The sequence below is a fragment of the Bradyrhizobium sp. U87765 SZCCT0048 genome (genome assembly GCF_018131225.1).
Taxonomy (GTDB): domain Bacteria; phylum Pseudomonadota; class Alphaproteobacteria; order Rhizobiales; family Xanthobacteraceae; genus Bradyrhizobium_A.
Window position 1 is genome coordinate 787,986 of record NZ_JAFCMM010000004.1, and the last position, 56,512, is coordinate 844,497.

At 67.0% G+C, this 56,512-nt stretch carries 51 protein-coding genes and 2 tRNA genes (2 of these 53 only partly in view); 25 read left to right on the forward strand and 28 right to left on the reverse strand.

All coding sequences use genetic code 11. The annotated features are described in order from the left end of the window. Positions 1–603, reverse strand: the 5' portion of a protein-coding gene (locus JQ639_RS26485) for a DUF2239 family protein (protein WP_211968605.1). It extends 9 nt beyond the left edge of the window; the window shows 603 of its 612 coding nt (coding positions 1–603); it begins with the start codon at positions 601–603; the stop codon falls past the left edge of the window. Positions 604–761: 158 nt separating this feature from the next. Between JQ639_RS26485 and JQ639_RS26490 the strand changes: the two genes are divergently transcribed. After that, positions 762–1,427 (forward strand): glutathione S-transferase family protein, encoded by a 666-nt coding sequence (locus tag JQ639_RS26490; RefSeq protein ID WP_211968604.1) that lies wholly within the window; start codon positions 762–764, stop codon positions 1,425–1,427. 331 nt (positions 1,428–1,758) lie between these two features. Here JQ639_RS26490 and ggt read toward each other — a convergent pair whose 3' ends face one another. Then, on the reverse strand, positions 1,759–3,510 hold the full coding sequence (gene ggt, locus JQ639_RS26495; protein ID WP_211968603.1) for a gamma-glutamyltransferase: 1,752 nt from the start codon (positions 3,508–3,510) through the stop codon (positions 1,759–1,761). A 73-nt stretch (positions 3,511–3,583) separates the two neighbouring features. Here ggt and JQ639_RS26500 point away from each other — a divergent pair, with 73 nt between their 5' ends. Next, positions 3,584–5,056, forward strand: coding sequence for an MFS transporter (locus tag JQ639_RS26500; RefSeq protein WP_349644631.1), 1,473 nt, complete (start codon positions 3,584–3,586; stop codon positions 5,054–5,056). Here the strand turns inward: JQ639_RS26500 and JQ639_RS26505 are convergent. The 4 genes from JQ639_RS26505 to JQ639_RS26520 all read right to left on the reverse strand — a co-directional run bounded on the left by JQ639_RS26505 (position 5,053) and on the right by JQ639_RS26520 (position 10,918). Continuing rightward, positions 5,053–5,883, reverse strand: a complete 831-nt coding sequence (locus tag JQ639_RS26505) for an AraC family transcriptional regulator (protein WP_211968601.1) — start codon at positions 5,881–5,883, stop codon at positions 5,053–5,055. The two genes, JQ639_RS26500 and JQ639_RS26505, sit on opposite strands and share 4 nt — an antisense overlap. A gap of 91 nt (positions 5,884–5,974) precedes the next feature. Further along, positions 5,975–7,567: a bifunctional phosphoribosylaminoimidazolecarboxamide formyltransferase/IMP cyclohydrolase gene (gene purH, locus JQ639_RS26510; RefSeq protein ID WP_211968600.1), complete on the reverse strand. Its 1,593-nt coding sequence runs from the start codon at positions 7,565–7,567 to the stop codon at positions 5,975–5,977. Positions 7,568–7,685: 118 nt separating this feature from the next. Beyond that, positions 7,686–9,434 (reverse strand): heparinase II/III family protein, encoded by a 1,749-nt coding sequence (locus JQ639_RS26515; RefSeq protein ID WP_211968599.1) that lies wholly within the window; start codon positions 9,432–9,434, stop codon positions 7,686–7,688. 143 nt (positions 9,435–9,577) lie between these two features. After that, positions 9,578–10,918, reverse strand: a complete 1,341-nt coding sequence (locus JQ639_RS26520) for an RsmB/NOP family class I SAM-dependent RNA methyltransferase (protein WP_211968598.1) — start codon at positions 10,916–10,918, stop codon at positions 9,578–9,580. A gap of 168 nt (positions 10,919–11,086) precedes the next feature. Between JQ639_RS26520 and JQ639_RS26525 the strand changes: the two genes are divergently transcribed. After that, on the forward strand, positions 11,087–11,320 hold the full coding sequence (locus tag JQ639_RS26525) for a DUF1674 domain-containing protein (RefSeq protein ID WP_211968597.1): 234 nt from the start codon (positions 11,087–11,089) through the stop codon (positions 11,318–11,320). Positions 11,321–11,413: 93 nt separating this feature from the next. Continuing rightward, entirely contained in the window at positions 11,414–11,986 is a 573-nt protein-coding gene (locus JQ639_RS26530) for a thermonuclease family protein (RefSeq protein WP_211968596.1), read from the forward strand. A gap of 60 nt (positions 11,987–12,046) precedes the next feature. Here the strand turns inward: JQ639_RS26530 and JQ639_RS26535 are convergent, their stop codons facing one another. The 6 genes from JQ639_RS26535 to tsaD all read right to left on the reverse strand — a co-directional run bounded on the left by JQ639_RS26535 (position 12,047) and on the right by tsaD (position 18,302). Then, the gene (locus tag JQ639_RS26535) at positions 12,047–12,571 is read right to left on the reverse strand and encodes a L,D-transpeptidase (RefSeq protein ID WP_211968595.1); all 525 of its coding nucleotides are present in this window, start codon (positions 12,569–12,571) and stop codon (positions 12,047–12,049) included. A gap of 321 nt (positions 12,572–12,892) precedes the next feature. Continuing rightward, complete coding sequence (gene acs, locus JQ639_RS26540; RefSeq protein WP_211968594.1) at positions 12,893–14,836, reverse strand: acetate--CoA ligase; 1,944 nt, start codon at positions 14,834–14,836, stop codon at positions 12,893–12,895. Between the two features lie 226 nt (positions 14,837–15,062). Continuing rightward, positions 15,063–15,743: a class I SAM-dependent methyltransferase gene (locus tag JQ639_RS26545; RefSeq protein ID WP_211968593.1), complete on the reverse strand. Its 681-nt coding sequence runs from the start codon at positions 15,741–15,743 to the stop codon at positions 15,063–15,065. 37 nt (positions 15,744–15,780) lie between these two features. Then, entirely contained in the window at positions 15,781–16,194 is a 414-nt protein-coding gene (locus JQ639_RS26550) for an EVE domain-containing protein (RefSeq protein WP_211968592.1), read from the reverse strand. 9 nt (positions 16,195–16,203) lie between these two features. After that, positions 16,204–17,193 (reverse strand): NAD(P)H-dependent glycerol-3-phosphate dehydrogenase, encoded by a 990-nt coding sequence (locus tag JQ639_RS26555; protein WP_211968591.1) that lies wholly within the window; start codon positions 17,191–17,193, stop codon positions 16,204–16,206. A gap of 17 nt (positions 17,194–17,210) precedes the next feature. Next, positions 17,211–18,302 (reverse strand): tRNA (adenosine(37)-N6)-threonylcarbamoyltransferase complex transferase subunit TsaD, encoded by a 1,092-nt coding sequence (gene tsaD / locus JQ639_RS26560; protein WP_211969045.1) that lies wholly within the window; start codon positions 18,300–18,302, stop codon positions 17,211–17,213. Between the two features lie 114 nt (positions 18,303–18,416). Here tsaD and hemC point away from each other — a divergent pair, with 114 nt between their 5' ends. From hemC to JQ639_RS26585, 5 genes are all read left to right on the forward strand, one after another. Further along, the gene (gene hemC, locus JQ639_RS26565) at positions 18,417–19,364 is read left to right on the forward strand and encodes a hydroxymethylbilane synthase (protein WP_211969044.1); all 948 of its coding nucleotides are present in this window, start codon (positions 18,417–18,419) and stop codon (positions 19,362–19,364) included. A gap of 1 nt (position 19,365) precedes the next feature. After that, a complete protein-coding gene (locus JQ639_RS26570; protein WP_211968590.1) occupies positions 19,366–20,109 on the forward strand; it encodes a uroporphyrinogen-III synthase in 744 nt (247 codons plus the stop codon). Between the two features lie 107 nt (positions 20,110–20,216). After that, positions 20,217–21,476, forward strand: coding sequence for a COG4223 family protein (locus tag JQ639_RS26575; RefSeq protein ID WP_211968589.1), 1,260 nt, complete (start codon positions 20,217–20,219; stop codon positions 21,474–21,476). Positions 21,477–21,497: 21 nt separating this feature from the next. Continuing rightward, the gene (locus JQ639_RS26580; RefSeq protein ID WP_211968588.1) at positions 21,498–23,210 is read left to right on the forward strand and encodes a heme biosynthesis protein HemY; all 1,713 of its coding nucleotides are present in this window, start codon (positions 21,498–21,500) and stop codon (positions 23,208–23,210) included. Between the two features lie 87 nt (positions 23,211–23,297). Next, positions 23,298–23,373: transfer RNA gene (locus JQ639_RS26585), tRNA-Thr, on the forward strand. A 103-nt stretch (positions 23,374–23,476) separates the two neighbouring features. Here the strand turns inward: JQ639_RS26585 and JQ639_RS26590 are convergent. The 5 genes from JQ639_RS26590 to JQ639_RS26610 all read right to left on the reverse strand — a co-directional run bounded on the left by JQ639_RS26590 (position 23,477) and on the right by JQ639_RS26610 (position 28,786). Continuing rightward, positions 23,477–25,438: an NAD-dependent epimerase/dehydratase family protein gene (locus JQ639_RS26590; protein WP_211968587.1), complete on the reverse strand. Its 1,962-nt coding sequence runs from the start codon at positions 25,436–25,438 to the stop codon at positions 23,477–23,479. Further along, positions 25,435–26,364, reverse strand: a complete 930-nt coding sequence (locus JQ639_RS26595) for a transketolase family protein (protein ID WP_211969043.1) — start codon at positions 26,362–26,364, stop codon at positions 25,435–25,437. The genes JQ639_RS26590 and JQ639_RS26595 overlap by 4 nt, the downstream gene beginning before the upstream one ends. Further along, positions 26,361–27,140 carry a transketolase gene (locus tag JQ639_RS26600; RefSeq protein ID WP_211968586.1) on the reverse strand — a complete coding sequence of 260 codons (780 nt, stop codon included), beginning with the start codon at positions 27,138–27,140 and terminating at the stop codon, positions 26,361–26,363. The genes JQ639_RS26595 and JQ639_RS26600 overlap by 4 nt, the downstream gene beginning before the upstream one ends. 147 nt (positions 27,141–27,287) lie before the next feature. Next, positions 27,288–28,025, reverse strand: a complete 738-nt coding sequence (locus tag JQ639_RS26605) for a class I SAM-dependent methyltransferase (protein ID WP_211968585.1) — start codon at positions 28,023–28,025, stop codon at positions 27,288–27,290. Positions 28,026–28,027: 2 nt separating this feature from the next. Continuing rightward, positions 28,028–28,786: a class I SAM-dependent methyltransferase gene (locus JQ639_RS26610; protein ID WP_211968584.1), complete on the reverse strand. Its 759-nt coding sequence runs from the start codon at positions 28,784–28,786 to the stop codon at positions 28,028–28,030. 206 nt (positions 28,787–28,992) lie between these two features. Between JQ639_RS26610 and JQ639_RS26615 the strand changes: the two genes are divergently transcribed. Continuing rightward, positions 28,993–30,609, forward strand: coding sequence for a glycosyltransferase family protein (locus JQ639_RS26615; protein WP_211968583.1), 1,617 nt, complete (start codon positions 28,993–28,995; stop codon positions 30,607–30,609). 12 nt (positions 30,610–30,621) lie between these two features. Here JQ639_RS26615 and JQ639_RS26620 read toward each other — a convergent pair whose 3' ends face one another. Beyond that, positions 30,622–31,620, reverse strand: coding sequence for a DMT family transporter (locus JQ639_RS26620; RefSeq protein ID WP_249123426.1), 999 nt, complete (start codon positions 31,618–31,620; stop codon positions 30,622–30,624). A 623-nt stretch (positions 31,621–32,243) separates the two neighbouring features. Here JQ639_RS26620 and JQ639_RS26625 point away from each other — a divergent pair. The 3 genes from JQ639_RS26625 to JQ639_RS26635 all read left to right on the forward strand — a co-directional run bounded on the left by JQ639_RS26625 (position 32,244) and on the right by JQ639_RS26635 (position 34,513). Continuing rightward, a complete protein-coding gene (locus tag JQ639_RS26625; RefSeq protein ID WP_211968581.1) occupies positions 32,244–32,723 on the forward strand; it encodes a tellurite resistance TerB family protein in 480 nt (159 codons plus the stop codon). Positions 32,724–32,793: 70 nt separating this feature from the next. Next, positions 32,794–33,570 carry an SDR family NAD(P)-dependent oxidoreductase gene (locus tag JQ639_RS26630; protein WP_211968580.1) on the forward strand — a complete coding sequence of 259 codons (777 nt, stop codon included), beginning with the start codon at positions 32,794–32,796 and terminating at the stop codon, positions 33,568–33,570. 133 nt (positions 33,571–33,703) lie between these two features. Continuing rightward, positions 33,704–34,513: a glutamine amidotransferase gene (locus tag JQ639_RS26635; RefSeq protein ID WP_211968579.1), complete on the forward strand. Its 810-nt coding sequence runs from the start codon at positions 33,704–33,706 to the stop codon at positions 34,511–34,513. A 71-nt stretch (positions 34,514–34,584) separates the two neighbouring features. Here the strand turns inward: JQ639_RS26635 and JQ639_RS26640 are convergent. Then, positions 34,585–34,660 (reverse strand) — tRNA-Ala (locus tag JQ639_RS26640). 284 nt (positions 34,661–34,944) lie between these two features. On the opposite strand from JQ639_RS26640, the gene JQ639_RS26645 reads away from it, so the two are divergent. The 3 genes from JQ639_RS26645 to folD are packed head-to-tail and all read left to right on the forward strand — an operon-like array spanning position 34,945 to position 36,452. Further along, complete coding sequence (locus JQ639_RS26645) at positions 34,945–35,235, forward strand: YggT family protein (protein WP_211968578.1); 291 nt, start codon at positions 34,945–34,947, stop codon at positions 35,233–35,235. A gap of 3 nt (positions 35,236–35,238) precedes the next feature. Further along, on the forward strand, positions 35,239–35,568 hold the full coding sequence (locus JQ639_RS26650; RefSeq protein WP_211968577.1) for a DUF167 family protein: 330 nt from the start codon (positions 35,239–35,241) through the stop codon (positions 35,566–35,568). Then, positions 35,565–36,452 carry a bifunctional methylenetetrahydrofolate dehydrogenase/methenyltetrahydrofolate cyclohydrolase FolD gene (gene folD, locus JQ639_RS26655; RefSeq protein WP_211968576.1) on the forward strand — a complete coding sequence of 296 codons (888 nt, stop codon included), beginning with the start codon at positions 35,565–35,567 and terminating at the stop codon, positions 36,450–36,452. The genes JQ639_RS26650 and folD overlap by 4 nt, the downstream gene beginning before the upstream one ends. Positions 36,453–36,476: 24 nt before the next feature. Here the strand turns inward: folD and JQ639_RS26660 are convergent, their stop codons facing one another. Together JQ639_RS26660 and JQ639_RS26665 are read right to left on the reverse strand one after the other, a co-directional pair. After that, positions 36,477–37,958, reverse strand: a complete 1,482-nt coding sequence (locus tag JQ639_RS26660; RefSeq protein ID WP_211969042.1) for a M20 family peptidase — start codon at positions 37,956–37,958, stop codon at positions 36,477–36,479. Between the two features lie 94 nt (positions 37,959–38,052). Continuing rightward, complete coding sequence (locus tag JQ639_RS26665) at positions 38,053–38,562, reverse strand: GNAT family N-acetyltransferase (protein WP_211968575.1); 510 nt, start codon at positions 38,560–38,562, stop codon at positions 38,053–38,055. 422 nt (positions 38,563–38,984) lie between these two features. On the opposite strand from JQ639_RS26665, the gene JQ639_RS26670 reads away from it, so the two are divergent. Both JQ639_RS26670 and JQ639_RS26675 read left to right on the forward strand, forming a co-directional pair. Next, positions 38,985–39,644, forward strand: coding sequence for an alpha/beta hydrolase family protein (locus JQ639_RS26670; protein WP_371745168.1), 660 nt, complete (start codon positions 38,985–38,987; stop codon positions 39,642–39,644). A gap of 37 nt (positions 39,645–39,681) precedes the next feature. Beyond that, entirely contained in the window at positions 39,682–40,689 is a 1,008-nt protein-coding gene (locus JQ639_RS26675) for a TRAP transporter substrate-binding protein (RefSeq protein WP_249123425.1), read from the forward strand. A gap of 8 nt (positions 40,690–40,697) precedes the next feature. Here JQ639_RS26675 and JQ639_RS26680 read toward each other — a convergent pair whose 3' ends face one another. The 4 genes from JQ639_RS26680 to JQ639_RS26695 form a co-directional block, all read right to left on the reverse strand. Beyond that, on the reverse strand, positions 40,698–41,936 hold the full coding sequence (locus tag JQ639_RS26680) for a flavin monoamine oxidase family protein (RefSeq protein WP_211968573.1): 1,239 nt from the start codon (positions 41,934–41,936) through the stop codon (positions 40,698–40,700). Positions 41,937–42,152: 216 nt separating this feature from the next. Beyond that, positions 42,153–43,979, reverse strand: a complete 1,827-nt coding sequence (gene typA / locus JQ639_RS26685) for a translational GTPase TypA (RefSeq protein ID WP_211968572.1) — start codon at positions 43,977–43,979, stop codon at positions 42,153–42,155. A gap of 234 nt (positions 43,980–44,213) precedes the next feature. After that, entirely contained in the window at positions 44,214–45,785 is a 1,572-nt protein-coding gene (locus tag JQ639_RS26690; RefSeq protein ID WP_211968571.1) for an alkaline phosphatase D family protein, read from the reverse strand. A 124-nt stretch (positions 45,786–45,909) separates the two neighbouring features. Further along, complete coding sequence (locus JQ639_RS26695; RefSeq protein ID WP_211969040.1) at positions 45,910–47,352, reverse strand: TAXI family TRAP transporter solute-binding subunit; 1,443 nt, start codon at positions 47,350–47,352, stop codon at positions 45,910–45,912. A gap of 174 nt (positions 47,353–47,526) precedes the next feature. Between JQ639_RS26695 and JQ639_RS26700 the strand changes: the two genes are divergently transcribed. Further along, on the forward strand, positions 47,527–47,826 hold the full coding sequence (locus JQ639_RS26700; protein ID WP_211968570.1) for a 4a-hydroxytetrahydrobiopterin dehydratase: 300 nt from the start codon (positions 47,527–47,529) through the stop codon (positions 47,824–47,826). 141 nt (positions 47,827–47,967) lie between these two features. Next, positions 47,968–48,354, forward strand: coding sequence for a YkvA family protein (locus tag JQ639_RS26705; RefSeq protein ID WP_211968569.1), 387 nt, complete (start codon positions 47,968–47,970; stop codon positions 48,352–48,354). A 42-nt stretch (positions 48,355–48,396) separates the two neighbouring features. On the opposite strand, the gene JQ639_RS26710 is transcribed toward JQ639_RS26705, so the two are convergent. Continuing rightward, positions 48,397–49,371, reverse strand: a complete 975-nt coding sequence (locus JQ639_RS26710; protein WP_211968568.1) for an NADPH:quinone oxidoreductase family protein — start codon at positions 49,369–49,371, stop codon at positions 48,397–48,399. 260 nt (positions 49,372–49,631) lie between these two features. Between JQ639_RS26710 and JQ639_RS26715 the strand changes: the two genes are divergently transcribed. The 5 genes from JQ639_RS26715 (at position 49,632) to JQ639_RS26735 (ending at position 54,214) form a co-directional block, all read left to right on the forward strand. Beyond that, complete coding sequence (locus tag JQ639_RS26715) at positions 49,632–50,246, forward strand: invasion associated locus B family protein (protein ID WP_371745167.1); 615 nt, start codon at positions 49,632–49,634, stop codon at positions 50,244–50,246. A gap of 206 nt (positions 50,247–50,452) precedes the next feature. Next, positions 50,453–51,691, forward strand: coding sequence for a dual-specificity RNA methyltransferase RlmN (gene rlmN, locus JQ639_RS26720; RefSeq protein ID WP_211969038.1), 1,239 nt, complete (start codon positions 50,453–50,455; stop codon positions 51,689–51,691). A gap of 10 nt (positions 51,692–51,701) precedes the next feature. After that, positions 51,702–52,160 (forward strand): hypothetical protein, encoded by a 459-nt coding sequence (locus JQ639_RS26725; protein ID WP_211968567.1) that lies wholly within the window; start codon positions 51,702–51,704, stop codon positions 52,158–52,160. Between the two features lies 1 nt (position 52,161). After that, positions 52,162–52,914, forward strand: a complete 753-nt coding sequence (locus tag JQ639_RS26730) for a phosphatase PAP2 family protein (RefSeq protein WP_211968566.1) — start codon at positions 52,162–52,164, stop codon at positions 52,912–52,914. Between the two features lie 70 nt (positions 52,915–52,984). Then, a complete protein-coding gene (locus JQ639_RS26735; RefSeq protein ID WP_211968565.1) occupies positions 52,985–54,214 on the forward strand; it encodes an argininosuccinate synthase in 1,230 nt (409 codons plus the stop codon). Between the two features lie 331 nt (positions 54,215–54,545). Here the strand turns inward: JQ639_RS26735 and JQ639_RS26740 are convergent, their stop codons facing one another. After that, entirely contained in the window at positions 54,546–55,328 is a 783-nt protein-coding gene (locus JQ639_RS26740) for a class I SAM-dependent methyltransferase (RefSeq protein ID WP_211968564.1), read from the reverse strand. A 77-nt stretch (positions 55,329–55,405) separates the two neighbouring features. Beyond that, positions 55,406–56,512, reverse strand: partial view of an MFS transporter gene (locus JQ639_RS26745; RefSeq protein WP_211968563.1) — the 3' portion only. Its footprint extends 93 nt past the window's final position; 1,107 of the gene's 1,200 nt are visible here — the last part of the coding sequence; its start codon lies beyond the right edge, outside the window; its stop codon occupies positions 55,406–55,408.

Consider the following 56,512-nt stretch of genomic DNA (forward strand, 5'->3'; position numbering starts at 1 on the left):
GGTGCCGGAGCTGTCGTCGTGGAGGGCCGGGGCGGCCAGGCGCCGGGCGTGATCGCGAATATCCGTCGGCCAGCCGTCCGTCAACTCAATGAAGCGTGTCCGGTTGCCGGCGAACAGGGCGCGCATGGCGTCCTCATAGTGCGTGCGGTTGCCGGCCATCACCGAGGCAAAGCGATAGGCCGCCTCCTGGGCCTGACGCATGCGGTCTTTCGAACCGTGCGTCTTGCGGGCCTCGTCGATCAGGCGCCGCAGCGCCACCGACGCGCCGCCCGGCTGCAGCGCCAGCCAGTCCCAGTGCCGCGGCAGCAGGGTGATCTCCCGCGCCACGACGCCGAGCTTCGGCCGGCCCGGCCCGCGGGCCGGTTCGGCGGGGGCGGGTTCAGCCGGCTGCGGCGCGGCCGGCAGGCGCGCCAGGACGTCGTCGAGGCTGCCGCGGAGATCGATTTCCACCGGCTGGCTGGTCTCGACATTGAACACCAGCACGCCTTCCGGACTGTCCGTGCCGATCGCCTGCTTGATGTCGCGCGCTATGTCACGCAGCACGCCTTCGGCGATGCGCCGGTCGTTGCGGAAAGCAATGCAGCTGGTGCGGGTGTCGCTCATGGCCTGGCATTTATTACCCGGGTAAATTTAAGAGTCAAGCCGACCGGCATCGCGCCGCGCCATGCAAATCGTGTTGTCGATGGTGCATTCCCGGTTCCGCGCGGTCCTGATACCAGAAGGTGGGCCGCCGTCCGGCGCGGCCAGTGGGGGAGGGCGTCATGCTGACCGTGCATCATCTCAACAACTCGCGTTCGCAGCGGGTGCTGTGGCTGCTCGAGGAGCTCGGCGTGCCCTACGAGATCGTGCGCTACCAGCGCCAGCCCAACATGCTGGCGCCAAAGGAACTGCGGCAGATCCATCCGCTCGGCAAATCGCCGGTGATCACCGACAACGGCAACACCATCGCCGAATCCGGCGCGATCCTTACCTATCTCGTCGAGACCTATGGCAACGGCCGGCTGATCCCGCCGCCGGGCACGCCGGAGCGGCTGCGCTACACCTACTGGCTGCATTATGCCGAAGGCTCGGCGATGTTTCCGCTGCTTCTGAAGCTGATCTTCGGTCTGCTGCCGAAGCGCGTGCCGGCGCTGATCCGCCCCGTCGCGCGGATGATCGCGGGTGGCGCCATGACGACCATGATCGACCCGCAGCTCCGGCAGCACATGGCGTTCTGGGAAGGCGAGCTGGCGAAATCCGAATGGTTCGCCGGCAACGACTTCACGGCGGCCGACATCCAGATGAGCTTTCCGCTGGAAGCGGCCTCCGCGCGCGGTGGGCTGGAGAACGGCCACCCGAAGGCGATCGCGTTCCTGTCGCGTATCCACGCCCGCCCGGCCTATCAACGCGCGCTGGAGAAGGGCGGGCCGTACGAGGTCGGGCGATAGAGAGAACAGATCTCGCTTGCTCTCGAAGCGCGGCGGAGCGGATGGCCTTTGAGGCCGGGTTTGATGGTTGCGGTCGTTATGACGGGCCCGCGACGTGTCCGCATTGTCTGCGTGATCACCGGGCTGACGCCAACGGGTCCGCGCGAAGCGCGGCCCGGTGACAGGCTCCGCGTCGAGACCCGGTGATCCAGCTTGAAACCTGCCAGCCAGGCCGCGAGCAAGCTGGATTGGCAGGGCGAGCCCGGCAATGACGCGGTGGGAGTGGCTGGCGCCGAGGGCTGCCGGACAGCTGGCCGGCGAGTTCAATCATCATACAGAAGACATCACGCCCCTACGGCGCCGCGGCGGCGGCGCCGCGGGTGCGTGGGTCGGGAGCGCCGAGCGCGCCCTCGGCGGTGAGGCTGATCGAGTTGGCCGACGTCTGGCCGAGCGGCATCACGATGGTGTGGCCTTTCGCGCGCAGGCCATCGAGCACGTCGGCGGCAAATCCCTGCTCGACATAGACGCCTTCGGGACGCCACTGCTGGTGCAGCCGCGGCAGCGCGACGGCCTGCTCCGCATCCATGCGATAGTCGATGACGTTGATCATCACCTGCAGCACCGCCGAGATGATGCGGCTGCCACCGGGCGAACCCGTCACCAGCACCGGCTTGCCGTCCCTGAGCACGATGGTCGGCGACATCGACGACAGCGGCCGCTTGCCGGGGCCCGGCAGGTTGGCCTCGAAGCCGACGAGACCATAGGCGTTCGAGGCGCCGGGAGCTGCGGTGAAGTCGTCGAGCTCGTTGTTGAGCAGCACGCCGGTGCCCTCGGCCACAAGGCCGACGCCATAGCTGAAGTTCAGCGTATAGGTGTTGCTCACCGCATTGCCGTCGGCGTCGACCACGGAGAAATGCGTGGTGTTGCTGCCTTCGCGCGGCGCGGCCTGCGCCGCGGCGATCTCGTCGGCGGTGGCGGCGCGGTCGCGGCGGATGGTGGCGCGCTGCTGCGCGGCATAGTCGGTTGACAGCAGCCGCTTCAGCGGCGCGTCTGCGAAGGCAGGATCGCCGAGATAGCGCGCGCGGTCGGCGTAGGCCCGCTTCATCGCCTCGATCAGCAGATGCAGCGATTCCACCGATCCCTGCTTCATCTCGCCGAGCTGAGTGCCTTCGAGGATGTGAAGCGTCTCCATCAGCACCACGCCGCCGGACGACGGCAGCGGCATGGAGACGATGTCATAGCCACGGTAGCTGCCGCGCACCGGTGTGCGGATCACCGGCTGGTAGGTCCTGAGATCGTCGGTGGTGATGATGCCGCCGGCGTCGCGAATGCCGGCCACGAGCTTGTCCGCCACCGCGCCTTCGTAGAAGCCGCGCGGCCCCAGTTCGGCGATGGCGGTCAGCGTTGCGGCGAGGTCGGGCTGCAGCAGGCGGTCGCCCTCGCGCAGCGCGCTGCCGTCCGGCCGCGAGAAGATGCGCGCCCCGGCGGGCCAGCGCGACAGGCGCTTGTGCCACTCGGGCAGGGTGTCGGCGATATCGTCGGTGACGATGAGACCGTTGCGCGCCAGCGCGATCGCCGGCGCGATCAGGTCCTTGAGCGCGAACTTGCCGGAGCCATACTTCTCGAGAGCGAGCGCAAGGCCGGCGACCGTGCCGGGAATGCCGATGCCAAGCGCCGAATCGCGCGACTTCGCTTCGTCGGGCTTGCCGTCGGCACCGAGAAAGACGTCCCGCGTGATCGCCGCCGGTCCCGTCTCGCGATAGTCGATCGCGATGTCCTCGCCGCCAGCGCGATGGATCAGCATGAAGCCGCCGCCGCCGATGTTGCCGGCGCGCGGATAGGTCACCGCCATGGCAAAGCCGGTCGCGACCGCGGCGTCGACGGCGTTGCCGCCGCGCGCCAGCACGTCGGCGCCCATATGCGCCGCGATTTTTTCCTGTGCGACGACCAGGCCTTTGCGTGACGCGACCGGCGCCGTCTGTCCGGCATAGCCCGGCGCGTAGGTGCTGCGGCGTGCGTCCTGCGCCGCGGCGGGAACGGCAAGGCCGGCAAGCAGGAGAGCGGTCAGGACCGCGCGGCGGCTTGCTCTCAAGATCGTCGCCATTGTCTCAACTCCTGCAGCTTTTCTCGTCACGGGACGTCGTCAACCCTATGGTAAGACATCCGATGGCGAATCGATATCGGTCGCACGGCATTCGGGCCATGCGGTCGCCCAATCGACGAACGGAATCGCGCTGATGACCCCTCCCTCCGTCGCTCTCGACAGCAGCCCCGAGGCGCCGCGGCGCTATCCATCCTGGCCCGCAGTGGTGAGCTGGATCTTCTTCGACTGGGCTGCGCAGCCCTATTTCACCCTGATCACGACTTTCGTGTTCGCGCCCTATTTCGCCACCAATGTGGCGGCCGATCCGGCAACGGGGCAGTCGCTGTGGGGGTATGCCACGGCGTCGGCAGGGCTGATCATCGCGCTGATGTCGCCGGTGCTCGGCGCGATCGCCGACGCCAGCGGCCGCCGCAAGCCATGGATCGCCGCCTTTGGGGCGCTGCTGGTGATCGGCGCCTCGATCATGTGGATCGGCAAGCCGGGCGACCAGGCGGCGATCCTGCCGCTGCTGATCGCGTTCGGCATCGCCACCATCGGCGTCGAGTTCGCCACCGTGTTCAACAATGCGATGATGCCGACGCTGGTGCCGCCGGAGCGGATCGGCCGCCTCTCCGGCACCGGCTGGGCGACCGGCTACATCGGTGGCATCCTCAGCCTGATCCTGGTGCTCGGTTTCCTCGCTGCCGATCCCGGCACGGGGCGCACCTTGTTCGGCTTCACGCCGCTGTTCGGCCTCAATGCGGCAATGCATGAGGGCGATCGCATCACCGGGCCGCTCACCGGACTGTGGTTCGTGATCTTCGTGCTGCCGATGTTTCTGTTCACGCCGGACTACGAAGCGCGCCTGCCGGTGCGCCGCGCCGTACGCCAGGGGCTGCGCGAGTTGCGCCAGACGCTCGCGAGCCTGCCGAACAACCGCCAGATGGCGACGTTCCTGATCGCGAACATGGTCTACACCGATGCGCTGGTGGCGCTGTTCGCGTTCGGCGGCATCTATGCCGCGGGCACGTTCGGCTGGCACACCATCCAGATCGGCGTGTTCGGCATCCTGCTGGCGATTTCCGGTACGTTTGGCGCATGGCTCGGCGGCAAGCTCGACGACCGCATCGGGCCGAAGAAAGTCATCACGGGCAGCATGCTGCTGCTGCTGCTCGCCATCGCGGTGATCCTGTCGATGGACCGCGATCGCCTGTTCTTCGTCGTCGAGGTCACGCCGCCGGTGCCGGGCGGACCACTGTTCGCGGCGCCGGCCGAGAAGGCGTACATCGTGCTCGGCGCGCTGATCGGCGCGGCGGCCGGGCCGCTGCAGGCGGCCTCGCGCACGCTTCTCATCCGCCTCGCGCCGCCCGATCGCATTACCCAGTATTTCGGGCTGTTCGCGCTGTCGGGCAAGGTGACATCGTTCATGGCGCCGCTCGCGGTCAGCCTCGTCACCGCGATCACCATGAGCCAGAAGGCGGGCATGACCGTGCTGGTGGTGTTCTTTCTCGCCGGCCTCGTGTTGCTGTCGCGGGTGCGTGACCCGCACGCACGGCGGCCCGGCTAGCGCGCAAGCGGAAGCCAGATCTCGATGGCGCCGGTTCCGGTCGCCGGATCGAAGCGCTCGTCGTAGCGCTCGAAGTCGGGGGCGTCCGCGACCTCGTGGCCGGAGGCCGGCAGCCAGCGGGTCCAGATCGTCCGCATGGCGCCGCGCATCGTTGCGACGTGATGATGGGTGAATACGGCGTAGCGCCGTGCAGGGATGCGCACCCGGCCGAAATCCTCGGGCACGTCGTCAAAGCTCGTGACTTCGACGCCGGCGACATAGTCGAAGTTGCCGCTGCCGTCGCTGTTGCAGCAGACGCCATAGGTGATCATCCCGACCTGTCCCGGCATGTGGCCGATATGCGGAATGAAGCGCTGCCACTGCGCCGGGATGCCGTGATTGGTCTCGAAGCGGTAGCGCTCGCCGAGGCCGGCGACGAGCAGTGCGCCATGACTCTCGAAACGCGGGGGCGCCAGTTCGATGAAGGCAGGTTCGCCCATTCTGATCGGCTCCACGAGTGTCAGGGCCTCGATGTTGCGTCGCGTGCGGACGGCTTCGGGCGTCAGGGCGAACTGTTCACGGAACGCGCGCGTGAAGGCCTCGTGCGAGCCATAGCCGGCGTCGAGTGCGACGGTGAGAATATCGGGCGCGCCGTCCGCGAGCTGTCGCGCCGCGAGCGTCAGCCGGCGCGCGCGGACGTATCGCATCACCGATCGTCCGGTGGCTTCACCGAAGGCGCGGCACAGGTGATAGCGCGAGACGCCGGCGAAGTGCGCGATCTCCGCGAGGGTCGCGCCGCACTCGACCCTGCTCTCGATGAACCACAGGGCCCGGGCGACCGGCGTCATGTCAGGCTCCGCTGCATGGTCCGCACTCTAGCAGCGGCCCGCAGCGGTGACTTGATCAGAATTGCGCCGGCCTGCGCCAGCGCTGTCCGCCTCAGTGGCGGAAGTGGCGCACGCCGGTGAACACCATGGCGATGCCGTGCTCGTCGGCGGCCTGGATCACGAGGTCGTCGCGCATCGAGCCGCCGGGCTGGATCACCGCGGTGGCGCCGGCTTCGATCGCGGTCAGCAGGCCGTCGGCGAACGGGAAGAACGCGTCGGAGGCGACGACCGAGCCCTTGGTCAGCGGCGCGGCGAGCTTGGCCTCGACTGCCGCGTCCTGCGCCTTGCGGGCGGCGATGCGGGCCGAGTCGACACGGCTCATCTGGCCGGCGCCGATGCCGACGGTGGCGAGGTCCCTGGCGTAGACGATGGTGTTCGACTTGACATGCTTGGCGACACGGAAGGCGAAACGCAGGTCGGCCAGCTCGGCCTCGGTCGGCGCGCGTTTGGTCACGGTCTTGAGCACGAGGTCGTCGACCACGGCGTTGTCGCGGGTCTGCACCAGCAGGCCGCCGGCGACGGTCTTGGCGGTGAGACCGCCGGCGCGTGGATCCGGCAGGCCGCCGGCGAGCAGCAGGCGCAGGTTCTTCTTTGCGGCGACGATCGCGATCGCCTCGTCGGTGGCGTCCGGGGCGATGATCACCTCGGTAAAGATCTCGGTGATGGCGCGCGCGGCCTCGGCGTCGAGGGTGCGGTTCAGCGCGACGATGCCGCCATAGGCCGAGGTCGAGTCGCAGGCCAGTGCCTTGCGGTAGGCGCTGACAAGATCAGTACCTTCGGCGACGCCGCAGGGATTGGCGTGCTTGACGATGACGCAAGCGGCGGTGCGCCCGGCGTCGAACTCGCCGATGCACTCATAGGCCGCATCCGTGTCATTGATGTTGTTGTAGGACAGCTGTTTGCCCTGCACCTGGCGTGCAGTGGCGACACCGGGGCGGCGCTCCGGAAGCGCATAGAACGCGGCCTTCTGGTGCGGGTTCTCGCCATAGCGCAGCGCCTCGACGAGGCGGCCGCCGATGGCGCGGAAGTCCGGCGCGTCGATGGCGAGACGCTCGGCGAACCAGTTGGAAATCGCCGCGTCATAGGCTGCGGTGCGGGCATAGGCCTTGGCGGCGAGGCGGCGGCGCAGCGTGCGCGTGGTCGCGCCGCCATGGGCAGCGAGCTCGTCGAGCACGGCCTGGTAGTCGGCGGCCTCGACCACCACGGCGACGTCGTCGTGGTTCTTGGCCGCGGCGCGGATCATCGCCGGGCCGCCGATGTCGATGTTCTCGATGCAGTCTTCCTCGCTGGCGCCTTTGTCGACGGTCGCCTCGAACGGGTAGAGGTTGACCACCAGGAGATCGATCGGCGCGATGCCATGGGCGGCCATGGCGCCCTTGTGCTCGGCATTGTCGCGGATCGCCAGCAGGCCGCCGTGCACCTTGGGATGCAGCGTCTTGACCCGGCCGTCCATCATCTCCGGAAAGCCGGTCAGCTCGGAGACGTCCTTGACCGGAAGGCCCGCGGCGGCGATCGCCTTGGCGGTGCCGCCGGTGGACACCAGCTCGATGCCATGGCCGGCGAGAGCCTTTGCGAATTCGATCAGGCCGGTCTTGTCGGAAACGGAGAGAAGGGCGCGGGTCACGCGGCGCGGGTGGTCGGTCATGGCGTCAAATCCAGCGGCTGGGAAGCCCGCCGGGTAGCACGATTTGAGGGGGTACGAAACCGCCGGGGCCGGACTTTCTTAAGGCATTTTCGGCAGGGGCCGGCGGCTGGCGCCGGAGCTAAAGCGGCAGTTCGGGCTCGTGGCGGGCGCTGCGCCGGGCATTGGTCACCGCGGCGGAGGCCGCCGAGCGCATCAGGGTCCAGCGGATGCTGGCGGCCTGGCGCGCTGTCTGGCGGATGACGATCTGGACGGTGCGCCGCGGGCCGTCGGTGCCGGCCAGGAACACGCTGTCCTCGAGCTCGACCCGGTCGTCGAGGGCCTCGAAGGTCCACACGTCCCGGTTGGGCAAGACCAGCATCACACCTCGGGCGTCGCTGAGGCGGCTCGCCTTGACCGACGGGTGGAGATGGAAGCGCAGGGCAAAATCGTCGGTGCCGGCCTTGATGCGGCCGGTGGCGACCAGGGTGTCCTCGCCGTCCAGCCGGGTTCCATCGGCCGCCAGCATCAGCACGCGCCGGTGCACCATGCCGAACTGGGGCACATAGCCGTCATGGGAGGTGGTGAGCAGCGTGCCGTTGGCCATGGCCTCGCGCTCGACCTCGACGGTGCGCGGGCCGCGGGTGATCGGCGCGCCCTGCAGCAGCCGCTTCATGGCGCCGAGTTCGACGAACTGGCACGACGAGGTCTCGTGATAGGTCAGGGTCGAATGCGCCGGCGTGCCGCGTGCGAAGGTCCGCCAGTTGTCGCGGCCAGTCGGGGGCATGCCGCAGTTGGTGAGGACGCGGCTGGTGCCGACCGACAGCTCGAACGACAGGCAGCCGGCATGGGCATCGTGGCTCACGGTCGCCGGCGGCGGTGCGCCGGTGTCCATGATCAGCGTCACCGGCCCGGCCTCGAGGCGCTGGAAGCCGGTGTGCGGCATGCTGGCCATCGGCACGCCATGGGTGTCGTCATAGGCCAGCAGCGTCGCCACCTGGTCTGTCGGCGTGTGGCTCATGCCGTTGAACAGCGCGAAGCTGCCGTCACCATGGCGGAAGAACCGCAGCATCGGCATCATGCGGTCGATGGCGTTGAGCAGCGGTGGCGGCGGCGGGATGTTGCGCGCCGCAAAGGTCTGCCGCAGCGGCAGCAGGTCGAGCAGGATTTCGATCAGCGCACCGGGATTACGCGAGATATGGCCGCCGTCCGGCAGGATCTGGCGCTGCAACTCGTCCGACAGCTTGCGCGTGATGGCGCGGATCTGGCGGCCCTGGTTGGCCAGGCACAGCGCCGCGTAGCACAGCGCGATCTGCACCTGCAGCCGCGGCAGACCATCGGCGATGTCGATCATCGCATAGCGCAGGTAGCGGATTTCGCGGGTCAGGCCGCGCAGGTAGCGGCGGTAGAACTTGCTGTCGGTGTCGGACAGGACCAGCGGCGCCTGCGACAGCAGCGAGATGACACGCCGTGCCAGCACGTCGGCGCGCCAGCCGACGCCGCGGCCCTTGCCCTGGTGGGTGAACCAGTCCTCGATCAGCGAGCGGGCGTTGGCGCGGGTCAGCGCCGAATCGGCCGCGCGCAGGTGGCGCAGCCAGCCGAAGCCGAGCAGCGCCGCCTCCCAATCCTCGGATGGCGGTTCCAGTTCGAAGATCGAGCGGCCGTGGCAGGTGACGATCTTGCCGGCGAAGACGAATCGCCCGGCATAGATTTCGGCGGCGCGGGTCGAATCGGTGGTGCGCAGATCCTGCGGGGCGATGATCAGCCGGTCGGTGCGCGACGGCAGCAGGCTCGACAGCGCAACCGAGCCGCCACCGACGCGCGCCGCTGTCTTCCTGGCGAAGCGGCCAAGCAGAAGCGTCGAGATTCGTCGTCGTTGAGCGGCCGACACGCGCACCTTTGACTTTGGCGTAGAATCGTTGCGCACCCTTTTAGTCTGGAAATGCGCCGAGCACACCCTACCGGACAGACCCTAACAAAGCCCGACAGCCGCCCGGCAGGCGGCGGGGGGTGCATCTGATTCGATAGCAGGCCTCAGGCCTTGACCAGGCGGGCGGCGTAGAAGCCGTCGAGTCCGGCGAGACGCGGATCAGGGTTGGGCAGGTGACAGGGCAGCGTGCGGATGTCGCCTTGCGCATTGATGATGTCGGCAAGGCCGCCGACTTCGGCGGGATCGACCGGCACGCGGCGCATGGTGCTGTCGGAGGCGAGCAGTGCTTCGACCGCCTGCTCGCCTTCCTCCGGCTCCAGCGAGCAAGTGCAATAGACCAGCGTGCCGCCGGGCTTGAGCAGGGCCGCAGCCTTTTGCAGCAGCCGCCGTTGCAGCGCCGCAAGCGCGTTGATGTCGGCCTCGTGCTTCAGCCAGGCGACGTCCGGATGGCGGCGGATCGTGCCTGTCGCCGCGCAAGGCGCATCGACCAGCACGCCGTCGAACGATTCGCCGGGCCATTCGGTGGCGTCGGCCACCACTGTCTCCGCGTGCAGCGACAGGCGGGTGAGATTGTCCTGCAATCGTGCGATGCGGCCGGGCGAGCGGTCGACCGCGGTGACGCGGGCGCCGGCATGGGCGAGCTGGGCGGTCTTGCCGCCGGGCGCGGCGCAGAGATCGGCGATCGCCTTGCCGTCGACATCGCCGAACAGCGTTGCCGGCAGCGCGGCGGCCGCGTCCTGCACCCACCACGCGCCGTCGCTGAAGCCGGGCAGCATGGTGATCGGGCCCTGCAGCAGCGTGCGCACGGTTCCGGTCGGCAGCGCCTCGCCGTGCAGCCGCGTCGCCCATTGCGCGGCGTTGGCCTTCACGGTGAGATCGAGCGGCGGCTCATGGCCGATGGCGCGGGCGATTTCACGCGCGGTGCTTTCGCCATAGTGCGCGATCCAGCGTGCCATCAGCCACGGCGGCACGTCGAGCGACTGCGCCTCGACCTCGCGAATCAGCGGTTCGGCCTCGCGCGCGCAGCGGCGCAGCACAGCGTTGACGAGGCCGGCGTATTTGGATGCGCGACGGTCGGCCTGCACGAGTCGCACCGACAAGTCGACCGCGGCGTGATCGGGTACATCCATCCAGAGAATCTGCGCCGCACCGATCAGCAGCGCGCTCTGCGCCCGCGGGGCGTCGGCCGGCAGGCCCTTGTCGAGCAGGCGCGACAGCACGTGGCGCAGCGTGCCGAGCCGCCGCAGGATGGTCGCGACAAGGCGGCGCATCAGCGCGCGGTCACGGTCCGACAGCGTCTTGAGGGCGGGATGCGCGGCCGCGCCGTCGAGCTGGTCGTCGAGCGTGCGGCGCTTGTGCAGCACGCCATCGAGTATGTCCGCGGCGATCCGGCGCGTGGCGAGGCCTGGAACCTCGGTGGGCGGAGCGAATCGCGAAGGCTTCATGGACAACGGGCATTACTCGAGCTGAGAGGAGCGGCAGGTGGCGGGACCACCAACGTGACATGTGAATATGCCAAATGTAAGAAGCGCCTTCACGCCATCACAATCACACACCAGATGATAGTGTCAGACCGTGCTGGTGTGGATCTGGCGCGCGACGGGAGCCTTTCGATGACTGACAGCAACGACGTACCTGCGTCGCCCGTGCGTGACGCCGCCGATGCGACGGCAGCGCGCAAGCCGCTGCCGCCCGCCGCCCAGCGTGCACTGGCCGAGGCCGAGGAGCGCCGGCGCAGGGCGCAGGCGGAAGCCGAGGCGCGGCCGGTCGAACTGCAGGGGCCCAGGGGTCCCGAGCCCACGCGCTATGGCGACTGGGAGCGCAAGGGTATCGCCTCCGATTTCTGAGGCGCGGCCATGCCGGCGTGCCGGCATGGCTTAAGATTACGTTCTGCATTTGTGCTATAGTCGGGTGACCCGCTTCCGCCGCCCGGCCCCGCCATGTTCTTTCAACCCCGTCTCAACGCCCCGCTCCGCAGCCGCATCGCGGCCGTATTGCCGTGGGTGTTCGTCATCGGCGTTGCGGTGGGAACCGTGCTGCCGCTGCGACGCTGGCTGCACCTGCCGGCCCCGCCCGGCGTATCGCGGTCATGGCCGGACACCGCCGGCGAGATCCTGGGTGATCGGAGCGCCGATCCGGCTGCACGGATGTCCGTGGAGGTGCTGCGCACCATCGATGGCGACACCTTCGTCGCGCGGGTGCATCTGCCACGGCCCGATCGCGTCGTGGTCACGCGGGTGCGGCTGCGCGGGGTCGACGCGCCGGAACTGAAGGCGGCGTGCGAACGCGAATGGAAGATGGCGAAAGCCGCGACCACGGCGCTGAAGACGCTGCTCGGCGAGGGCGGTGTTGCGATCTACAACATCGGTCCTGACAAGTACTCCGGCCGCGTCGTCGCCGATGTCGCCACCGCGCGCACGCCCAACGTCTCCCAGGCGCTGCTCGCCGCCGGGCAAGTGCGCCGCTACGACGGCGGCCACCGCAACGGCTGGTGCGGATTCTGGGAGCGCTGACGCCCGAAACGGACAAAGCCGCGCGAGGCGCGGCCTTGTCGTCAGTCGTGGTGCGAAATCTCAGCGTGCGGTGACGACCACCGGGGTACCGACGGAGACGCGGCTATAGAGGTCGGTGATGTCCTCGTTGTACATGCGGATGCAGCCATACGAGACGTAGCCGCCGACCGAGTTCGGTACGTTGGTGCCGTGGATGGCGTACTGGCCGCCGCCGGACAGCGTCATCGCGGCGACGCCCATCGGGTTGGCCGGCGAGCCGCCGGGAATGACGTCCGGGATGGAAGGCTTGTCGCGCTTGACGTCGGCGGGCGGCGACCATGCCGGGTTGCGGTACTTGCCGTCGATCCGCGCGGTGCCGGCCCACTGCTTGCCGGCCTTGCCGACGCCGACCGGATAGCGCACCGCCTGGCCCTCGCCGAGCACCAGGTACAGCCGGCGCTGGCCCGTCTTCACGACGATGGTGCCGGGCTCGTAGGCCTCCCGGAACGAGACCACGTCCGGGCGCGCCTGCGCCGGGGTCAGGGCCAACAGGCTGCCGGCCACTGCCAGCGCGCCGATCACTGCAACCGAGGTCTTCACCGCCATGCGTTTCTCCTCAACTCCCATGACCGGGGGCCATGGGCGCATCCGATCCATTCCGTGTCGAAAATTGTAGGGTCGCGGCGCTGACCAAGAGGTTCAGGGACCGGCCCCGCCACGGCGTCCGAGGGCGGTAGAAATAAAATCCGTGCAACAAAGTAAAGGGCTGGAAAACAACACTCGCCGGCAAAGCGTACCGCCGCCGGCCCTGCCGACTGAAAATTACGTGATCGGTCAGGGACCGTGCGTGCCGCGCCGGGGCGGGTTCCAAATGAGGAGGGCCCCGGACGGTGTCCGGGGCCCGATCGGTCGGGGTGGAAGGGGCGATCAGCCCTTCTTGTTCTGGCGGTTCTTGATGAGGTCGTCGACCACGGCAGGATCGGCGAGGGTCGAGGTGTCGCCGAGGCTGCCGAACTCGTCCTCCGCGATCTTGCGCAGGATGCGGCGCATGATCTTGCCGGAGCGGGTCTTGGGCAGGCCCGGCGAGAACTGGATGAGGTCGGGCGAGGCGATCGGCCCGATGTCCTTGCGCACCCACGCGACCAGTTCCTTGCGCAGCTCCTCGGTCGGCTCCGTCCCGGTCATCAGGGTGACATAGGCATAGATGCCCTGGCCCTTGATGTCGTGCGGATAGCCGACCACGGCGGCTTCGGAGACCTTGGTGTGCGCCACCAGCGAGCTCTCGACCTCGGCGGTGCCCATGCGATGGCCGGAGACGTTGATGACGTCGTCGACGCGGCCGGTGATCCAGTAATAGCCATCGGCGTCGCGGCGGCAGCCGTCGCCGGTGAAGTACTTGCCGGCATAGGTCGAGAAGTAGGTCTGCATGAAGCGCTCGTGGTCGCCGTAGACCGTGCGCATCTGGCCGGGCCAGGACCGCGTGATGCAGAGATTGCCCTCGGTGGCGCCCTCAAGCACCTTGCCGTCGGCGTCGACGATTTCCGGCACGACACCGAAGAACGGCCGTGTCGCCGAGCCCGGCTTGAGCGCGGTGGCGCCGGGGAGCGGCGTGATCAGGATGCCGCCGGTCTCGGTCTGCCACCAGGTGTCGACGATCGGGCAGCGGCCGTCGCCGACGACATGGTAGTACCATTCCCACGCCTCGGGATTGATCGGCTCGCCGACCGAGCCGAGCAGGCGCAGCGAGGCGCGCGAGGTCTTCTTCACCGGGGCGTCGCCGGACTGCATCAGCGCGCGGATCGCGGTGGGCGCGGTGTAGAAGACGTTGACCTTGTGCTTGTCGATGACGTTCCAGAACCGCGAGTTGTCCGGATAATTCGGCACGCCTTCGAACATCAGCGTGGTCGCGCCGTTGGCGAGCGGCCCATAGAGAATGTAGCTGTGGCCGGTGACCCAGCCTACGTCGGCGGTGCACCAGTAAATGTCGCCGTCGTGATAGTCGAACACGTACTGATGGGTCATCGACGCGAACACCAGGTAGCCGCCGGTGGTGTGCACGACGCCCTTCGGCGTGCCGGTCGAGCCGGACGTATAGAGGATGAACAGCGGATCTTCCGCGCTCATCTCCTCGCACGGGCACTCGGCGGGGACGGTCTTGGCAGCCTCGTCATAGAACAGGTCGCGGCCGCTCTGCATCGCGACGTTGCCGCCGGTGTGGCGCACCACGACGATGCTCTCGACGCCGCCGGCCTTCTCCGCCGCCGCATCGGCGTTGGCCTTGAGCGGCACCTTCTTGCCACCGCGCAAGCCCTCGTCCGCCGTGATCATCACGGTGGAGCGCGCATCCTTGAGGCGGCCGGCCAGTGAATCCGGCGAGAAGCCGCCGAACACCACCGAGTGAATGGCGCCGATGCGCGCGCACGCCAGCATCGCATAGGCGGCTTCGGGGATCATCGGCAGGTAGATGGTGACGCGGTCGCCCTTCTTGACGCCGCGCGACTTCAGCACGTTGGCGAACTTGCTGACTTCGGCGTGGAGCTGCTTGTAGGTGATCTTCCTGTCGCTGCCGGGATCGTCACCTTCCCAGATGATGGCGACCTGATCGCCGCGCTTGGCGAGATGGCGGTCGATGCAGTTCCAGGCGACGTTCAGCGTGCCGTCCTCGAACCATTTGATCGAGACTTCGCCTGGGGCGTACGAGACGTTCTGCACCTTGGTGAACGGCTTGATCCAGTCGACCCGCTTGCCGTGCTCGGCCCAGAAGCCGTCCGGGTCCTTGACCGACCTGGCATACATGTCCTGGTAGCGGGCGTCGTCGACATAGGCGCGCTGCGCCCACTCGGCGGGGACCGGATAGACTTTCTGAGACATGTTTCCTCCACTGCGCGTTCGGTCGCGAGCACATGCACCCGGCAGGCGCGCGTTTTGCTGGCCGATTATGCTGCCCTTTACGGCGGCGACAAGCCGAAAGGAATAGGACTTTTGTCGCCCGAAGTCAGCCGTATCGTGAGGGCACCGGCGGTGTGATCACAACGTCGTCCGGTTCACGACAGCGAAGCCGCTTCCGCGTGCGTCGCCGCACTGTGCATCCGCCGGGTTATGGCCGGGCGGCGAGCGTCCAGACGGCGGTGTGCTTGATCTCGGTGTCCTCGAGCTCGCGCGTCACCGGCACATGGTAGTCGGCGAGCCGGCGCAGGCGATCCCTGGGCAGATAGCTGCGGCCGGGGTCGCCGATCAGCACCGTGGCGCCGGCGGCGGCATGTCCGGACAGAAAGGCGAGGGCGCGCTCGGCCGTGTCGCGTTCATAAAAGATGTCGCCGGCCAGCACGGTCTGCACCGGGGAACAAGTGGCGCCGGCGAGCACGTCGCCATCGCCGACGGAAATCGTCACGTCGTTGGCCTGCGCGTTGAGCCGCACGGCCGCGAGGGCAAAACGGTCGATGTCGGCGGCGCACACGCTGCGCGCGCCGGCCTTCATCGCGGCGATGGCGACGAGCCCCGAACCTGAGGCGAGATCGAGCACGTCACGGCCGGCGACCGCGTCGGGATGGTCCAGCACATAGCGCGCCAGCGCCTGTCCCCCGGCCCAGGCGAACGCCCAGAACGGCGGCGGCAGGCCGGCTTCACCCAGTTCGTCCTCGGTCTTGGTCCACAGCGGCACGGCCTCGTCGGCGACATGCAGCGCGATTTCCGGCACCAGCGGCACGGCGCGCAGCCGCGTGTTGGCGCGGATGAAGGCGACGGGGTCGGTGATGCGCTCGCCGGATGCCCCGGTCATGACGGCATCCGCCGGGGTTGTGCCGGGCGTGCCGGCGTCACAGTCCGCCCAGCTTGCAGACGTGCTTCCACTGTTCGGCGGTCACGCTCTGCACCGAGAGGCGGGAGTACTTCACGAGATCCATCTCGGCCAGCTTCTTGTCGGCCTTGATGGTGGCGAGCGTCACCGGTGTTTTCAGCGGCTTGTCGGCCTTGATGTCGACGCAGACGAACTTGGCGCTCTTGTCGGTGGGATCGAGATAGGCCTCGCGGATGATCTCGACGATGCCGACGATCTCCTTGCCCTCGTTGGAATGATAGTAGAAGGCGAGATCGCCTTTCTTCATCTTTTCCAGATTCTGTTTGGCAGTGTGGTTGCGCACGCCGGTCCAGGGCTCGCCCTTGGCGCCCTTGGCGACCTGCTGGTCCCACGACCACACCGACGGTTCGGATTTCACCAGCCAGTAAGCCATTTCGTTCTCCTATCCTTCCGCCTTGAACGGTCGCGTCAGCAGGCCGTTGATCGCGGCGTCGATGTCGATGCGGCCGTCGAGGATCGCGGCCACCGCTTCGGTGATCGGCATGTCGATGCCGCGCGCGCGGGCGATGTCGAGCAGCACCGCGGCGGTGAATGCGCCTTCGGCGAGCTTGCCGCCGGCGGCGTCTGCCGGGCGCGCGCCCTCGCCGAGCGCGATGCCGAACGAGAAGTTGCGGGACTGCCGGCTCGAGCACGACAGCACGAGATCGCCGAGGCCCGACAGCCCGGCCAGTGTCTCCGCACGGGCGCCACAGGCGCGGCCGAAGCGCGCCAGTTCGGTGAAGCCGCGGGTGGTCAGCGCAGCCAGCGCCGAGGCGCCGAGCTGGCGGCCGGCGACGATGCCGGCGGCGATCGCCAGCACGTTCTTGGCCGCGCCGCCGATCTCGACGCCGCGCACGTCGGTGGTGTGGTAGGGCCGGAAGGTCGGTGAGCCAAGTGCCTGGCACAGTGCGGCCGCGGTCGCCTCGTCATCGCTGGCGAGGGTCACCGCGGTCGGCAGGCCGCGCGCGACGTCGTCGGCGAAGCTCGGGCCGGACAGGATCGCCGGCACGGCCTGTGGTGTGAGTTCAGCGATGATCTCGGTCATGTAGCGGCGCGTGCCGCGCTCGATGCCCTTGGCAGTGGCGATGATCACCGTGCCGGCAGCGACGTCGTTCGCGAATACCGCGAGTGCCGCCCGCAATGCCTGCGCCGGTACGGCCAGCAGCACGATCTGCGCCGCGGCGGCATCGGCGGCGGTGCCGCTCACGGCGACGGCGCTGTCGAGACGCACGCCCGGCAGGCGCGGCGATTCGGCGCGGCCGGCGATGGCCGCCGCGCTTGCGGCGTCCCGCGCGACCAGCGTGACGCTGCGGCCGGCCCGCGCCGCGGCATTGGCGAGCGCGGTGCCCCAGGCGCCGGCGCCGACCACTGCTACGGTTGAAAACGATGGCATACGCTGATCGGCCTTCTTCAGTGCCGCGCGCGGGTGTTGGCGAACTGCGCCGGGGTCGGCGTCGTCTCGTCCAGCCGCCAGCGCGCGCGGGGCGACGTTTCCATGGTATCGACGAGGCCTAGCGCGAGGCGCTCGAGGCCCGCCCAGGCGATCATCGCGCCGTTGTCGGTGCACAGCGCGGGTGGTGGCACCACCAATGAGGTGCGCGCCTTGTCGGCAACCGACTGCAGCGCGGTGCGAATCGCCTTGTTGGCGGCGACGCCGCCGGCCGCGACCAGGGCGCGCGGCGCGCCAAAGCGCTCGCGGAACAGTTTCAGGCCGGCACTCAGGCGGTCGGCGGTGGATGCGATCACGGCGGCCTGGAAGCCGGCGCAGAGGTCGGCGATATCCTGCGGGGCGAGCGGCGCGCTGCGCTCCGCCTCGTTGCGAACGGCGGTCTTCAGGCCCGAGAACGAGAAATTTGCGTCCGGCCGCCCGAGCATCGGACGTGGCAGCGCAAAGCGTCCGGCATCGCCGGCCGCGGCAGCGCGCTCGACATGCGGGCCACCGGGATAGCCGAGGCCCAGCATCTTGGCGACCTTGTCGAAGGCCTCTCCGATCGCATCGTCGACGGTGGTGCCGAGCCGCACATATTCGCCGACGCCGCGCACCGCGACAATCTGGGTGTGGCCGCCGGAGGCGAGGAACAAGCAGTAGGGGAAGGTCAGCGGCGACACCAGGCGTGGCGTCAGTGCATGCGCCTCGAGATGGTTGACCGCAATCAGCGGGGTGCCGTGCACCAGCGCGATGGCCTTGGCGGTCGTCAGCCCGACGATGACACCGCCGATCAGGCCGGGTCCTGCCGCCGCCGCGATGCCGTCGAGCCGGTCGAAGGCGATGCCGGCGTCCCTCATGGCGGTGGCCACGATGCCGTCGAGACAGTCAACATGGGCGCGCGCCGCGATCTCGGGAACCACGCCGCCGAACGGCGCGTGCTCGTCGATCTGCGAGCGGACGACATCGGACAGGATCCGGCCGCTGCCGTCGGGCAGGCGTTCGACCACGGCCGCGGCGGTTTCGTCGCAGGTGGTTTCGATGCCCAGCACTAGCGTTGGCGTCTGCGTGTCCAAATTCAACCCTTTTGTTCGTCTTTCGGCTCTTGCCTTTGCCGGCAAACCGGCGCTTCCCTTTTCGGGCCCGGCGTAGCATTACCGCGCCCGGAGAAAAAGGTGGAGAGACAAGACGTGCAGGCGTCCGGACCGGACATCGTCGCGACCATCGGCACGCGGGGCAGCCCGCTGGCGCTGGCCCAGGCTCACGAGGTGCGTCGGCGCCTGGTACAGGCGCACGGCCTCGACGAGGCGCAGATCGCGATTCGGGTGATCCGCACCTCCGGCGACATGATCCAGGATCGTGCCCTGCTCGAAGCCGGCGGCAAGGGTTTGTTCACCAAGGAGATCGAAGAGGCGCTGCTCGCCGGCGGCATCGATATCGCGGTGCATTCGTCGAAGGACGTGCCAACCTTCCTGCCGGACGCGACATGGCTGTCGGCGTTCCTGCCGCGCGAGGATCCGCGCGACGTCTTCATCAGCCACAAGGCCGCTTCGCTCGCCGCGTTGCCAGCGGGCGCGGTGGTTGGCACCGCGTCGCTGCGGCGCCAGGCCATGGTGCTGCGGCTGCGGCCGGACCTGAAGGTCAACGTCATCCGCGGCAACGTCGAGACGCGCCTGCGCAAGCTTGCGGAGGGCGAGGCGGACGCGACGCTGCTGGCGCTCGCCGGCTTGCGGCGCCTCGGCATGGAAGACAAGGCGACGCACGTCTTTTCGGTCGACGAATTCCTGCCCGCAGTGGGCCAGGGAGCGATCGCGATCGAATCGCGGCGTGACGACGACCGCACCAATGCCTTCGTTGCGCGCATCACGGATCCGGACACCGAGATCGCGCTCAACGCCGAGCGCAGCTTCCTGGCACTCCTCGACGGCTCGTGCCGCACGCCGATCGGCGGGCATTGCCGGGTCGCGGGTGATCGCATCCACTTCCGCGGCCTGATCATCTCGCCCGACGGCAAGGCGTCGTTCGAGACCGTGCGCGAGGGCGCACGTGCCGATGCGATCGCGCTCGGCACCGATGCGGCGCGCGAGCTGCGGGATCGTGCCGGCGAACAGTTCTTTATGTTGTTCGGCGGGGCCTGACGTGGCCGTGCTGGTCACGCGGCCGGCGCCGGACAATGCCGCCACGGTGGCGGCGCTGCGCGAGCGCGGCATCGCGTCGCTGCTCGCGCCGATGCTGCGGTTCGAAGCCGTCGCGGCGTTCGAGGATGCGGCGGACTACGACGGACTGATCGCGACCAGCGCTAACGCGTTGCGCGCGGCTGCCGATCATCCGGCGCTGGCGCAGTGGCGCACTCTGCCGCTGTTCGCCGTCGGCGAGCATACGGGCGAGGCGGCGCGTGCGATCGGCTTCGCCGATGTGGTCGCCGGCCGGGGGGGCGCCGATGCCCTGCCTCCTCTGGTAGAATCCTACTTCGCGCGAGGGGCCCGCAAGACCGGACAGCGGCCGGCGCTGCTGCACCTCGCCGGCGCCGATATTGCTCATGATCTGTCCGCGCCGCTTGCGGCACGCGGCATCGACGTCATCGTGCGCATGGTCTATCGCATGGCCGCGGTGTCGCATCTGCCGCGCGAGGTGTGCAACGCTTTCGCCGCGAATCAGATCGATGCGATCCTGCATTTCTCCCGCCGCAGCGCGCAGGCCTTCGTTGCCGCCGTGCGGTCCGAAGGCGTCGAGATCACGGCGCTGGCGCTGCCGCAGTGCTGCCTGTCCGACACCATCGGCGCGGTGCTGCGCGGTGCGGGAGCCAGCCGCGTGATCGTGACGGCCGCGCCGAACGAGCGCGCGATGCTGGAAGCGGTGGACCGCGCGCTGCAGCCACGCTAGCGCGGGTGTCCAGACAAAAGTTTGTGGGCGCCACCGCGTGCCCCGGCCGCAAAACCGCGCTAGTGTCCACCCGGTGCACCGCTGTGGCGCGACAGGAGTGAATGTGGATGGTCGACGACACCCCCAAGGACAGTGGTCCCGCGTCGGAGACCGTGATGGAGGGCGGTCGCCGGCCGCGCACCCCGCCCACGATCGAGCTCGAAGCGTCCCGGGTGGAGACCGCCGAAGCGCCGGCGGACGATGCTTCGCAGGCCGTTGACGCGGACACCGGGCACGATTCGGCCGGCAGTGCGTCGGCGGACGCCCCGCGTGCGTCCCGGGCGCCCGGCCGGGCGGGCGGGGTCGTGGCCGCAGCGCTGGCAGGTGGCGCCGGCGCGCTGGTGATTGGCGGCGCGGCCTGGTTCGCCGGGGTGATCGGCAATTCAAGCTCGCAGAACATGTCGATGGTCGCGACGGTCGAGACTCTGGCCGCGCGGGTGGCGCGGCTCGAAGCGGTGCCGCCCCCGCCGACGACGCTGAAATCGGATCCGGCCATCGCCGCGCGGGTTGAGGGCATGGAGAAATCGATCATCGCGGTGCGCGACAATCTCGCGACGCTGCGCGAGCAGGTCGAACGCATGGCCAAGACCATGGATGAAATCAAGGCCGCGCCGGCGAGCGTCGCGGCCGTTCCGCCGCCGGACCTGTCGGCGTTCGACACGCGGATCGCGCAACTCGACAGCCGCGTTCAGGCGCTCGTCGCACAGACCGCGCAAATTAAAGGTGGACAGGATCGGACCGATGCGCGTCTGGCCGACATCTCGACGACCACCGCGAAGGCGGCGGCGGCGAGGCCTGCCGACGAGGTGCGCGTGCGGCGCGCGATCGCGGCCGGGGCGCTCGAGCGCGCCGTGCGTGACGGCGAGCCGTTCGCGCCGGCGCTCGAGGCCGCAAAGCGCCTCGCGGAAGATCCAGCGGTGCTCAAGCCGCTCGATGCCTTTGCCACAATGGGCCTGCCGAGCGCGACAAGCCTCGGGCTTGCGTTCGTGACGCTGCGGCGGAGCGTAGAGCCGGCGTCCACCGGTGTGGCGGCGCCGCCATCCGCCGGCTGGCTCGACCGGCTGCGGATGAGCGCCGAGCGCCTTGTGAAAATCAGGCATGAGGGAGCGGCTGCTTCATCCGACGGCAGCGACGCGCTGGCGCGAAGCACGGCCGCCGCGTCACGCGGCGATCTCGCGGCGGTCAAGCGCGAGCTGGCTGCCCTGCCGGAGGCGGAGCGAGCCCGCTTTCAGCCCTGGATCGACAAGGTCGCGGCGCGGGATGCCGCGCTCGCGGCCGCGCAGCAGTTCTCGGCCAATGCCATCACGGCGCTCGCCGCCACACCATAGTCGCACCCACAGGTCGTGCCGATGCTCCGAATCATTCTGTTCCTTGTTCTGATCGCGCTGGCGGCGTTCGGCGCGGCATGGGTTGCCGATCAGACTGGCGATGTCGTGCTGACCTGGGGCGGCTGGCGGGTCGAAACCAGCATGCCGGTGTTCGTGCTCGGCCTCGTGGTCACCGTGATCGTGGCGATGCTTGTCTGGATGCTGGTGCGTGCGCTGTGGCGCGCGCCGGCGAGGCTGCGCCGCAGCCACCGCGAACGGCGGCATGCGCGTGGCCGCCGTGCCATCACCCACGGTTTGCTGGCAATCGGTACCGGCGACGCAGTGGCTGCGCGCCGCCACGCCCATATCGCGCGGCGCGATGCGCAGCACGACCCGCTAGCACTGCTGCTGCATGCCCAGACGGCCCAGCTCGACGGCGATCGCGGCGGGGCTCAGCGTGCGTTCCGCGCCATGGCGGAGCGCGAGGATACGCGTCTGCTCGGTCTGCGTGGCCTGTTTGTCGAGGCGCAGCGCGCCGACGATCCGGTGGCGGCGGTGGCGATCGCCGAGGAAGCGCTCAAGGTGGCGCCGGCGGCGCCGTGGGCGTCGCATGCGATTCTCGGCTTTCGCTGTGCCAAGGGCGACTGGGACGGGGCGCTGCGACTCCTCGACGACAGTTTCTCCGCCGGGCAGGTCGACAAGGCGACGCACCGCCGCCAGCGCGGCGTGTTGCTGACGGCGCGGGCCCTGGAACTCGCGACGCAGGATCGCGACCTGTCGCGCGAGAGCGCAATGGAGGCCGTCAAGCTGGCGCCGACGCTGGCACCGGCAGCGGTACTGGCCGCGAAGTATCTCAGCGAGGCGCATCAGGTGCGCCGGGCGATGCGCATTCTCGAAACGGCCTGGCTGGCGCAGCCCCATCCCGATATCGCCGATGCGTATGCCCATGTTCGCCTCGGCGATTCGGCGCGGCAGCGTCTCACGCGTGTCGAAACCCTGGCGGCCAAGAAGCCGGGCAATATCGAGGGGGCGCTGGCGATCGCGCGCGCGGCGATCGATGCCAGCGAGTTCGCGCGCGCGCGCGAGGTGCTGGCGCCGTTCATCGCCGCGCCGACCCAGCGCGTCGCGATGCTGATGGCGGAACTCGAACGCACCGAGCATGGCGACACTGGCCGCGCGCGCAGCTGGATGCTGCGGGCGGTGCGCGCCGCCCATGACCCGGTCTGGACGGCCGACGGTTATGTCTCGGATCGCTGGCGCCCGGTGTCGCCGGTGACTGGCCGGCTCGATGCGTTCCAGTGGCAGACGCCACTCGCCGCACTGCCGTCCGACAGCGGGGCGCATGACTTCGATCCGACCCTCGCGGTGCCACCCGAGGCCGCCCCGCCCGTGGTGGAGGCGATCGCACCGCCGGGAGACCAGGCGTCGAGTGCGCCAGCCACCGTTGTCGCGACCGCTGAGACTCACTTGGATGCTCCGGCGGCCGACGATGGAAGTCATGATGCCGGTGAGCCCGCCGAGATCACGGAGGTCGCTCCCCCGCCAGCGCCGCCGCGCGAGACGCAGCCGCCGGTGTTCCGGCCGCGCGCCGACCTGCACAAGCCGGCGGCGCCGCCGGTCATCCCCATTGTGCGTGCGCCGGACGATCCCGGCATCGACGATCCGCTGGCTGGTGACGAATTTGCTGATTCGCCCTATCCACCGCAGGCCCAGCGTGGCGGCTGGCGCGGTTTCCTGTCGCGCTGGGGCGGCTGAGGTCCGCGGCGGCACAAGTTCCCGCCGGGAGTCCTTGCCAATCGAAGCGGCGCGCTTTATCAGAAGCGCCGAAATCGCATCGATTTCGCCGCAATAGCTCAGCTGGTAGAGCACGTCATTCGTAATGACGGGGTCGGGGGTTCGAATCCCTCTTGCGGCACCACCCCTCCCTCGCGCGAGGCGTGGCGCCCGCAAGGCGGGGCTACGACAGCCTTAAACCATTGGAATATTGAGTATATTCGACGCCGGCGTGCTTCCGCCGGTCGTCAGCCGTGCTCGTCCGAGAACAGGTCGGTGGTGATGCCGTGGCGGATCAGGGCCGCCCGGATCAGCCGCGGCCGCGCCTTCACCTCGGTCATGATCTTGGCGACGTATTCGCCGACCAGTCCGATCGCGAGCAGGTTGAGCGAACCGAAGAACAGGATGGTGATCAACAGCGTCGTCACGCCACGCGGGGCGATGTCGGGGACCAGGACGCGCAGCAGCGCGGCAAGCACCATCACCAGCAGCGACAGCGAAAACAGCGCGACGCCGGACATGGTGAGCATGGTCATCGGTGCGTTGCTGAACGAAAAGATTCCCTTCTTCGCCCAGTCGAGGTTCTTGAGAAGATTGTTGGTGGAGCGGCCGAACATGCGCTCCGGACGGACATAGTCGACGCCGGTCTGGCGGAAGCCGACATAGGCGCGCAGTCCGCGCATGAACAGGTCGCGCTCGGGCGAGCGCAGCAGCCATTGGACGACCCGCTGGTCGATCAGCGAGAAATCGCCGGCATCGAGCGGAATCCGGACATAGCTGAAGGCGGCGAACACGCGGTAGAAGGCCTTGTAGAGCAGGCCCTGCAGCCACGGCATTTCGCGCTTGACGCGGCGGCCATAGACGACCTGGTAGCCCTCTTGCCATTTCGCGTAGAAGTCGGCGATGAGCTCCGGCGGATCCTGCAGGTCGCCGTCGAGCAGCACGACGGCCTGCTTGGTGGCCAGCTCCATGCCGCTGCGGAACGCCATCTGCGAGCCGAAATTGCGCGAGTGAGTGATGCCGAGAACGTGGCGGTCCTGCTCGGAGATACGGCGGATGACATCCGCGCTGTCGTCCGGGCTGCCGTCGTTGACGAAGATGATCTCGTAATCGATCTGCAGCTTGCGGAAGGTCTCGGTCAGCCGCTGGTGCATGACGGGAATCGCCTGGGCATCCTTGTAGCAGGCGATGATGGCGCTGATGCTGCGCCGCTTGTTGACGTCGGCGAGCTTCGTTGTGCCGCCGAGATCATCGGTCGACAGGGTGCGGACCCAGTCCGCCATCCTGCGAAGGCCGCTGTCGAGCGGCGTGCGGGCCTGCCATCCCAGCAGGGATCGTGCCTTGGACGGGTCGGCGTACCAGTCGCGCAGATCCCACGACCGGCCATCCATGCTGTTGAACTGCGGCGTCTCCGCCACGCCGAAGACGCCCCGCGCCACATCGACGAGCTGGCGGATGGTGGTCTTCGTGCCCGAGCCGATGTTGATGTCCTCGCCGAACATCGCGGGGTTCATCTTGACGGCTGCGAGAATGAAGGCTTCGCAGACATCGTCGACATAGACGAAGTCGCGCGACGTGTCGGGGTCGACCAGCGGCGGCAGACCGCCGGCGATGGCGCGCCGCACGAGATTGGGCATCAGGCGCGAGGTATCCTCGAGCGGACCGTAGACCGAATAGAGACGGAGATTGACGCACGGAAAATTCTTGAACTTGCCGGCGTAGCCGAGATAGCTGCCGGCGGCGACCTTCGACACGGCATAGTCGCTGTTTGGTTCGCAACGGTCTGCCTCGCCGGGTGCGGCGCTGTTACGGCCGTACTCCGAGGAACTGCCCGCATGAACATAGGCAGCCACCGGCCGCTGCGCCAGCAGCTCGACCAGCCGCACCGTCGACAGGAAGTTTGTCTCGTAGATCAGAGCGGAGTTCTTCTCGAAGGAGTACGCGCCGTAGGCGACGCAATCGAAAACCGTCTGCGGTGTCGTGCTGTCGAGCAGGTGCTTGACCGCGTTGAGGTCGTTGAGATCTGCCGCAGCGATCTGCTGCTCGGAGACGTCGCGCAGCCGCCAGTTGCGCTCGCGCTGAACCACGGCATACGCATCGCTGCGATACCGGGAGATCATGTGAAACAGGTTGGCGCCGACGAAGCCGGACGCTCCGGTCACCAGAATGGGGCCACGGAGGGCGCGGATATAGGCTTCGATATCGGTCATTCTGCAGCAGGTGTCCGTTGGAGATCGTCGACGATGCGCATCAGTGAGTCCGGATCCAGCCCGGCTTCCCGGCGCATGTAGGTCTGGGATCCGTATCGTGAGAAATGGTGTGCGGTTGCGCACAGATGGCGAATACGAATGCCACCGAGTCCATTTTCCATCAGGAATAGCGCAAGATCGCTGCCAAGGCCGCCCTGACGCACGTGCTCCTCAGCGATCACGAGATGCCCGGCGGCTTCGATCTGGCGCAGGAGATCGCCGGGCGGTGGGTTCGATGCCAGCGGCAGCTCGGAGACAGCCCAAAGGTTCGGGCGGCGGGTGTCGTCGCGCGCCTCGCACGGGCCGATGAAGCTGCCGGCAAGAGGACCCACGGCGATGACAACGGGACCCTGGCCTCGCGTGAGCTGGCGCCACGGGGCGTAGGCCGGAATGTTCCAGCCCGCGGGAGGTTCGCCACGACCGAGGCGCAGATAGCCCGGCCCGGAATGGCTGGCAGCGCGCGCGACGACGGCGTCGATATCCTGGTCGAAGACCGGTACGAAGGCCTTCATGTTGGGCAGCGTCAGCAGGATGCCGTAGTCTTCGATCGCATGGTGGGTCGGCCCCATCACGCCGTATCCGTAACCGCCGCCATTGCCGACGATCTTGACCGGCAGCTTGTGGAAGGCGATGTCGTTGCGGATCTGCTCGAAACCGCGCGCGTAGCAGAACGGGGCGATGCTGTAGACCCAGACATCCAGCTGCTGCTTGGCGAGGCCGGCGGCGACCGACATCATGTTTTGCTCGGCGACGCCCGCATTGATGAAGCGTTCCTGCATTGCTTCGCGCAAGGGTTCGAGCGCCATGAAGCCGAGATCGCCGGTCAGGAAGACGACGTCAGGCTTGCGTGCGTAGGCAACCAGTGCATCGCAAAACTGGGTTCTCATGCTGCGTCCAATTCCTGCAGGGCCTGTCGGTACAGCGCTTCGTTCAGTGGCCGATAGTGCCACTCCATCTGGTTCTCCATGAAGGAGACGCCTTTGCCCTTGACGGTCTGCAGGACGATGACCTGCGGACCCTCGGTCCGCCGCTGCATCTCCAGGCGGATCGCGTCCGCATCATGTCCGGGAACGATACGGATGTCGGCGTCGAAGCCGGCAATGCGCTTGGCTAGCGGGTTCATGGACGCAACCTCGGCCGTATTGCCGAAGCCCTGCAGGCCATTGTGATCGACGAGGATCGTCAGGTTCGAGAGGCGATGGTGGCAGGCGAAGACGAAAGCCTCCCAGGTCGATCCTTCCTGCCACTCGCCATCGGAGGTCATGCAGAACACATGACCGTCGGTCCGCTTCAGGCGGAAGGCGAGCGCTGTGCCGGAGGCGAGCGAGAGGCCGTGTCCGAGGCTGCCGGTGGCGAAGTCGACCTGCGGCAGGCCGCGCACGGGGGGGTGTCCTGCCAGCAGTGTCGCGTCGCGATGAAAGGTCTTCAAGTCGTCGTCGGTCAGCAACCCCAGCGACCAAAGGACGGTATAGAGCGCGCCGGCCGAATGTCCCTTCGACAGGATGAAGCGGTCCGCCGGCTGCATGAATTCATGGAATGTAATCATCATCGCGTCGATGGCCGACAGATTGCCGCCGATATGACCGACGCCACTGTCATAATGCATTTGCAACAGGCGCTGACGCGCCTGCCGGAAATTGGCTTCGACCAGTCGATTGTTCATCCCAAAACCTCAGATGGTCCCCTCGGGCGGGAACCCGTACCTTTCGCCCCGCAGATGTGGGGCGTTCAAGTCCATTGCTGCGAACACGCCGAGAATGCCAGCACGTGATTAGCGGACACTGAAAGCCCGTCTCACCTGCCCCGGCCGTCAGGTGCCCCGTTCGGGGGATTGCGCCGATCGCGCGGTCACAAAATGCGACTGAGCCAGCCAGCGGGTCGGCGCCAGACCTTCCAGAAACGGTTCGACAGCCACAATGGGGCGGATCAATCCTACTGGGATACCAGGAACGAGGAAGTCCCTGGTGGCGACGTTCACATCCTGCCAGCCCGCTTGGCGGATCGCCTGTCCCAAGGCCGAAGCCTTGAAGGCCATTTCGTCCGGTTCGAGATGGGCCCATTTGCGGCCGATCTTCGTTCCGAAAATAAAGGCGCAATACGGATTCATCAGATTGGGTTCGATGAACGCGAGGCCGCCGCCGGGGCGCGTCATGTCACGCAGGATGCGCAGGACAGAATCCAGGCGCAGGACGAGATGATGCAGAATGCCGTTGCCGTAGATCAGGTCGAAATCGCCAAAGATCTTCGGATCGTCGTTGAACAGATCGAATTTCTCGAAGCTCAGATTGGGAGCTTGATGATTGGCGCGGGCCGTCTGCAGGAATGCATCGCTGATGTCGATGCCGACGACCTCCGCCGTGGTGCTGGCCGCGACATGTGCCGCGGCTTCGCCTGTGCCGCAGCCGATCTCGAGAATCCGTTTCGCTCCAACTCGTTCCGCCTGGGTCGCGAACCATGAATTGCGGCGAAGAGCCCTGAAAGGCGTCGATCCGACGGGCGCAAACACCTGATTGAAGCCGCGCTCGTCCTGCAGGCCAATCTTCGACATGATCAAGCCTTTCGCGCCGTCACGGCATAGCCCAGGGGATCGTTCTTCGATCCCCAGCCGAACACAAGCGAAAGGTGCGCGCACGCCAGCGCGAACACCGCAAACGGCGCCAGCAGCAAGGCAAAAACACCATTGTACAGCAACGCCCAGCCTTGCTTCGGCTGGAGCAGTCTGGCGCACAATACGATCAGCTTGTTGGCAATAACGGTGATGTCGTTGCCTCGCTCGATGATCTCGACGTCATTGAAGGCAGAGAACATCGCTGCGAGACGAAATCGCGTGAAGCGGTGAAAGTCGTAAGGCGCGTGATGCACGCGTGCCGCGAACGGAACCGTCACGAGGCAGACGCCGCCCGGGCGGAGTACGCGATGCATTTCCTGAATGAGCTTGAGGGGATCAACGGCGTGCTCGAGCACTTCGGTACAGAGCACCGCATCGTGCGACGCATCCGGAAAAGGGATATTGGCGCCATCGAAGGTGACGATGTCATCGTGCTCGTCCATGCCGAAGGACATCGCCTCGGGGACATCGATGCCGGTATAGCGGACGCTGGTCGGAAGCAAAGACCGGAAGGGCATTTCGCCGCATCCGACGTCGAGCAGGGCGCCTGATGTGCGGGCGAGTCGCGGCTTAAGGAAGCGGGTGCAGGTCAGCAACTGCAGGTCAACCGTGAGGCGGATGGCGTTCAGCAGTCGGCCGAACAAACCGTCATGCCTGCGGACGGGGATCGGCTTGAATTGTTCAACAAAATCGGCAGGCATTCACGTTCTCGCAGCGCCACTGTCCATTGGCAACAGATGGGCTTCCGGCTCCCGACAGACAGGGCGGGACGGCCATCCGAGATCGCTGTGGCATGAATCCGGGTCTTAGACTAGAGACTTTGGCCGAATTCGCGGTGCGGCCGGCCGACACAGAGGGACGGGTTGTGAACTATCAGTCGAAGATCAACTCGGATCGGAAGATATGGATGGCGCTGGTATCTTCCACTGCGCTCGACAATCTCGGTCACGGTGTGTGGCGGTTGCGGTGGGTGGTATTCGCCACCGTATCGGCCGCCATTGTATGGCTGTCGGTGTGGCAGGGAGCCTACAATCTCGATCCCCATCATTGGGGGTTGATGTTGAGCAACGCGAAGGACTTGCGCGATGGGAGATTGCCGTATCGTGATATTTTTATTCAGTATGGAATTCTGACCACAATTGTTCATGCGCTTGCATTCGACCTCGCCGGGCAGAATTTGCGCGCGCTGATCCTGTCGACGTCGCTCTTTTATGCGATCGGCCTGATTGGCGTCTACTACATCGGCCTCGCAGTCTTCGAGCGGCGTTCGCTGGCGTTCTACAGCTACATGTGTTGTGCCGTCGCGCATGGGATCTGCATTTACCCATGGTCGAACTACATTGCCTTTCCGTTTCTGTCGTTCGGCATCGCGGCCGTTCTGTGGCGCGAGCGTAGTGGCGGTCTCTCCCTCGTCGGCGGCGTCCTGCTGGGGCTTGCGATCCTGGCAAGAGAAGGGCTGCTCGCGCCAGTGCTCGGCTTTGCGATCTTCGTGACGGCATTGGAAATTCTGGAGAAGCGCAGCCTTGAGCGGGCAGTTCGCCTGGCGATCTTCTGGATCGGGCTGTCCATTCCGGTCGTGTTGTTCGTTGTCTACCTTCTGGTCTGGAAGCTGTTTCCCTTCTGGTACGAAGCTGCAGTGGTTCTGCCGCGGCTCTACTACGAGTTCTTCTCCGGGAAAGGATTGCTCGACGGGCCGCTGTCGCTGGTGAGTTACTTTCGTGACGGTGTCCGCACATTCAACGTCCGCGCGATTTTCTTCGGCCTCGTTCTGATATCCGCCGGTGTGGTGTTCGCGCGCTGCGGGGTCTATCGATCCATTCGGGAGCAGAAGCCGGCGCTTGCGCTTGCAGCCATGACGCTCCTCCTGATCAGTGCTGCGCTTCATCTCGCCGAGGTGTTCCGGCTTGTGACGAGCGTGGCCGTCGGAACAGTGCTGCTGTTCTATTTCGCGTCAAAGCTCAGGGTCGAGGGTTTGATGTTCTGGGGAATGCTGGCCGGCATGGTGGTGTCCTGGCATTCTCCGATCAACGGCAACTACTACTATCCTTCCATGGAGCAGCTGGCGGCCACAAGCACCGGCAGTCGTCCGGCCATCTTCTCCGGTCAGCGGTGGCCGAAGGAAGCCTTCGACTATTATGAGGCTTTCGCAGCGCGCCTGACGTCGCTTCAGGACGCGTCCTGTGGTCTCAGGTATTTTCACAACGATACGAAGGATGCATTCCTCGCGACGTTGAATCCTTTCGCGCAATATCAGCTGGCGCCATTCGGTCGGGCCGCCTTTGACGATCTTCCATTGTGGCGGTGGAGCCGGATTCTGCGGCCGGACTACGACGTCGACCACAAGATCTCGGTGGACCGCGACATTGTTCTGTTCCAGACGGTCAAGCCGGAAGACGTCGAAACGTATCGGCCGCCCTCGGGCTATGTTGTCGCGAGCCGCAGGCAAATGCCGAGGTCCCACTTCTTCCCGGAAGGCAATTTCCTGTTCGTGGTCATTCCGGAAGCGTGCGGAAAGGCGCTCTGAAAGTCGGTCGTCTCACGCTTTCGCGGCCATCGCGCGCAATGTCAGGTTCGCGCGCCGCACCCGCTCGCGGTGGGCGGTGTAGAGGCCGCTGGCGATGATCACGGCGGCGCCGACGAAGGTCCAGCCGTCGGGCACGTCGCCGAACACCGCATAGCCGAGCAGCGTCGCCCAGATCGGCTGGGTGTAGCTGAACAGCGCGAGCACCGAGGCATCGCCATAACGATACGCCAGCACCACCAGCCAGTGGCCGGAGGTCGCGGCGATGCCGAGGGCCGCCGCGATGGCAAGCTCCCAGGCGGTCGGTTGCATCCACACGAACGGCAGCATGATGGACAGCAGTACGAAGCCAACGATGGCGGAGTAGGCCATCGTGGTCACCGGTGCGTCACGGCCGGCGATCTTGCGTGTCGTCACCAGCGAGACCGCCCAGCACAGCGCCGACGTGATCGCCAGCAGCGCCGCGGGGTGGAATGCGCTGGTGCCCGGCCGCACCACGATGATGACGCCGACGAGGCCGGTGATGGTGGCGAGCCAGCGCCGCAGACCGACCACCTCGCCAAGGACAAAGATCGACAGCACCGTGACGAAGATCGGAGACACAAAGCTCGTCGTCGTGGCTTCCGCGATCGGCAGAAAGCGCAGCGCCGAGATGAACAGCAGCGACGAGCCGACCAGCGTGAGACCGCGCAGCACCTGCATGCCGGGCCGCGCGGTGCGCATCGCCTGGCGCGGCGAGGCGGCGAGCACGACCGGCAGCATCAGCAGTGTGAACATCAGGTAGCGCAGCCAGCCGATCTCGACCGCGGGCAACCGCAGCGCGAGATATTTCGCCATCGTGTCCGAAGAGGAGAGGAAGATCGTCGATGTCAGCACCAGCAGGATGCCGCGGAGCGGGCGGTCGACCGGTGTCGTCGGGCCCGGATGCGCCTCGGCTTCGACCTGGCCGACATCGGCTTCGATGGACGCTGTCGCGCGAGGCTCTGGCGGCGTCGCCACGGGGCGGAGGGGCAATGCGATCTCTGTCGGGCTGGCCGCCGATTCGGCTGATCTCGTTGCGTCAGCCCTCCCATGCTTCGCAGGCCCTCGCAACCAGAACCCGGGCGAAACAAGGGATTCTGAGGGCTGCCATGCCGTCGGCGCGGAGCTGATGGCGATATGCAATGCGGCTTCCCGGCTTCGTGCGCCGCGCTCCCCGCATGATGGGTTTGGCATGCCTGCGCATGGTTGTTTGCGGCGCAGCGCGAGCGGCGGCTGGAACCGCGTCACCGCACGAGATGTCCGCGGCGCGGCAACGGAAGGCATCGTCGGATCGGTTGACGGATGCGGCCCGCGGGCCTGCGGCGATCGGGCGCTTGGTATTACCCAATTGTAACAATCACGAGCTAATTCAAAGGGCTAGGATCTGAGGCCCGGGAGCGTGACCCTGCGGTCAAAGGTCACGTCCCGGGTTTGGATTGCAAGGTGCCGGCTTTCGCGCCATAGAACGGGGCCTGCGTTCGAGGGGGATGCTGACCGGTTCCCATCGGTGGTGCGAGCGGAGGATGCGGGCGGTTGGCATATTTCGTGCTGTGCGGTTCCGATAGATGATCGTGCCGGCGCGAATGACGGCGAGACATTTTTGATTGTGATGCGGAATGCTCGATAAACTGCGCCAGTTCATTTCCGATGTGATCTCTCCCGCCGGCGAGACGCATCGCCATTTCGACGAGACGGATTTTCGTCTCGCGGCGACGGCCCTTCTGATCCACGTGATTTCGATCGATGGTGCGCCGTCGGACGCGGAGAAGAAGAAGCTGCACAGCCTGCTGGAGTATCGCTTCCAGCTCGACCCGGGCACCGCTGATCTGCTGATCGCGGACGCGACGCTGGTCGAAGGCGAGGCGGTCGACCTCTATCACTTCACCAGCATCATCATGCGCTCGGTCAATGAAGAAGGCCGGCTGCGCATCATCGAGATGATGTGGGAGCTGGTCTATGCTGACGGCCATGTCAGCGAGTTCGAAGAAAATGTTGTCTGGCGGGCCGCCGATCTGCTCGGCATCTCGTCGCGCGATCGCATCAATCTCAAGCATCGGGTGGCAGAAGGCCGGTTGACGCCCGACGCTGCCACCTGAATGCTGCGACGCTTCGTTGTCCTGACGTCCCATCTCGCGCCCTCAATCCCGTGAGTATCGAAGAGCTGTGATGGCCGAACGTGTGACCCTGATTACCGGTGCGTCGACGGGTATCGGCGTAGAGCTGGCGCGCATCTTCGCGGCCAACGACCATCGGGTCGTGCTGGTCGCGCGCCGGGCCGACCGGCTGAGCGCGCTGGCCGACGAGATCGTCAATGGCGGCGGCGCCCCGCCGATCGTGATCGCGTGCGATCTCGAGCGCGCCGATTCCTGCGACATCATCGCGGGTGCGCTGGCGGCACAGAACGTCGAAGTGGAATTCGTCGTCAACAACGCCGGTTTTGGCCTGCTCGGCGATGCCTGCACCCTCGATCGCGGCCAGCAGATCGGCATGATCGATGTCAACGTGCGCGCGCTGACCGACCTGTCGCTGCGGTTCTCCGACAGCATCATTCGTCACGGCGGGGGCATTCTGAATGTGGCCTCGATCGCCGGCTATCTGCCGGGGCCGTGTATGGCGGTGTACTACGCCAGCAAGGCCTATGTGCTGTCGTTCACCGAGGCGCTGCACCAGGAGTTGCGGCCGAAGGGGGTGCGGGTCACCGCCCTTTGCCCCGGCCCGGTGCCGACCGAATTCCAGGGCCGGGCGGGCGTCCAGCCCGGGTTCGACTCGCGCCTGCTGAACATGTCCGCCACCAAGGTCGCGCTGGCTGGCTACCGCGGCCTGATGGCGGGAAAACGCGTGGTGCTGCCGGGCTTTGCGATGAAGATCATCCCCCTGCTGCTGCGCCTTGCGCCGCGCCCGATCGTGCTCGGCGCAGCGAGCCGAATCCAGAGCAAGCGGTAACGGCGTCCTGCATCCGCTGGGCAGGGCCACGGCCTCGCCTCATTTGCGGGCAGCTGCTGCCCAATAAAAACATTCCATCTTTGGTAAGAAATTGAGTAGTAATCTGAACAGGTTTCGACTTTAGAAGAAAATCATGTCGTCGCAGGCTGATCGCAGCAAGGCGCCCGTCGTTCCCCGGTTTGACGACCGCGCGCTCCCGACCGGTTCTTCGCACCCCCTGCGACCCATTCTTGTCATCCTCCATCAGGAAACCTCGACGCCCGGCCGGGTCGGCAACGCCCTGCGCGCGCTCGGTTACCCGCTCGACATTCGCCGCCCCCGCTTCGGCGACAGGCTGCCCGAAACGCTGGACGATCACGCCGGTGCCGTGATGTTCGGCGGACCGATGAGTGCCAACGACACCGACGATTTCATCCGTCTGGAGACCGACTGGCTCGCCGTCCCGCTGCGCGAGCGGCGGCCGTTCCTCGGCATCTGCCTTGGTGCCCAGATGCTGGCGCGCCAGCTCGGCGCCCGGGTTGCGTTTCACCCGCAGGGGCGGGTCGAGGTCGGCTATTATCCCATCCGTCCCACCGCGGCCGGGCGGGCCCTGTGCGCCCACTGGCCGAAGGAGGTCTACCAATGGCACCGCGAGGGCTTCGACCTTCCGGCGGGCTGTGACCTGCTGGCCGAGGGCGACGACTTTCCGGTGCAGGCGTTCCGGGTCGAGAACTGCTTCGCGTTCCAGTTCCACCCCGATGTCACCACCGCAATGATGCACCGCTGGACCACCCGCGGGCATGAGCGCCTGGCGATGCCGGGGGCCCGGCTGCGCACCGATCACTTTGCCTGGCGCGCGGTGTATGACGTTGCCGAACGGGCATGGCTTGACCGGTTCCTCGGCTGCTGGCTCCTCCGCGACAGCCAGGCCGCCGCCGCGCCGCTGCTGGTCGCGGCGGAGTAAGCCGACAGCGCCGCGCGAGGCGCGGCCCACCGGTCGAATTGTGGTGATGTCATCAGGCTTGTCGGGGCGGGTGGTGGAGCCGAGGGGAATCGAACCCCTGACCTCCTCATTGCGAACGAGGCGCTCTCCCAGCTGAGCTACGGCCCCCCGCGCCGCGGCGCCATGGGCACCGCGAACAAGCGCGCCATTTACAGTCCGTGCCCGGGCCAAGTCAATGGTATGGATCGCTCTCCCGGCGATTGTTTTCGCGACCGTTTTCGCTCGCGATTCGCAAGCGCCTCCCTTGTTCCTGCGGAGGCGAACCGGTAGTTTTGCGGCGCAAGCGGCCGCCCCTGTTCCGTCGGAGCGCGAGCGCGGCCAGGGCGGTGATGAACTGCCTCTGAAACATCATTTTTCCCGTCAGCGACCCGCACCGCGAGCCAGATCATTCCATGCGCGCCATCCTCGACGTTATCCTGATCGCTCTCAATCTCTATGTCTGGCTGTTGATCGCGGCTGCGATCATGTCGTGGCTGCTGGCCTTCAATGTCGTGAACGGGCGCAATCAGTTCGTCGCGTCGATCGGCGACTTCCTCTATCGCATCACCGAGCCGGTGCTGCGTCCGATTCGGAACCGTCTACCGAATCTCGGTGGCCTCGACATCTCGCCGATCATCCTGATTTTGATCATCACACTCATCCAGCGTGTGATCAGCTATTATATCTATCCCAACGTGTTCTGACGCGTGTCGCCGGCCGCGTTGCCATGGCGCGACGCCGATGGTGGCCTTCTGCTCGTCGTCCGCGTCACGCCGCGCGGTGGACGCGATGACCTCGACGGCATCGAGGTGATGTCGGACGGCCGCGCGGTGCTGAAACTGCGCGTGCGCGCGGCGCCGGCGGACGGTGAGGCCAACGACGCGGTCACGCGCCTGCTCGCGACGCGGCTCAAGCTGCGGCGCGGCGATATCGACATCACGGCGGGCGCTACCGCGCGCATCAAGCAGATCCTGCTCCGCGGCGATCCGCTGCATCTGGCAGCGGCGCTGGCGACGGCGACCAGGGAGACGACATGACAGCGCAGATCATCGACGGCAAGGTCATTGCAGCGGATCTGCGCGCGCGCGTTGCGCAGGAGGTCGCGCGGGTGCAGCGCGATCACGCGCTCACGCCGGGGCTCGCGGTGGTGCTGGTGGGCAACGATCCGGCCAGCGAGGTCTATGTCCGCAGCAAGGCCAAGCAGACCCGCGCCGCCGGCATGGCGTCGTTCGAGCACGCCCTGCCGGCCGATGTCGCGGAGAGTGACCTGCTGGCGCTGGTCGCAAGGCTCAACGCCGACCCGTCGGTCCATGGCATCCTGGTGCAGCTGCCGCTGCCCAGGGGGCTGGACAGCCAAAAAGTGATCGCCGCGATCGATCCCGCCAAGGATGTCGACGGACTGCATCCCTACAATGCCGGCCGCCTCGCCAGCGGCTTCAATGCGCTGACACCGTGCACGCCGCTCGGCTCCATCATCCTGACCAAGACGGTGCATGCCTCGCTGGAGGGCCTGAACGCCATTGTCATCGGCCGGTCCAATCTCGTCGGCCGGCCGCTGGTGCAACTGCTGCTCAACGAGAACGCCACGGTCACCATCGCGCATTCGCGCACCCGCGACCTGCCGCAGCTGTGCCGCCAAGCTGACCTCGTCTACGCCGCGGTCGGCCGGCCGGAAATGGTGCGCGGCGACTGGATCAAGCCCGGCGCGGTGGTGATCGACGTCGGCATCAACCGTCTGCCAGCGGGCGCCGACGGCAAGAGCCGGCTGGTCGGCGACGTCGCCTATGACGAGGCGATGCAGGTCGCCGGCGCGGTGACGCCGGTGCCCGGCGGCGTCGGCCAGATGACGGTGGCTTGCCTGCTGGTCAACACGCTGCGTGCGGCGTGTGCCATCAAGGGGTTGCCAGCCCCGGTCGTATGACCGCGCGTGTGCCGCGCGGTGCTCTTACGACGCGACGTTCTGCAGCAGGCGTCGGTAGAAGCGGATGATGTCGCCGTAATTGTCGACCGACAGCCGCTCGTTGGTGCCGTGGAAGCGGCTGAGATCGGCGGGTTTGGCGCGCACCGGCACGAAGCGGAAAACCTTGTCGGTGACGTTGACGTAGTTGCGTGAGTCGGTGGCGGCGGTGAGCAGGCTCGGCGCCACCAGCACGTCCGGAAACACCTCGCGAATGGTCTGGTTCAGCGCGCGATAGGCGAAGCTCGCCGTACCGGTGATCGGCGGCGGATTGCCGTTGCCGGCCGCCGGATCGATGCTGATCTTCGCATTGTCGATGGTCTCCCGGACATGCTCGATCACGCTCGCCTGTGTGTCGCCCGGCAACAGGCGGAAATTCACGGTTGCCTCGGCATTGCCCGGCAGCACGTTGTCCTTGTTGCCGGCATTGAACATCGTCAGCGCGGTGGTGGTGCGGATCGCGGCGTCGGTGTTCGGTGAGCGGGCGAATTGCTGCAGCACCAGCGGCTTGAACAGCCACAGGTTCGACAGCACTGCGCGGTTCACGAGATCCATCTCGGGCGCGAGCGTCTCCAGCATCTCGGGCAGCGGCGGCCGCAACTGGCTGGCCATCTGGTTCTGTTCGAGCCTCGCGAGGGCCGCGCTCATCATGCCGATCGCGGTCTGCTTCGGCGGCAGCGACGAATGTCCTGGCGTTGCGCTGACCTTGAGGTTCAGCGTGGCATAGCCCTTCTCGGCGACGCCGATCAGCGCCACCGGCTTGTTGACGCCGCTGAGCACGCCGTCGAGAATCAGCAGCCCTTCGTCGAGCACGAAGTCGAGCTTGATGCCGCGCGAGGCCAGCAAGTCGGCGATCGCCCTGGCGCCGCGCTGGCCGCTGACCTCCTCGTCGTGACCGAACGCGAAGTAGATGGTCTGGCGCGGGTGGAAGCCGGCCTTCGCAAGACTCTCGGCGGCTTCCAGGATGCCGAACAGGCTACCCTTGTCGTCCCACGCGCCGCGCCCCCAGATGAAGCCATCGCGCACCACGCCGTCGAACGGCGGGAACTGCCAGTCCTGTTCGGTGCCGGGCGCGATCGGAACGACGTCCTGATGCGCCAGCAGCGCAATCGGCGGCGCCTTGGGATCGCTGCCTTCCCATGTGTAGAGGAGGCTGTAGCGGCCGACGACTTCGCGCCTGGTCGCGGCATGGAAGGCCGGGAAGCTCGCCGCGATATGGGCGTGCAGCTTCATGAACGCGTCGGCGTTCTGGTCGGGCGCGGCAGCGTCGGACACAGTCTTGAAGCGAATCGCCGTGGCGAGCCGGCCGGCGGCGGCTTCCGTGTCGAACGGCAGCGGCGCCAGCGGCGCGACAGTGACCTGGCGCGAACGCAGGTTCACGGCATTGTAGGCGACGACGGCAATGACCGCGACCAGCACGGCAAGCAGCAGCGTCGCGATGGTGCGGAGAGGATTGAACAGCCGTCGCATCATCCGGTCTCGCGGCCCGTCCGGGCGAAGCGGAATTGCAGCGGGGACAGGGTGTCGGGCAAAGCGCCGGGCGTCAACCGTCCGGCAGCAGAGGTCAGGCCGTCCAGGCGAACGCGACCTTGTCGAGGGTCTTGGCCCCGAACTGCTCCGAGGAGCGGGCAACCATGCGGCCGCCGAGCGCGCGGTAGAATTCCACAGCAGGCTCGTTGTCCGACAGCGCCCAGATCACCATGCTCTTGAGGCCGCTCTGGGCGAGATCGCGCCGCGCTGCGGCAAACAGGCGACGGCCGAAACCGAGACCCTGAAATTCAGGGCGCAGATACAGTTCGTAGATCTCGCCTTCGAAGTGCAGGCTGCGGGCACGGTTGCGTCCGTAATTGGCATACCCGGCGATCTGCTCGCCGAATGCCAGCACACTGATGCGGCTGCCCTTGCGAATCGCGCTGTCCCACCACTGCGGGCCGCGACGGTTGATCAGCTTTTCGAGCTCGGCGCCGGGGATGATTCCCTGGTACGCGGCGCGCCACGCCTCATCATGAGTCGACGCCACCGCGATGGCGTCGGACGTTTTGGCCTGCCGGACTTCGATGAGGATCGTGCTCATGACGCTCATCAAAGCAAGTCGGTGGCCGTGCTTCAAGGTCCATCGTTAATTATAGGTTAACATGTGGGGTTTTTGCATCATGTTCCCGTCATAAGCTGTCCCGAAAAGAGACAGGCGCTGGTGTTGTCTTGCCTGTGGCGAAAGCGGACGCAATGATTGGTCGAATGCGTTGTTCCGGACGCCTGAAAATTGCGGTCCTGCTCGGGGTGTTGGCCACAGCTTCCTGCCCGGCGCCATCGCGGGCGCAAGGCGACGCGGCGCCGCGCGCAACTGTCCCGGCTCACATCGACGCATGGCACGTGCCGTCTCCGGATACCGCGACGATTTCCCGCGCCGTGCTCTATCGGCCGGCCGGCGCCGGGCCATTCCGCCTCGCGGTCATTGCCCATGCCTCGACACAGAATGCGTTGCGACGAGCGCAGATGTCCCAGCCATCATATGGGCCGTTGGCGGAGGCGCTGGTGGGGCGGGGCTTCGCCGTCCTGGTCCCGGAGCGGCCGGGGCATGGGGCGACCGGAGGCCCTTACCTCGAGGATCAGGGCGGTTGCGAGGACGCCGACTATCTCGCCGCCGGCCGCGCCACTGCGGCCGCTTTGCGCATGGCAATCGTCGCGATGGAGCGGGAGCCGTTCATTCGCAAGGATGGCGCGGTGGTGGTCGGGCATTCCGCTGGCGGGTGGGGCGCGCTGGCGCTCGCATCTTCCGATCCGCGCCTGATCGCGCGGATCGTGGTGTTTGCGCCGGGGCGTGGCGGCCATGCCGGCGACCGTCCCTTCGCGGTTTGTGCGGAGCAGCGACTGATCGCCGCAACGGCCGTATTCGGCCGGGGCGCGCGGATTCCGGTGACCTGGCTGGTCGCCGCGAACGATACGTATTTTGCGCCGGCGCTGTCGTCGCGCATGGCGGAGGCCTTTCGCGCCGGCGGTGATGCGGTCACGTTCCGCCTTCTGCCTGCGTCCGGCGGCGAAGGGCACTGGCTGGCGGAGCACGACGACGTGCGCGATGTCGTGGGCGCTCTCGCGCTTCCGCCATCCGTTGCTCCCGGCCGAACCGAGGGGAGGGCGAGCGGTGCGCGAAGATGACGGCGATCGAAATGGCAGGAAGGGGTGGCCGATGACCATGACGCGCAGAACGTTCGGAGCGCTGGCGCTCGCAGGCGGGGCGACCATCGGCACGCCGGCCATCGTGCGCGGGCAGGAACCCGGCAGCAAGCTCGTGATGGGCTCGCCAATGCCGTCGAGCCATTCGGCGTCGACCTTCATCGCAGCGGCGGTGGATGAGATCCGCATCGAGACCAGGGGCGCGGTCGACATCCTGTTTCTCGCCGACAGTCAGCTCGGCTCGGAGGCCGACATGCAGCGTCAGTTGCGCAGCGGCGGCATTCCCTTCCTCGTGGCCTCGTGCTCCTCGCTGCAGAGCCTGGCGAATGTCGCCGGCATGCCGGGCGTGGCCTACGCGTTCAAGGACTACGGCCAGTTGTGGGCCGCGCTCGATGGTGATCTCGGCGCGCTGATCCGCGCGGCGCTGCTCAAGCTCGGCATGACAGCCTTCAAGTGCCTCGATAACGGCTTTCGCAACGTCACCACATCGTCGCGCGCGATCAGTGGCGTCGGCGATCTGCAAGGCCTCAAGATTCGTGTGCCACCGAGCCCGTTGCTGACTTCGCTGTTCCAGCTGCTTGGCGCCGCGCCGGTCACCATCAGCATCGCCGAGCTCTACACTGCGCTGCAGGCGAAGGTCGCCGACGGCATGGAGAACTCGCTCGTGCAGTTCGAGGCGCTGAAGATCTTCGAGGTGCAGCAATACTGCGCCCTGACGCGCCACAGCTGGGATGGCCTGTGGGTGATGGGCAACAGCCGCGTCTGGGAAGCGATGGCGCCCCAGCACAGGGAGATCATCACCCGCCACTTCGACGCCGCCGTGCAGAAGCAGCACGAGGACTTCGCGCGGAGGGATGTCGCCCTCAAGGCTTCGCTGGAAGACAAGAACCTGCGCTTCAACGACGTCGATCGTTCGCAGTTCGTCCAGGCGCTGCGGAAGGCCGGCTACTACGACGAGTGGAAGGCGAAGTTCGGCCCCGAAGCCTGGGCGGTGCTGGAGAAGTACACAGGTTCGCTCGGCGGCTGAGGACGCCGTCAGCTCACGGCTTCGAGCACTTCCCGCGCTGCGCGCTCGCCGCTGTCGCGGGCACCGTGGGCGGTCGAAAAGAAGTTCGGCGACGTTGCTTCGCCGGCGAAAAACAGCCGACCGTCGACAGGCGCGGCAAGAATGGCGCGGTCGCCGGCGTGGCCCGGCAGGGCATGCGAGTAGGCGCCGAGCGCGAAAGGATCGTTCGCCCAGCGCGACGCGGCGAGCGGCCGCAGCCGGCGGCGATAGTCGGAGCCGAGCAGCGCCACGATGTCATCGATCGCCTGCGCGGCCAGCGCGCCGTCGCCGGCGTCTTCGAGCGCGCGGGCGTAGCTGCCGCCGAAGAAGCCGGAGATGCAGGATAAGCCCATCGGGCGCAGGTGATAGCTGCCGATGCCGGCGCGGTCGGTCGCGGCGTAGAGATGGCCGTCGGCCGGCAGATCGCTGTCGCCGTCGAGCGCCAGCATCACCTTGTCGTCGACGCCAAGCGGCAGGCCTGCGGCTGCCGCAACCTTGTCCGGCAGCGCCGGCGAGAAGCGGATGGACTCGCGGGCGAGCAGGGTGGTCGGCGCGGTGACGATCACCCTGTCCGCGGTCAGCGTACCGCGCACGGTCTCGATGCGAACGGTCGTGCCGGCATGGTCGATCAGCGTCACCGCGGCATCGAGCGCGACCGGGCAGCGGGCACCATAGGCGGCGATCAGCGCACCGTAGCCGCGGGCGAGGCGCCAGTTGACCTCGGTGTCCTCGTAAGCGTCCATGTCGTAGATCGAGACGCGGTCGAGCTCGCACCCGTTCACATAGGTCGAGATCGCGTGCATCAGCGGATTCCAAGGATCGCCGGGCAGGAGCCAGTCGCTTGCCGCGCTGTCCTGCGGCAGGCGCGCGGCGGCCTCCGCGCGGTCGTAGAACGCATCGATTGCCGCGGTGAAGGCGGCGCGGCGATCGGGTGCGAAGCCGACATTGAAGGTCTGCTCGCGCCAGCGCGGCCGGCTGGTGTTGATGGCGAAGCCGAGCTCGCGCGCGATCGGCACGAACGTGTTCTTGTCCGCCGAATGCAGCCACTCGCAGCCGAGATCGAACGGGATATCGCCAGCCAGCGTCATGGTGTGGCTGCGGCCGCCGATGCGGTCGCGCCCCTCCAGGATCAGCACCGAGAGACCGGTGTGTTCCAGCGTCCGCGCCGCCGCCAGCCCGGCTGCGCCGGCGCCGATGATCGCGACATCCACATGGTGGGGGAGACTCAAAGGACGCGCTCCGAACCTTGCTGCAGGCCCGCCACGCCTACCTGAGAGCCGTCCGGGAGGTCAAGGATGCCGGCCTGTCGCGTTCCCGGCAGCGCTCCCGCGACAGGGAGAGGATGAACCCGCCTCCGCAAACACGATTCCTGAAACGAAAACGCCGCCTCACCGCGATCAATTTCGGGTGAGACGGCGTCCGGATGTCGGACCTGGCGGCGAAGGTCAGCCGGCCAGCGCTTCCTTGCTCTTCTCGGCGCGCTTGCGCTCGTTCGGATCGAGATGCTTCTTGCGCAGCCGGATCGACTTCGGCGTCACTTCGACAAGCTCGTCGTCCTCGATGTAGGACAGCGCCTTCTCCAGGGTCATGCGGATCGGCGGGGTCAGCCGCACCGCTTCATCCTTGGACGTCGTGCGGATGTTGGTGAGCTGCTTGCCCTTGAGCACGTTGATCTCGAGGTCGTTGTCGCGGGTGTGCTCGCCCACGATCATGCCGCGATAGACCTTCCAGCCCGGCTCGATCATCATCGGGCCGCGGTCTTCGAGCTTGAACATGGCGTAGGCCACGGCTTCGCCCTGGTCGTTGGAGATCAGGACGCCGTTGCGACGGCCGGCGATCTCGCCCTTGTACGGCCCATAGCCGTGGAACAGGCGGTTCATGATCGCGGTGCCGCGGGTGTCGGTGAGCAGTTCGCCCTGATAACCGATGAGGCCGCGGGTCGGAGCGTAGAACACCAGCCGCAGGCGATTGCCGCCGGACGGGCGCATCTCGATCATCTCGGCCTTGCGCTCGCTCATCTTCTGCACGACGACACCGGAGTGCTCCTCGTCGACGTCGATGACGACCTCTTCGATCGGCTCCAGCCACTGGCCGGCATCGTCCTTCTGCAGCACGACGCGCGGACGCGACACTGACAGCTCGAAGCCCTCGCGGCGCATGTTCTCGATCAGGATGGCGAGCTGCAATTCACCGCGGCCCGACACCTCCATGGAGTCCTTGTCGGAGGCTTCCACCACGCGCAACGCCACGTTGCCCTCGGCCTCGCGCATCAGGCGGTCGCGGATCATGCGGCTGGTGACCTTGTCACCTTCGGTGCCGGCGAGCGGCGAGTTGTTGACGATGAACGACATCGACACGGTCGGCGGATCGATCGGCTGCGTCACCAGCGGGGTATCGACCAGCGGGTCGCAGAAGGTGTCGGCGACGGTGCCCTTGCTGAGGCCGGCGATGGCGACGATGTCGCCCGCCTCGGCCTCATCCAGTGGCACGCGCTCGAGGCCGCGGAACGCCAGGATCTTGGAAATGCGGCCCTGCTCGATCAGCTTGCCGTCGCCGGCCAGCACCTTGATCGCCTGGTTCGGCTTGATCGTGCCCGAGGAGATGCGGCCGGTAATGATGCGGCCGAGATAGGGGTTGGCCTCGAGGATGGTGCCGATCATGCGGAACGGACCTTCTTCGACGGTCGGCGGCGGCACATGGCGCAGGACGAGGTCGAACAGCGGCTGCATGCCCTGATCCTGCGGACCCTCGTAGCTCTCGGCCATCCAGCCCTGCTTGGCCGAACCGTACAGGATCGGGAAGTCGAGCTGCTCTTCGGTGGCGTCGAGCGCCGCGAACAGGTCGAACACCTCGTTGATGACTTCGGTCGGGCGGGCGTCGGGACGGTCAACCTTGTTGATGACGACGATCGGCTTGAGGCCGACCTTGAGCGCCTTGGACACCACGAACTTGGTTTGCGGCAGCGGGCCTTCGGCGGCGTCGACCAGCACCAGCGCACCGTCCACCATGTTCAGGATGCGCTCGACCTCGCCGCCGAAGTCGGCGTGGCCGGGGGTGTCGACGATGTTGATGCGGGTGTCCTTCCACTGCACCGACGCCGCTTTGGCGAGGATGGTGATGCCACGCTCGCGTTCGATGTCGTTGGAGTCCATCGCACGCTCGGTGACCTTCTGGTTGTCACGGAAGGTGCCGGACTGCTGCAGCAGCTTGTCGACGAGGGTGGTCTTGCCATGGTCGACGTGAGCGATGATGGCGACGTTGCGCATATTCATGGGCGTCTATTCTTTCAGCTCTTCGAAACGCAGGGGCGTGAGATGAGGGGGCGTCGATGGCCATCCGGTCTGCCGAAGCCTGTTCCGGCGAAAGGGAGCCTGAAAAAGGCGGTGCCCGGCTCTGTCCGAACCGGGCACTCTCACGCGTTGCGGCGCAATATAGTCGGAATTCGACGAAAGACAATTGGCGCCACCAGCAAAAAAGAGCCCGATTCGGGGGCTTTGGGGGCATTTTCAGGCCGTTTTCGGGTCCAGGGTGACCGACCACAGGTCGGTATCGGCCCGGTCCCGCAGGGTGACCGTCATCTGGCCGGTCGTTCCCTCGATCCGGACATGGCCGAAGAACTGCATTCCGGCCGATGGCGGCAGGTTCTGGCGGTCGGCGCCGGGGGCCTTGATGAAGCGAATCTCGGGCCCGAAGGTATTGTCCATCGGGTTGGGGCCGAAGGTTCCAGCATGCAGCGGCCCGGAGACGAACTCCCAGAACGGATCGAAGTCCTGGAACTGGGCCTTGTCCGGGTTGTAGTAGTGCGCGGCGGCGTAGTGCACGTCGGCGGTCAGCCACACGGTGTTGCGCACGCCCGCCGACTTGATGAAGCGCAGCAGGTCGGCGATCTCCAGTTCCCGCCCGCGCGCCGGGCCGTCGCCCTGGGCGATGGCTTCCGATCCCCGGCGGTTGGCGGCGTCGTCATAGACCACGATGCCGATTGGCATGTCGGACGCAATCACCTTCCAGGTCGCGCGCGACGCCACCAGCTCGCGCTTCAGCCAGGCGAGCTGATCGGCGCCGATGAAATAGGCGTCAGGGCCATACGTCGTTTGCAGATTGTCGCCGTTGGGACCGCGGTAGCTGCGCTCGTCGAGCATGAAGACGTCGAGATGCGGGCCATAGTTGATGGTGCGGTAGACACGCCCGGGCTCCACGATGCTCTCGCGCATGGGGTACATCTCGTGGAAGGCGCGCGCCGCGCGGGCCGCCAGCAGTGTGATGTCGCGTTCCTTGTAGGCGTCGGGCAACTGCTTCGACAGCGACCAGTTGTTGGTCACCTCGTGGTCGTCCCACTGTACGAAGATCGGCACTTCGGCGTTGAAGGCGCGCAGGTTGTCGTCGAGCAGGTTGTACTTGTGGGCGGCGCGGTACTCGGCGAGCGTCTCGGCGACCTTGGCCTTTTCCGGAATGGTGATGTTCTTCCAGACCTTGCCGTCGGGCAGCTTGACCTCGGCGGGGATCGGGCCATCGGCGTAGATGGTATCGCCGGAATGGATGAAGAAGTCCGGGTTGTGCTTGCGCATGGCGGCGAACGACGTCATGCCGCCGTCGTCGGGATTGATGCCCCAGCCCTGGCCGGCGACATCGCCACCCCACACAAAGCTGACGTCGCGGCGGCTCGCCGGCGCGGTGCGGAAGCGGCCGACCACCGGCTCGCCGACAATGTCGATGTGCGAGAGGTCGCGAAAGCGCGCACGATAGAAGATGGTCTGGTCGGACGGCAGGTTCTCGACCAGCATCTTGGCGGTGAAGTCGCTCTCCGGCAGCGCGTTGATCGGCGGCAGCGCGCGCGCGTCCCTGAACGATTCGGTGGTCGCGATCTCGACCATCAGCTGCGCCGGCCGATCGGCCCGGGCCCACACCACGCCGCTGTCGACGGATATGTCGCCGGCCTGCACGCCATGGCTGATCTGCGGCCGGTCCGCGGCGCGGCTGAGATAGGGCGCAGCGAGACTGCCGAACGCGGTCGCGGCGCCTGTCGCTGCGGCAGTGGTCAGGAAGCGACGGCGCGTGAGGGGGCGAATGCGGATCGGCATGGCGGCTGCTCCAGTCTGCGGGGCTCGGCCCCGACGATGGAAAGGCGCACTGACAGGCTCAAAACGAATTTGTGAAAGTTTGGTGACGTGCGCGGTCTGGGCGCGCCAAAGCGTTCAAAGGCCTTCAGCCCTGCGCGCGCAGGGCCACCGGCGCACGCGGTGGTTGCGCCACCAGCACGCTGCGGCGATCGGCGACGGCGGTGTGGAACTGCTCGAGCGCAATGTTGAAGGCGGTCAGCGGACCGTCGTCGATGGCGCCATCCTCATAGCAGTGCAGCGTATCCTTGAGAATCTCGTCCGCTTCGGCCTGCAACGCATCGAGCTCCTCGTGGGTGCTGGCCTGCCGCGCCTGGGTCAGCATCTCCAGCAGCCGTACCCGCAGCGAGGTATTGTTCTGGCGCTCGTCGCGCTTGAGGTAGCCGGCGAACCAGGCGCCCAGCGAACCCATCGCGGATAGGCCCATGATGCCCCACCAGATGAAATCGCTGTAGCGGTCGAGGAACGTCTTCTCCTCGCCGTCGACATAGGCGGCTGCGCCGGGATGGGCGGGGATGTCGGCGTCCTTGTCGGTGTCGGGCGTCTCGATCTTGGAGGCTGCCGGCACTTCGGTGATGAGGTTCTGGCGCACCGCGAAGATCTGGCGCGTCAGCATCGCGGCGGTGGTCTCCGACAGCGATTTGCGCGCCACGATGTGGTGCGAGAAGCTGATGGTCTTGATCTCGTCGTCCGGGCGCGGCGGCACGCCGCCGAGGGCGCCGGCGGGAATTTCGGCGGCATCATAGGCCGGAACGTTCTGGGCGATGGCATCGGCGGCGTCGATGGCGAGGAACGTGGGCTCGCCGCCGTCGCGTTGCGATGCGGCCAGCGCGTCCATCGTCACCTTGCTGTTGAGCGGCCCTGCGGCAAGGAAGGCGTCGACCTTCTGGGTCCGCACCGCCTCGGCGACCTCGCTGGTGGAGAACTGAACGACCTCGACCTTGGCGGGATCGACGCCGTACTGGCGCAGGATGACGTTGAGCAGGTTGACGTTGGCTGGCGTCTTGCCGATCACGCCGATGCGATGGCCGGCCAGGTTCTGGATTTTCTTGATCGCGCTCTTCTTCTTGCCCTTGGCGGCGGGCGGCACCCACAGCACCACGAGATTCTTGCGCAGCACTGCGATGCTCGTGGCATCCTTGGGGACGTCGAGATCGCCGCGGATCACGGCGAGATCGACGCTCTTGTTCGCGAGCGCGGCGGCGCTGGCGACCGCGTTCTCGGTCACTACGGTCTTGAGGCGGATATAGCCGCCGCGGTCGCGGGCGAAGGCGTGTGCCAGTGCCTGCACCACCTTGACGTCTTCGCTGTTCGGCGGTCCCACGGCGATCTTGAGGGTGACAGGGCGCATGGCGATATAGATCGCTCCGACCACCACCAGCACGATGGCCAGGGCCGCCGCCAGCGGCATGAAAATGCCGGCTCCCTTGGGCGGGCGACGGGCACGCAACGGCATTGCGTCCGGCGCGTTCGCCTCGGGGGCGCTCGATGCCGGAGACCGCGAAAACAGCTGCCCGAAGTTCAGGTTCATCCGCATCGGCCCGATTAAGACGAGAATTATAGCAAATTTGGGGGCCAGGGGCAGGCCCCCGGCGAGCATGGTTACCAAGGATACTTTCCGGGCGGTTGGCCACGCCGGGAAGCGGGTTAAGATGGAACGGTCCGGCAGCGGGCCAGATGAATGAAGGGTCGACAGGAGGTTGTGATGGTTCAACGTCTCTCCGGTGCGGAGCGGGCATCGGCGCTGGCGGCGTTGTCCGGCTGGGCCGAGGTGACGGGGCGGGATGCGATCACCCGCACCTTCGTGTTCGGCAACTTCAGCGAGGCGTTCGGTTTCATGGCCCGCGTGGCGCTGGAGGCCGAGAAGCGGGACCACCATCCCGAGTGGCGCAACGTCTACAAGACGGTCGAGGTGGTGCTGGCGACCCATGATGCCGGCGGCGTCACGGTGCGGGATCTCGAACTGGCACGCGCCATGGACGCGATCGCGGCCCGCGGAACCTGAAGCGGGTGCGACTTTGTCGCGCGGCTGTCATCTTGCGGCCGACCGACGCAGGCCCCACCTCAGCGCAGTCGTGCTGCGGCCCTCGGGTTCCCGAAGGCATGGAGGCAGCCGGTACCGCGACATGCGAGGAGTCCTCCGCCCGTGACGAGCGAACACACCGTTGATTTTGAGCCGGCCGAGCGGCTGGCCAGGGATCACGCGCGCGTGCGTCGTGAGTTCTGGGCCAAGATCAGAAAGGTCGTGGCGCGGCTGCCGTTTGCCGAGGATCTGCTGGCGGCATACTACTGCGCGTTCGACCGGCAGACGCCGCGCCATGTGCAGGCGTCGCTGCTCGGCGCGCTCGCCTATTTCATCCTGCCGTTCGATGTCATTCCCGACGTCATGCCGCTGCTCGGCTTCACCGACGATGCCGCCGTGCTCGCCACCGTGATCCGCCTGGTCGCGAACCATATTCGCCCCGATCATCGCGAGGCCGCGCGTGCGGCCTTGCAGCGCCTCAAGGACGGCAGCGTGTCCGCAGCGGAGTGATCGCATCGGCCGCGCCTGGCGACCGATGCGTGCTGCATCCGATCACGGATGCAGGATCACCTTGCCCATGGCCTGGCGGCCGGCGAGAACCTTCAGCGCTTCGGCGGTCTGCGCCAGGGGGAAGGTGCGGTCGACATGCGAGGAGATCTTGCCCTCGGCGGTCCACTGCACGAGCTTTTGCAGGTTGGCGCGGTTCTTCTCCGGGTTGAGCCGCGCCCAGGCGCCCCAGAACACGCCGCGGATATCGCAGCCCTTGAGCAGCGCGAGGTTGAGCGGGATCTTCGGAATGTCGCCCGCCGCGAAGCCGATCACCAGGAAGCGGCCTTCCCATGCCACCGAGCGCAGCGCCGCCTCGGCGTAGCTGCCGCCGACCGGATCGAACACGATGTCGACGCCCTTGCCGCCGGTGAGCTGCTTGAGGCCCTCCTTGAGATCGTCCTTGGCGTAATTGAGCGTCAGCTCGGCGCCGTGCTGTTTGGCAAACGCAAGCTTCTCGTCGGACGAGGCGCAGGCGATCACCTTCAGGCCCATCAGCTTGCCGAGTTCGCAGGCCGCGAGGCCGGTGCCGCCGGCGGCGCCGAGCACGGCCAGCGTTTCGCCAGGCTTCGGCCGTGCGCGATCTTCCAGTGCATGCAGCGCGGTACCGTAGATGATGATGATGCCGGCGGCGCGGTCGTAATCGAGGTTGTCGGGAATCTTCACCGCCTGCATCGCCGGCACCGCGACCTTCTCGCGCGCGCCGTTGTGTCCGACGGACGCGACGACGCGATCGCCGACCTTGAGATCGGTGACGCCGTCCCCGACGCTCTCGATCATGCCGGCGACTTCCGCCGCAGGCGAGAACGGGAACGGCGGCTTGATCTGGTACTTGCCCTGAATCATCAGCAGGTCGAAGAAGTTCAGCGCTGCTGCCTTGATCGCGATCACCACCTCGCCGGGCGCGGCGACCGGATCAGGCACATCCGCCAGCACGAGGTCGTCGGGGCCGCAGTACTGAGAACACAGAATGGCTTTCATGGCAGACACCTGATCGAGAGGACGATGATTCAACCTGCATTCTTCATGGCGGATTTGAGGCCGTGCGACAATCTGATTCACGCGCGCTGCGTGATCTTGCGAACGCGCGCGGTTCGTCGCAACCTGCTTCCCAAACAGGCATTTCCCGGTTATTCCAAGAGTCGGAATATCAATCACGGATCATCAATCGCAGCGCTGGCGGATCGTGGGGCCAATCCGCCGACGGCCGCGATCCGCACATCTGCAAGCGAGGCTCGATCATGTTGAAGCGGCAATCCCTGGCAACACGTTCGGTGACGATGCTGCTGTCGGGTGCGCTGTGCGTGGCGATCTCGCACGCGGCGCTGGCGCAGAGCTCGAAATCGAAAGCGGCGGCGAAGTCGACGGCGAGCAAGCCCGAAGCGAAGCCGCCGAGCATCGGCGGCGCCGAGCCGACACTGGTCGGCCAGTTCGGAACGTGGGGCGCCTACACCGCGCTGCCGAGCGGCAAGAAGGTCTGCTTCGCGCTCGCGAGGCCGTCGTCGTCGAAGACCCATCCGGCGAATCGCCCGCGCGATCCGGCCTACGTGTTCGTGTCGACGCGACCGGCGGAGAAGGTCGTCAACGAGGTCTCGGTGATGATCGGCTACCAGGTGAAGCCGGGTTCGGAATCGACCCTGGAGGTCGGCGGCGCGCGCTATGCGATGTACACCCAGGGCGACGGGCTCTGGATCAAGAACGCCGCGGAAGAGGAGCGCATGGTCGAGGCGCTGCGGCGCGGTACCGACGTCACGGTCAAGGCGGTGTCGGCCAAGGGCACCGAGACCACGGACACGTTCTCGCTCAAGGGCCTCTCGCAGGCGCTCGACCGCCTGGCCCAGGAATGCCGGCGCTGAGCGCCGGCTCCGCCCCGGTCGGGTGGAACCGGTTGCAGAATTGCAGAAAACCGCTATCTGCAGCGGGTGTTTCGGGGTAAAGGAAGGCCGCCGCGGGCGGGTTCCGCCGGCGCTTGGCCTGTCCGCCGGGCAGGGGCGCCTCACGTCGCGCGCCAGGGACGAGCGGCCGGTGGCCGCCGCAGGATCAGAGACTTCGGATGACCCAGATGCCGCCAGATGCCGGATCGTCGCGCGCCCCCCACGCGCGTGGGCCGTCGCGCGCCGGCACCCTTGTCGAGAAGACGCCGCTCGAAGCCTATGTCGCACCCGACAAGCCGTCGCTGATCGGGCTGTCGCGGGCCGAGTTGATGGACCGGCTGGGCGATCTCGGGGTGCCGGAAAAGCAGCGCAAGATGCGCGCCCAGCAGCTGTGGCGCTGGATGTACGTCCGCGGCGCCCAGAGCTTCGACGACATGTCCGACGTCTCGAAGGACATTCGCGCCAGGCTCGACGGGCATTTCACCGTGGCGCGGCCCGAGGTCGTCGCCGAGCAGATCTCCAATGACGGCACCCGCAAGTGGCTGCTGCGCCTGCCGAGCGGCCATGCCGCCGAGCGGCCGCACGAGGTCGAGTGCGTCTACATCCCCGAGACCGATCGCGGCACGCTGTGCGTGTCCTCGCAGGTCGGCTGCACGCTCAACTGTTCGTTCTGTCACACCGGTACGCAGCGGCTGGTGCGCAACCTCACCGCCGGCGAGATCGTCGGCCAGGTGATGGTGGCGCGCGATCGCCTCAACGACTGGGTCGACCGCGAGACGCCGAACGGCAACCGCCTCGTCACCAACATCGTGATGATGGGCATGGGCGAGCCGCTGTACAATTTCGACGCGGTGCGCGATGCGCTGCTGATCGTGTCCGACAACGAGGGCATCGGCCTGTCGCGCCGCCGCATCACGCTGTCGACCTCGGGCGTGGTGCCGAACATCGCCCGCACCGGCGACGAGATCGGCGTCATGCTGGCGATCTCGCTGCACGCGGTGCGCGACGAGCTGCGCGACGAGCTGGTGCCGCTGAACCGCAAGTACCCGATCGCCGAGCTGCTGGAAGCCTGCCGCAACTATCCCGGCGTCTCCAACGCCCGCCGCATCACCTTCGAGTATGTGATGCTCAAGGGCGTCAACGATTCGCTCGACGATGCGCGGCTGCTGGTGAAACTGCTCAAGGGCATTCCGGCCAAGATCAATCTCATTCCCTTCAATCCCTGGCCGGGCAGCACGTATGAATGCTCGGACTGGGACCAGATCGAGAAGTTTTCCGAATACGTCTTCAATGCCGGCTACTCCTCGCCGGTGCGCACGCCGCGCGGCCGCGATATCCTCGCGGCTTGCGGCCAGCTCAAGTCCGAGACCGAGAAGCTGTCGGCGCGCGAGCGTCAGGCGCTGCGCGCCATGGCGATGACGGACTGAGCGGCCTCTGATGGCGCTGCTCGTCCGCATCATTGTCATCTTCGTCGGCTTCTTCGCTGCGAGTTTGGCCGCCGCCGCGGTGGTGATCGCCGCGGTGCTGATGCCGGAATGGAGTGATGTCAATCTCGGCCTCGACGACACCACCATGTCGCTGATCGCCACCTTCGGCTTCATCTTCATCAGCGGATTCGCACTGCTGCCGGCGATGATCGTGGCGCTGATCACCGAGGCGTTCGCGATCCGCAGTCTCGTGGTCTATGCCCTCGGCGGCGCCGTCGTCGGCGCGGCCTGCTATCTCAGTCTCGTGCCGTTCGACACCACCTCGATGTCGTTCGTCGGCATCATCCGCCGCGAGCTCGAGGTCCTGACCGGCGCCGGCATCGTCGCCGGCTTCGTCTACTGGCTGATCGCCGGCCGCAACGCCGGCGCCTGGCGCAGTCCGCCGCCCGAACGTCCAACGGCCCCCTGACATGAATCGCACCGGACTTTACATCGCGCTCGCGCTGACGCTCGTCTTCGTCGTCGTGTTCGGCTCCCATCCCGAGCTCGATCTCACCGTCGCGGCTTGGTTCTACGATCCCGCAACGAAATCATTTCCCGTGAAGTCGATCCCGATCGCCAACTTCCTGCGGGATGCGGCGATGTGGATCGCCTGGGCCTTTGCCGTGCCCTCGATCATCGCCGTCGTGGTCAAGTTCATCCGGCCGGACAAGCCGCTGCTGGTGCGGGGCCGCACCGTCGCGTTCATCCTGATCACCATCATCCTGTCGGCGGGCGTTCTGTCGAACCTCACCTTCAAGAGCCATTGGGGGCGGCCGCGCCCGGTGATGGTCACCGAGTTCGGTGGGCCCTGGGCCTTCAAGCCCTGGTACGATCCGACCGGCGAATGCCGCAAGAACTGCTCGTTCTTCTCCGGCGAGGGGGTGACCGCGTTCTGGACTTACGCCCCGGCAGCGCTGGCGCCGGCGCCGTGGCGGCCGGTGGCCTATGTCGCCGCCACCGCGTTCGGCTTCGCCACCGGCGGCCTGCGGATGGCGTTCGGCGGCCACTTCCTGACCGACGTGCTGGTGTCGGGCCTCGTGGCGTTCTTCGTTGCCTGGATCTTCCATGCCCTGATCTACCGCTGGGCGGCGGCGCGCTGGACCGACGAGGCGATCGATGCGGCGTTGACCCGGTGGGCGATGCCGGGCTACCGGTGGCGGCTGAGGGTGTTCCGGCGCTGAGCGTTGGCCTATAGTCCGGCCGAAATCCAGCGCCAGAACCGCGGATCGGACAAAATTCCATAGGGTTTTCATGACGAAGGACGTGAAGAAGGTCGTGCTCGCCTACTCCGGTGGGCTCGACACCTCGATCATTCTGAAGTGGCTGCAGACCACCTATGGCTGCGAGGTCGTGACCTTCACCGCCGACCTCGGCCAGGGCGAGGAGCTGGCGCCGGCGCGCGAGAAGGCGCTGCTGCTCGGCATCAAGCCGGAAAACATCTTCATCGAGGACGTGCGCGAGGAATTCGTCCGCGACTACGTGTTCCCGATGTTCCGCGCCAACGCGGTCTATGAGGGCCAGTACCTGCTGGGCACCTCGATCGCGCGGCCGCTGATCGCCAAGAAGCAGATCGAGATCGCCGAAAAGGTCGGCGCCGACGCTGTGTCTCATGGCGCCACCGGCAAGGGCAACGACCAGGTGCGCTTCGAGCTCGGCTACTACGCGCTCAAGCCCGACATCACCATCATCGCGCCGTGGCGTGAGTGGGATCTGCGCTCGCGCGAGCAGCTGATCGCCTTCGCCGAGGCGCACCAGATCCCGATCGCCAAGGACAAGCGCGGCGAGGCACCGTTCTCGGTCGATGCCAACCTGCTGCACGCCTCCTCCGAGGGCAAGGTGCTGGAGGATCCGGCGCAGGAAGTGCCCGATTACGTCTACTCGCGCACCATCGATCCGGAGAAGGCGCCGGACAAGGCGACCTACATCACCGTCGACTTCGAGAAGGGCGACGCGGTTGCCATCGACGGCGTCAAGCTGTCGCCAGCTTCGCTGCTGGCGAAGCTCAACGAGCTCGGCCGCGCCAATGGCATCGGCCGCCTCGACCTCGTCGAGAACCGCTTCGTCGGCATGAAGTCGCGCGGCATGTACGAGACCCCCGGCGGCACCATCCTGCTGGTCGCCCATCGCGGCATTGAGCAGATCACGCTCGACCGCGGCGCGGCGCACCTCAAGGACGAGCTGATGCCGAAGTACGCCGAGCTGATCTACAACGGCTTCTGGTTCTCGCCCGAGCGCGAGATGCTGCAGGCGGCGATCGACAAGAGCCAGGAGCTGGTCACCGGCCAGGTCCGCCTCAAGCTCTACAAGGGCAACGTCATCCTGGTCGGTCGCGACAGCAAGTACTCGCTGTACGATCAGGACCTCGTCACCTTCGAGGAAGGGGCCGTCGCCTACGATCATCGCGACGCGGCGGGCTTCATCAAGCTCAACGCGCTGCGGCTGCGCACCCTCGGCCAGCGCAAGAAGAAGCTGGGGCTGTAAGCGCTTCGTGCGACGTTCCGAACGTCTGCGTTTCCAATGCCCGGCCATGTGCCGGGCATTGACGTTTTGGGATAGTCTCCTGATTGGAAAAGCACGACTTCAGTATTTGTCGTCGCTGGCCATGTCCCGGCGACCCCGGCAAGGAAGGCACTGCGTTCCTGAGCGGAGCGCATAGCAACTCGGCTATGCCGAGTTGCGTCCTAAAAGAGCGCAAGTCGGATATATCCGACTTGCGGGACAAGCCCGGCCACGACAGAGAAAAGCCGAAAGGACAGTTATACGACTGTCGTCTAACGTTTCTTGCACTCGGACTCTCAGGATGAGGAAGCCCTCATCCAATCTTCTCTGTACTGAACGCCGACGTCGAGTAGGGCACGGTCACCTCGTCCTTGCCGGCGAGTGACGGCTCGGCGGCGATCAGGGCGCGCAGCTGCGCCACCACCTTCGCCTCCTCCTCCGCCGGCAGTGCGGCGATGAAGCTGGTCGAGCGCACGCGGTTGATGACGACGTCTTCCGGCGCGCCGGTGTGGCCGTGGTGGAAGACGTCCTCCTGCAACGGGCCGAAGCCGTGATGGGGAAACACGCGCCGCCACGCACCGCTGGCGTAACGCGGTGCGTCGCCCTCGTGTTGATTGATGATGCGGGTGAGCTGCGCGATCCACGGCACGCTCTCGTCGCGCACATTCCAGATCAGGCCGAGCCGGCCGCCGGGCTTCAGCACGCGGTGAATTTCGTCGAGCGCCGCCGGCGTCGCGAACCAGTGGAACGCCTGGGCGCAGGTCACGACATCGACGGAGGCGTCGGGCAGCGGGATCGCTTCCGCGGTGCCGGCGCGGGCGTCGACGTCGGGCAGCGTCTGCAAAAGCCGCGCGCGCATTTCCGCCACCGGTTCGATGGCGATGACGCGGGCGCCGGTGTTCGCAAGATAGGCGGTGAATTTGCCGGTGCCGGCGCCGAGGTCGAGCGCGGCGGTGCCGGTGCGCAGGCCGAGGCGCCCGGTGAGCCACGGCCCGATCGCCGCCGGATAATCCGGCCGGCCGCGCACGTAGTGGTCGGCCCTGGCGGCGAAGCCGTCCTTCGCCGCGTGATGAATGTCGGGCGTTGCCTCCGTCATGACCAGCCTCCGGTTGGGTGCGACAGCCTCATAGGCCGCCTGCGCGCGCGGGGACAGTCACAACGGCGGGAGCGCGCCTATTCGGTGGAGAGATAGACCAGTGCCGCGACGGGCATTGCGAAACCGATCCACGATGCCAGCGTCCAACCGCCATGAGCGAAAGCCCAGCCGCCGACCGCCGAGCCGAGCGCGCCGGCGGCAAAGAAGGTGGCCATGTAGAGGCCATTGAGGCGGCTGCGGAATTCCGGCCCGAGGACGAAGATGGCGCGGAAGCCGATCACGACATTGCCCTGAACGCCGAAGTCCACCAGGATCGCCGACACCACCAGCAGCGCCAGCGCGAGCGTCGATCCCTGCTCGGCGATGTGGGTGATCAGGAAAGCCAGCGCCACCGCCAGCATCGCCACCATGGTGGCAATGCGGCCGAAGCCGCGGTCGGCGATCCGGCCGGCGAGCGGCGCAGCGATCACGCCGGAGACGCCGACGAGTGCAAACAACGCGATGCCGCGCTGGGACAGGCCGAAGGCCGGGCTCGCCAGCAGCAGCGGGATCACCGTCCAGAACAGGCTGAACGCGCCGAACAGGGCCGCCTGATACAGCGCGCGCCGCCGCAGCACCGGCGTGGTGCGCACGAGGTGGCCCATCGACAGCAGCAGCTGGCCGTAGTGCAGGCGGGCCACCGGGGCGCGGCGCGGCAGCGCGCGATGCAGCACCAGCGCGAGGACGACCATGACGGCGGCCGACGCCGCGAACACGACGTGCCAGGATGAGGCTGCGGTGATGGCGCTCGCCACCGGCCGCGCCAGCATGATGCCGATCATCAGCCCGGTGCTGACGTTGCCGACCACGCGGCCGCGCGTCGCCTCCGGCGCGAGGTGGGCGGCGTAGGGGATCATGATCTGTACCGCGACCGAACCGAGGCCGATAAACAGCGCCGCCGCCAGGAACGGCAACGGCCGCGTCGAACAGGCCGCCCCCGCGAGCGCCAAAGCGCCGACGCCGAGCACGGTGCAGATCAGCCGGCGATTTTCGACGAGGTCACCGAGCGGCACCAGCAGCAGCAGTCCCGTCACGTAGCCGACCTGGGTCATGGTCACGATCAGTCCGGCGACGGCGAGCGGCAGGCCGAGGTCGGCACTGATCGGTGCGATCAGTGGCTGGGCATAATAGATGTTGGCGGCGAC

Excerpts from the sequence above, each read along its gene's own strand:
- JQ639_RS26490 (WP_211968604.1), top strand. The coding sequence starts at position 762 with ATGCTGACCGTGCATCATCTCAACAACTCGCGTTCGCAGCGGGTGCTG.
- ggt (WP_211968603.1), bottom strand. The coding sequence starts at position 3,510 with ATGGCGACGATCTTGAGAGCAAGCCGCCGCGCGGTCCTGACCGCTCTC.
- JQ639_RS26505 (WP_211968601.1), bottom strand. The coding sequence starts at position 5,883 with ATGACGCCGGTCGCCCGGGCCCTGTGGTTCATCGAGAGCAGGGTCGAG.
- purH (WP_211968600.1), bottom strand. The coding sequence starts at position 7,567 with ATGACCGACCACCCGCGCCGCGTGACCCGCGCCCTTCTCTCCGTTTCC.
- JQ639_RS26520 (WP_211968598.1), bottom strand. The coding sequence starts at position 10,918 with ATGAAGCCTTCGCGATTCGCTCCGCCCACCGAGGTTCCAGGCCTCGCC.
- JQ639_RS26525 (WP_211968597.1), top strand. The coding sequence starts at position 11,087 with ATGACTGACAGCAACGACGTACCTGCGTCGCCCGTGCGTGACGCCGCC.
- JQ639_RS26530 (WP_211968596.1), top strand. The coding sequence starts at position 11,414 with ATGTTCTTTCAACCCCGTCTCAACGCCCCGCTCCGCAGCCGCATCGCG.
- JQ639_RS26535 (WP_211968595.1), bottom strand. The coding sequence starts at position 12,571 with ATGGCGGTGAAGACCTCGGTTGCAGTGATCGGCGCGCTGGCAGTGGCC.
- acs (WP_211968594.1), bottom strand. The coding sequence starts at position 14,836 with ATGTCTCAGAAAGTCTATCCGGTCCCCGCCGAGTGGGCGCAGCGCGCC.
- JQ639_RS26545 (WP_211968593.1), bottom strand. The coding sequence starts at position 15,743 with ATGACCGGGGCATCCGGCGAGCGCATCACCGACCCCGTCGCCTTCATC.
- JQ639_RS26550 (WP_211968592.1), bottom strand. The coding sequence starts at position 16,194 with ATGGCTTACTGGCTGGTGAAATCCGAACCGTCGGTGTGGTCGTGGGAC.
- JQ639_RS26555 (WP_211968591.1), bottom strand. The coding sequence starts at position 17,193 with ATGCCATCGTTTTCAACCGTAGCAGTGGTCGGCGCCGGCGCCTGGGGC.
- JQ639_RS26575 (WP_211968589.1), top strand. The coding sequence starts at position 20,217 with ATGGTCGACGACACCCCCAAGGACAGTGGTCCCGCGTCGGAGACCGTG.
- JQ639_RS26580 (WP_211968588.1), top strand. The coding sequence starts at position 21,498 with ATGCTCCGAATCATTCTGTTCCTTGTTCTGATCGCGCTGGCGGCGTTC.
- JQ639_RS26590 (WP_211968587.1), bottom strand. The coding sequence starts at position 25,438 with ATGACCGATATCGAAGCCTATATCCGCGCCCTCCGTGGCCCCATTCTG.
- JQ639_RS26595 (WP_211969043.1), bottom strand. The coding sequence starts at position 26,364 with ATGAGAACCCAGTTTTGCGATGCACTGGTTGCCTACGCACGCAAGCCT.
- JQ639_RS26600 (WP_211968586.1), bottom strand. The coding sequence starts at position 27,140 with ATGAACAATCGACTGGTCGAAGCCAATTTCCGGCAGGCGCGTCAGCGC.
- JQ639_RS26605 (WP_211968585.1), bottom strand. The coding sequence starts at position 28,025 with ATGTCGAAGATTGGCCTGCAGGACGAGCGCGGCTTCAATCAGGTGTTT.
- JQ639_RS26610 (WP_211968584.1), bottom strand. The coding sequence starts at position 28,786 with ATGCCTGCCGATTTTGTTGAACAATTCAAGCCGATCCCCGTCCGCAGG.
- JQ639_RS26615 (WP_211968583.1), top strand. The coding sequence starts at position 28,993 with ATGGCGCTGGTATCTTCCACTGCGCTCGACAATCTCGGTCACGGTGTG.
- JQ639_RS26625 (WP_211968581.1), top strand. The coding sequence starts at position 32,244 with ATGCTCGATAAACTGCGCCAGTTCATTTCCGATGTGATCTCTCCCGCC.
- JQ639_RS26630 (WP_211968580.1), top strand. The coding sequence starts at position 32,794 with ATGGCCGAACGTGTGACCCTGATTACCGGTGCGTCGACGGGTATCGGC.
- JQ639_RS26635 (WP_211968579.1), top strand. The coding sequence starts at position 33,704 with ATGTCGTCGCAGGCTGATCGCAGCAAGGCGCCCGTCGTTCCCCGGTTT.
- JQ639_RS26645 (WP_211968578.1), top strand. The coding sequence starts at position 34,945 with ATGCGCGCCATCCTCGACGTTATCCTGATCGCTCTCAATCTCTATGTC.
- folD (WP_211968576.1), top strand. The coding sequence starts at position 35,565 with ATGACAGCGCAGATCATCGACGGCAAGGTCATTGCAGCGGATCTGCGC.
- JQ639_RS26660 (WP_211969042.1), bottom strand. The coding sequence starts at position 37,958 with ATGCGACGGCTGTTCAATCCTCTCCGCACCATCGCGACGCTGCTGCTT.
- JQ639_RS26665 (WP_211968575.1), bottom strand. The coding sequence starts at position 38,562 with ATGAGCACGATCCTCATCGAAGTCCGGCAGGCCAAAACGTCCGACGCC.
- JQ639_RS26670 (WP_371745168.1), top strand. The coding sequence starts at position 38,985 with ATGTCCCAGCCATCATATGGGCCGTTGGCGGAGGCGCTGGTGGGGCGG.
- JQ639_RS26675 (WP_249123425.1), top strand. The coding sequence starts at position 39,682 with ATGACGCGCAGAACGTTCGGAGCGCTGGCGCTCGCAGGCGGGGCGACC.
- typA (WP_211968572.1), bottom strand. The coding sequence starts at position 43,979 with ATGAATATGCGCAACGTCGCCATCATCGCTCACGTCGACCATGGCAAG.
- JQ639_RS26690 (WP_211968571.1), bottom strand. The coding sequence starts at position 45,785 with ATGCCGATCCGCATTCGCCCCCTCACGCGCCGTCGCTTCCTGACCACT.
- JQ639_RS26695 (WP_211969040.1), bottom strand. The coding sequence starts at position 47,352 with ATGAACCTGAACTTCGGGCAGCTGTTTTCGCGGTCTCCGGCATCGAGC.
- JQ639_RS26700 (WP_211968570.1), top strand. The coding sequence starts at position 47,527 with ATGGTTCAACGTCTCTCCGGTGCGGAGCGGGCATCGGCGCTGGCGGCG.
- JQ639_RS26710 (WP_211968568.1), bottom strand. The coding sequence starts at position 49,371 with ATGAAAGCCATTCTGTGTTCTCAGTACTGCGGCCCCGACGACCTCGTG.
- JQ639_RS26715 (WP_371745167.1), top strand. The coding sequence starts at position 49,632 with ATGTTGAAGCGGCAATCCCTGGCAACACGTTCGGTGACGATGCTGCTG.
- rlmN (WP_211969038.1), top strand. The coding sequence starts at position 50,453 with ATGCCGCCAGATGCCGGATCGTCGCGCGCCCCCCACGCGCGTGGGCCG.
- JQ639_RS26725 (WP_211968567.1), top strand. The coding sequence starts at position 51,702 with ATGGCGCTGCTCGTCCGCATCATTGTCATCTTCGTCGGCTTCTTCGCT.
- JQ639_RS26730 (WP_211968566.1), top strand. The coding sequence starts at position 52,162 with ATGAATCGCACCGGACTTTACATCGCGCTCGCGCTGACGCTCGTCTTC.
- JQ639_RS26735 (WP_211968565.1), top strand. The coding sequence starts at position 52,985 with ATGACGAAGGACGTGAAGAAGGTCGTGCTCGCCTACTCCGGTGGGCTC.
- JQ639_RS26740 (WP_211968564.1), bottom strand. The coding sequence starts at position 55,328 with ATGACGGAGGCAACGCCCGACATTCATCACGCGGCGAAGGACGGCTTC.